The organism is Selenomonas sp. FOBRC9 (assembly GCF_000287655.1).
GTDB classification, from domain to species: domain Bacteria; phylum Bacillota; class Negativicutes; order Selenomonadales; family Selenomonadaceae; genus Centipeda; species Centipeda artemidis.
The window spans coordinates 1-47,196 of the sequence record NZ_ALJR01000001.1 but is presented as its reverse complement, the minus strand read 5'-3'; the positions used below and the strand labels follow the sequence as shown (position 1 = coordinate 47,196).

Annotated in this window: 44 protein-coding genes and 1 tRNA gene; 6 read left to right on the top strand and 39 right to left on the bottom strand. The window is 52.7% G+C overall.

The features are described from left to right. Nucleotides 1-151 (bottom strand): helix-turn-helix domain-containing protein (locus HMPREF1147_RS12380; protein ID WP_369791728.1); only part of this gene is annotated, 151 nt, incomplete at its 3' end. 224 nt (nucleotides 152-375) lie between these two features. Here HMPREF1147_RS12380 and HMPREF1147_RS00220 point away from each other — a divergent pair. The 3 genes from HMPREF1147_RS00220 to HMPREF1147_RS00210 all read left to right on the top strand — a co-directional run bounded on the left by HMPREF1147_RS00220 (nucleotide 376) and on the right by HMPREF1147_RS00210 (nucleotide 3,724). Beyond that, a complete protein-coding gene (locus HMPREF1147_RS00220) occupies nucleotides 376-1,002 on the top strand; it encodes a DUF47 domain-containing protein (protein WP_009348765.1) in 627 nt (208 codons plus the stop codon). Beyond that, a complete protein-coding gene (locus HMPREF1147_RS00215) occupies nucleotides 995-1,993 on the top strand; it encodes an inorganic phosphate transporter (protein ID WP_009348764.1) in 999 nt (332 codons plus the stop codon). The genes HMPREF1147_RS00220 and HMPREF1147_RS00215 overlap by 8 nt, the downstream gene beginning before the upstream one ends. A gap of 114 nt (nucleotides 1,994-2,107) precedes the next feature. Next, nucleotides 2,108-3,724 (top strand): nucleoside kinase, encoded by a 1,617-nt coding sequence (locus HMPREF1147_RS00210; protein ID WP_009657189.1) that lies wholly within the window; start codon nucleotides 2,108-2,110, stop codon nucleotides 3,722-3,724. Nucleotides 3,725-3,785: 61 nt separating this feature from the next. On the opposite strand, the gene HMPREF1147_RS00205 is transcribed toward HMPREF1147_RS00210, so the two are convergent. Beyond that, nucleotides 3,786-5,174, bottom strand: a complete 1,389-nt coding sequence (locus HMPREF1147_RS00205) for a pyruvate carboxylase subunit B (protein ID WP_009348762.1) — start codon at nucleotides 5,172-5,174, stop codon at nucleotides 3,786-3,788. A 267-nt stretch (nucleotides 5,175-5,441) separates the two neighbouring features. Between HMPREF1147_RS00205 and HMPREF1147_RS00200 the strand changes: the two genes are divergently transcribed. Next, nucleotides 5,442-6,398 (top strand): D-2-hydroxyacid dehydrogenase, encoded by a 957-nt coding sequence (locus HMPREF1147_RS00200; protein WP_009657194.1) that lies wholly within the window; start codon nucleotides 5,442-5,444, stop codon nucleotides 6,396-6,398. 3 nt (nucleotides 6,399-6,401) lie between these two features. Here HMPREF1147_RS00200 and HMPREF1147_RS00195 read toward each other — a convergent pair whose 3' ends face one another. The 15 genes from HMPREF1147_RS00195 to cobO all read right to left on the bottom strand — a co-directional run bounded on the left by HMPREF1147_RS00195 (nucleotide 6,402) and on the right by cobO (nucleotide 24,366). Then, nucleotides 6,402-6,938 carry an HDIG domain-containing metalloprotein gene (locus tag HMPREF1147_RS00195; RefSeq protein ID WP_009657172.1) on the bottom strand — a complete coding sequence of 179 codons (537 nt, stop codon included), beginning with the start codon at nucleotides 6,936-6,938 and terminating at the stop codon, nucleotides 6,402-6,404. A gap of 18 nt (nucleotides 6,939-6,956) precedes the next feature. Next, the gene (locus HMPREF1147_RS00190; protein WP_009348759.1) at nucleotides 6,957-7,277 is read right to left on the bottom strand and encodes a YerC/YecD family TrpR-related protein; all 321 of its coding nucleotides are present in this window, start codon (nucleotides 7,275-7,277) and stop codon (nucleotides 6,957-6,959) included. A gap of 106 nt (nucleotides 7,278-7,383) precedes the next feature. Next, entirely contained in the window at nucleotides 7,384-8,337 is a 954-nt protein-coding gene (locus HMPREF1147_RS00185; protein WP_009657178.1) for an HlyD family secretion protein, read from the bottom strand. A 59-nt stretch (nucleotides 8,338-8,396) separates the two neighbouring features. Next, nucleotides 8,397-11,015, bottom strand: coding sequence for an alanine--tRNA ligase (alaS, locus tag HMPREF1147_RS00180; protein ID WP_198002963.1), 2,619 nt, complete (start codon nucleotides 11,013-11,015; stop codon nucleotides 8,397-8,399). 92 nt (nucleotides 11,016-11,107) lie between these two features. Then, complete coding sequence (locus HMPREF1147_RS00175; RefSeq protein WP_009657186.1) at nucleotides 11,108-13,717, bottom strand: DNA translocase FtsK; 2,610 nt, start codon at nucleotides 13,715-13,717, stop codon at nucleotides 11,108-11,110. Between the two features lie 85 nt (nucleotides 13,718-13,802). Further along, nucleotides 13,803-15,080 carry an amidohydrolase gene (locus HMPREF1147_RS00170; protein WP_009657177.1) on the bottom strand — a complete coding sequence of 426 codons (1,278 nt, stop codon included), beginning with the start codon at nucleotides 15,078-15,080 and terminating at the stop codon, nucleotides 13,803-13,805. Nucleotides 15,081-15,091: 11 nt separating this feature from the next. Further along, complete coding sequence (locus HMPREF1147_RS00165) at nucleotides 15,092-16,333, bottom strand: adenosylhomocysteinase (protein ID WP_037350917.1); 1,242 nt, start codon at nucleotides 16,331-16,333, stop codon at nucleotides 15,092-15,094. Between the two features lie 23 nt (nucleotides 16,334-16,356). Next, nucleotides 16,357-16,926 carry a cob(I)yrinic acid a,c-diamide adenosyltransferase gene (locus tag HMPREF1147_RS00160; RefSeq protein WP_009657175.1) on the bottom strand — a complete coding sequence of 190 codons (570 nt, stop codon included), beginning with the start codon at nucleotides 16,924-16,926 and terminating at the stop codon, nucleotides 16,357-16,359. Next, complete coding sequence (locus tag HMPREF1147_RS00155) at nucleotides 16,923-18,995, bottom strand: polyribonucleotide nucleotidyltransferase (protein ID WP_009657183.1); 2,073 nt, start codon at nucleotides 18,993-18,995, stop codon at nucleotides 16,923-16,925. The genes HMPREF1147_RS00160 and HMPREF1147_RS00155 overlap by 4 nt, the downstream gene beginning before the upstream one ends. A 126-nt stretch (nucleotides 18,996-19,121) precedes the next feature. Next, nucleotides 19,122-19,388 carry a 30S ribosomal protein S15 gene (gene rpsO, locus HMPREF1147_RS00150; protein WP_009657176.1) on the bottom strand — a complete coding sequence of 89 codons (267 nt, stop codon included), beginning with the start codon at nucleotides 19,386-19,388 and terminating at the stop codon, nucleotides 19,122-19,124. Nucleotides 19,389-19,472: 84 nt separating this feature from the next. Next, the gene (gene ribF, locus HMPREF1147_RS00145) at nucleotides 19,473-20,432 is read right to left on the bottom strand and encodes a riboflavin biosynthesis protein RibF (protein WP_009657198.1); all 960 of its coding nucleotides are present in this window, start codon (nucleotides 20,430-20,432) and stop codon (nucleotides 19,473-19,475) included. Nucleotides 20,433-20,473: 41 nt separating this feature from the next. Beyond that, on the bottom strand, nucleotides 20,474-21,385 hold the full coding sequence (murB, locus tag HMPREF1147_RS00140) for a UDP-N-acetylmuramate dehydrogenase (protein WP_009657180.1): 912 nt from the start codon (nucleotides 21,383-21,385) through the stop codon (nucleotides 20,474-20,476). 15 nt (nucleotides 21,386-21,400) lie between these two features. After that, the gene (locus HMPREF1147_RS00135; protein WP_009348748.1) at nucleotides 21,401-21,889 is read right to left on the bottom strand and encodes a tRNA (cytidine(34)-2'-O)-methyltransferase; all 489 of its coding nucleotides are present in this window, start codon (nucleotides 21,887-21,889) and stop codon (nucleotides 21,401-21,403) included. Between the two features lie 113 nt (nucleotides 21,890-22,002). After that, complete coding sequence (gene ilvD, locus HMPREF1147_RS00130; RefSeq protein ID WP_009438417.1) at nucleotides 22,003-23,655, bottom strand: dihydroxy-acid dehydratase; 1,653 nt, start codon at nucleotides 23,653-23,655, stop codon at nucleotides 22,003-22,005. Between the two features lie 171 nt (nucleotides 23,656-23,826). Then, nucleotides 23,827-24,366, bottom strand: coding sequence for a cob(I)yrinic acid a,c-diamide adenosyltransferase (gene cobO / locus HMPREF1147_RS00125; protein ID WP_009657188.1), 540 nt, complete (start codon nucleotides 24,364-24,366; stop codon nucleotides 23,827-23,829). A 46-nt stretch (nucleotides 24,367-24,412) separates the two neighbouring features. Here cobO and HMPREF1147_RS00120 point away from each other — a divergent pair, with 46 nt between their 5' ends. Beyond that, a complete protein-coding gene (locus HMPREF1147_RS00120; protein ID WP_009657196.1) occupies nucleotides 24,413-26,035 on the top strand; it encodes a GDSL-type esterase/lipase family protein in 1,623 nt (540 codons plus the stop codon). Nucleotides 26,036-26,061: 26 nt separating this feature from the next. Here HMPREF1147_RS00120 and queA read toward each other — a convergent pair whose 3' ends face one another. The 22 genes from queA to HMPREF1147_RS00010 form a co-directional block, all read right to left on the bottom strand. Then, nucleotides 26,062-27,102 (bottom strand): tRNA preQ1(34) S-adenosylmethionine ribosyltransferase-isomerase QueA, encoded by a 1,041-nt coding sequence (gene queA / locus HMPREF1147_RS00115; RefSeq protein WP_009657193.1) that lies wholly within the window; start codon nucleotides 27,100-27,102, stop codon nucleotides 26,062-26,064. Between the two features lie 15 nt (nucleotides 27,103-27,117). Further along, a complete protein-coding gene (locus HMPREF1147_RS00110) occupies nucleotides 27,118-28,269 on the bottom strand; it encodes a SpoIID/LytB domain-containing protein (protein WP_009657192.1) in 1,152 nt (383 codons plus the stop codon). Between the two features lie 22 nt (nucleotides 28,270-28,291). Next, nucleotides 28,292-28,894, bottom strand: a complete 603-nt coding sequence (locus HMPREF1147_RS00105; RefSeq protein WP_009657181.1) for an epoxyqueuosine reductase QueH — start codon at nucleotides 28,892-28,894, stop codon at nucleotides 28,292-28,294. 1 nt (nucleotide 28,895) lies between these two features. Further along, entirely contained in the window at nucleotides 28,896-29,930 is a 1,035-nt protein-coding gene (ruvB, locus tag HMPREF1147_RS00100) for a Holliday junction branch migration DNA helicase RuvB (RefSeq protein ID WP_009438370.1), read from the bottom strand. 26 nt (nucleotides 29,931-29,956) lie between these two features. Next, a complete protein-coding gene (ruvA, locus tag HMPREF1147_RS00095; RefSeq protein ID WP_009657184.1) occupies nucleotides 29,957-30,553 on the bottom strand; it encodes a Holliday junction branch migration protein RuvA in 597 nt (198 codons plus the stop codon). Nucleotides 30,554-30,565: 12 nt separating this feature from the next. Next, complete coding sequence (gene ruvC, locus HMPREF1147_RS00090) at nucleotides 30,566-31,060, bottom strand: crossover junction endodeoxyribonuclease RuvC (RefSeq protein ID WP_009438437.1); 495 nt, start codon at nucleotides 31,058-31,060, stop codon at nucleotides 30,566-30,568. Nucleotides 31,061-31,108: 48 nt separating this feature from the next. Further along, entirely contained in the window at nucleotides 31,109-31,834 is a 726-nt protein-coding gene (locus tag HMPREF1147_RS00085; protein WP_009348738.1) for a YebC/PmpR family DNA-binding transcriptional regulator, read from the bottom strand. A gap of 18 nt (nucleotides 31,835-31,852) precedes the next feature. Further along, nucleotides 31,853-33,061 carry a tyrosine--tRNA ligase gene (tyrS, locus tag HMPREF1147_RS00080; protein ID WP_009657171.1) on the bottom strand — a complete coding sequence of 403 codons (1,209 nt, stop codon included), beginning with the start codon at nucleotides 33,059-33,061 and terminating at the stop codon, nucleotides 31,853-31,855. 18 nt (nucleotides 33,062-33,079) lie between these two features. Continuing rightward, a complete protein-coding gene (locus HMPREF1147_RS00075; RefSeq protein WP_009657191.1) occupies nucleotides 33,080-35,200 on the bottom strand; it encodes a transglycosylase domain-containing protein in 2,121 nt (706 codons plus the stop codon). A gap of 448 nt (nucleotides 35,201-35,648) precedes the next feature. Beyond that, nucleotides 35,649-36,455, bottom strand: a complete 807-nt coding sequence (locus tag HMPREF1147_RS00070) for a response regulator (RefSeq protein WP_009657182.1) — start codon at nucleotides 36,453-36,455, stop codon at nucleotides 35,649-35,651. 24 nt (nucleotides 36,456-36,479) lie between these two features. Beyond that, complete coding sequence (locus HMPREF1147_RS00065; protein ID WP_009657195.1) at nucleotides 36,480-38,138, bottom strand: sensor histidine kinase; 1,659 nt, start codon at nucleotides 38,136-38,138, stop codon at nucleotides 36,480-36,482. A 161-nt stretch (nucleotides 38,139-38,299) separates the two neighbouring features. Continuing rightward, the gene (gene lysS / locus HMPREF1147_RS00060) at nucleotides 38,300-39,811 is read right to left on the bottom strand and encodes a lysine--tRNA ligase (protein WP_009657197.1); all 1,512 of its coding nucleotides are present in this window, start codon (nucleotides 39,809-39,811) and stop codon (nucleotides 38,300-38,302) included. An 11-nt stretch (nucleotides 39,812-39,822) separates the two neighbouring features. After that, complete coding sequence (gene greA, locus HMPREF1147_RS00055; RefSeq protein WP_009438369.1) at nucleotides 39,823-40,293, bottom strand: transcription elongation factor GreA; 471 nt, start codon at nucleotides 40,291-40,293, stop codon at nucleotides 39,823-39,825. After that, entirely contained in the window at nucleotides 40,250-40,606 is a 357-nt protein-coding gene (locus HMPREF1147_RS00050; protein WP_009348728.1) for a GIY-YIG nuclease family protein, read from the bottom strand. Before HMPREF1147_RS00050 ends, greA begins: the two co-directional genes overlap by 44 nt. Beyond that, on the bottom strand, nucleotides 40,606-41,220 hold the full coding sequence (locus HMPREF1147_RS00045; protein WP_037350912.1) for a peptidylprolyl isomerase: 615 nt from the start codon (nucleotides 41,218-41,220) through the stop codon (nucleotides 40,606-40,608). Before HMPREF1147_RS00045 ends, HMPREF1147_RS00050 begins: the two co-directional genes overlap by 1 nt. Nucleotides 41,221-41,255: 35 nt before the next feature. After that, the gene (locus HMPREF1147_RS00040) at nucleotides 41,256-41,978 is read right to left on the bottom strand and encodes an MBL fold metallo-hydrolase (protein WP_009438408.1); all 723 of its coding nucleotides are present in this window, start codon (nucleotides 41,976-41,978) and stop codon (nucleotides 41,256-41,258) included. A 5-nt stretch (nucleotides 41,979-41,983) separates the two neighbouring features. Then, a complete protein-coding gene (locus HMPREF1147_RS00035; RefSeq protein WP_009348720.1) occupies nucleotides 41,984-42,907 on the bottom strand; it encodes a YitT family protein in 924 nt (307 codons plus the stop codon). Continuing rightward, nucleotides 42,904-43,551 carry a hypothetical protein gene (locus tag HMPREF1147_RS00030; protein WP_009438530.1) on the bottom strand — a complete coding sequence of 216 codons (648 nt, stop codon included), beginning with the start codon at nucleotides 43,549-43,551 and terminating at the stop codon, nucleotides 42,904-42,906. Before HMPREF1147_RS00030 ends, HMPREF1147_RS00035 begins: the two co-directional genes overlap by 4 nt. A gap of 16 nt (nucleotides 43,552-43,567) precedes the next feature. Then, nucleotides 43,568-44,800 (bottom strand): aminopeptidase, encoded by a 1,233-nt coding sequence (locus HMPREF1147_RS00025; RefSeq protein WP_009657173.1) that lies wholly within the window; start codon nucleotides 44,798-44,800, stop codon nucleotides 43,568-43,570. A 1-nt stretch (nucleotide 44,801) separates the two neighbouring features. Next, nucleotides 44,802-45,245, bottom strand: a complete 444-nt coding sequence (dtd, locus tag HMPREF1147_RS00020) for a D-aminoacyl-tRNA deacylase (RefSeq protein ID WP_009348715.1) — start codon at nucleotides 45,243-45,245, stop codon at nucleotides 44,802-44,804. Then, nucleotides 45,230-46,594 (bottom strand): M18 family aminopeptidase, encoded by a 1,365-nt coding sequence (locus HMPREF1147_RS00015; RefSeq protein ID WP_009657174.1) that lies wholly within the window; start codon nucleotides 46,592-46,594, stop codon nucleotides 45,230-45,232. Before HMPREF1147_RS00015 ends, dtd begins: the two co-directional genes overlap by 16 nt. Before the next feature lie 74 nt (nucleotides 46,595-46,668). Further along, nucleotides 46,669-46,745 (bottom strand) — tRNA-Pro (locus HMPREF1147_RS00010). 74 nt (nucleotides 46,746-46,819) lie between these two features. Between HMPREF1147_RS00010 and HMPREF1147_RS00005 the strand changes: the two genes are divergently transcribed. After that, a partial coding sequence (locus tag HMPREF1147_RS00005) for a helix-turn-helix domain-containing protein (RefSeq protein ID WP_156791282.1) occupies nucleotides 46,820-47,196 on the top strand: 377 nt, incomplete at its 3' end.

The window sequence follows — 47,196 nt, the reverse complement described above, 5'->3', positions numbered from 1 at the left end:
CCCGATACAAGGTAGAGCGGGAGATCTTCACCTGCTTTGCAATGTCAGTCTTTGACATACCGGTGGATAGGAGGGCAAAAATTTGTCCGCGCCGATATGGGTCTAGGTGTTTATATGAGCGCGTGGTTGTGGTAGAATGAGTATGGGACATGGCAGCACCTTCTGTTCTGTTTTTGTGGTGAAAACATTGTAACACATTGAGCGCTGCCTGTCCTTTTTTTCTGTCCCACTTCATTTTACCATGAACCCATCAAATCGAATGCCGCGGAACTTGAATTTTGTCTTGCTGTCAATCCTAAATAATGATATTATTACACCGTAGACTTTCGAGCGGTGTGACTCCAAACTCGTATATTTTAGGGAGGGTCATGATATATGTTCAATTTCAAACAGAAAGACGATGAGTTTTTCAGTCTCTTCCTAGAAAGTGCTAAGTTTTTTCACACTGGGGTATTGGTTCTTAATGACGTAATGAAGGACTATACCTGTGTCGGTGAGAAAGTCAAAGAAATTGACCGCATTGAACATGAAGCGGATAACGTCAACGATCGTATCATCGATAAGCTGAACCTTACGTTTATCACCCCCATTGACCGTGAGGACATCTATGCCCTTGCAAATAATTTAGACGACGGGGTAGACCTGCTGCAGGGAACTTTACAGCGCTATCATATGTACCATGTCGGTGAGCCGATGCCCGGCGCGGTCAAACTGACGGAGCTGCTTATCGTGGCGACTGAAGAAGTTGTGCGCGCATTTTCCTTTTTGGATAATATCCGAAAGAATCAAGTTCAAATCCTCGATGCGTCTCATAAGATAGAACGCTATGAAAGTGAAGGGGACTCCATCTATCGGCAGGAAGTCGCGTATTTATTCGAGCACGAAACGAATGCAATCGAACTCATACGCTGGAAGGACGTCTTAGAGCAACTGGAGGATACGCTTGATCACTGCGAGCTCATTGCCGACATGCTGCGGGGAGTGGTAATGAAATATGCCTGATTTGCAGCTTTTGATTTTCTTAGTGATCCTGTTGGCGCTCATTTTTGATTTTATCAACGGCTTTCATGACACGGCGAACGCAATCGCCACTTCTGTATCGACGCGGGCAATTCATCCGCAGCACGCCATCATCATGGCTGCCGTTCTGAATTTCCTCGGGGCAATGTATAGCACGGGCGTTGCGAAAACCATCGGCTCTGACATTGTGAAATCTGCGGGACATGTGGACGAGCATGTCCTGATTGCCGCACTCTTCGGCTCTATTATATGGAATATTATCACATGGCGGTTCTCTATGCCGTCCAGCAGCTCGCACGCGCTCATCGGCGGGGTAATCGGCGCCGTTCTTATGTCCTCGGTCGGTTCGGACGGATTGAACTTCTACGGCATTGGCAAAATTATACTATCTCTCATTCTATCGCCGCTCGTCGGTCTTGTATCCGGCTGCATCATTATGTCGGCGCTCTTTCGCTTCTTTGGTCATTTTCGACCGACTTCCATCAATGGAAAATTCAAGAAGATGCAAATATTATCAGCCGCGACAATGGCGTTTTCTCACGGTTCAAATGATGCGCAGAAGTCTATGGGCATTATTACCCTTGCGTTATTGTCCGGCGGCTATATCGATGTCTTTGAGGTACCGACTTATGTTAAGGTACTGGCGGCGACGGCAATGGCGTGCGGAACGGCGGCAGGGGGATGGCGCATCATAAAAACCATCGGCGGAAAAATATTTAAGCTCCAGCCGATCTCAGGTTTTGCAGCAGATCTCAATTCATCCATAATCATATTCGGAGCGACGCTTCTCCATTTACCGGTGAGCACGACACATGTCGTCTCAGGTTCTATCATGGGTGTCGGCGCTGCCAAGCGTATTAATGCAGTTCGTTGGGGTGTCGCACAGCAAATGGTTATCGCATGGGTTCTAACCATCCCTTGTACCGCCGTTATGGGTGCACTGACATATAAACTAGTTACCGCATTAGTTTAGTCATATACAAATAAAATCCTGCACTACTGATGGGCAGGATTTTTGTATATCTAAACATAGAGCGGAAAACTAAACGCTATCTACTATCATATGTAAATAAAGGAGCATGTAAGAATGGAAAAAAGTCTGCTGGAAATCGCCCGGGAACATAGTCATGAATACGCTAGCCCCATCGTTGCCGCTGTTGTCGACGGAGAGGTGCACGATCTGCAGTCGTTATATCATGAGAGCAACGATATAAAGTTTATAGAACTAAATTCCCGCTTTGGTTGGAGAGTCTATCGGCGCTCCGTATTGTTTCTTTTAATTGTTGCCGTAAACGAATTGGATAAAGATGCGGAAGTCATTGCAAAATTTACAGTGAACAAGGGGCTGTTTTGCGAAATACAGCACCCCGACAAGAGCATTGATGTACATTTTGTCAAGGAAATCGAGGCCGTCATGCGGCAAATGATTTCCGAGAATATAGCCTTTTGCAAACGCTCCGTTGCGAGAGAAGAAGCGATCGAGCTCTTCCGCAAGGAAGGGCGCTATGGGAAGGTGAATTTGATATCGGAGCTGACACAGCCGTATATTAGCCTCTATACATGTAAATCGTATGCAGACTACCTATATGGTCCGATGCTGCACGAAACAAAAGAGCTGAATCAATTCGAGCTTGACCATGAAAAAACCGGCGTACTGATCCGTACGCCGGACGAGATGACAAACGGTAAAATACGAAAGCGCATCAACCAGCCAAAATTCGAGCTTATCCTGTCCGAATCGAAAACATGGGCGGATATTTTAGATTGTCGATACATCTCCGATCTGAACAGGATCAATAAAAATCATGAAATCGGGGAGCTGATCCGGGTTTCGGAAGGGCTGCAGGAAAAGAAGATCGCTCAGATTGCGGATCATATCTCTTCCAATAGTGACGATACACGCATCATTTTGATTGCCGGCCCTTCTTCCTCCGGAAAGACGTCTTTTGCACAGCGTCTGCGCATACAACTGCGTGTCAATGGCCTGCATCCGATCATGCTGTCCCTAGACGATTATTTCCTCAATCGTGAGGATACGCCGCGCAACGAGCGCGGAGAATATGACTACGAGTGTCTGGAAGCCCTCGATACAGAGCTTTTCAATCAAAATATGGTCGATCTTCTTGCCGGAAAAGAAGTTGTTCTGCCGCGCTTTAATTTCGTTAGCGGAAAAAGAGAATGGGGCAAGAGCAAACCTATATCGATTCGCTCGGATCAGCCGATCATCATAGAGGGGATTCACGGGCTAAACGAGGCACTGACAAAGGAAATCCCGCGCAAGAATAAATACAAGATCTATATCAGCGCATTAACTCAGCTCAATATTGATGCACACAATAGGATTCCAACGACGGATATACGATTTTTGCGCCGATTGGTACGAGACCATCAATTTCGCGGCTCAAAAGCCATCAAGAGCATCAAACAGTGGCCGGACGTCAGGGCTGGGGAAGAAAAATACATATTCCCGTTTCAAGAGGATGCCGATGTCCTTTTCAACTCGGCGCTGATTTATGAGGTCGGCGTACTAAAGAAATATGCGATTCCTCTTCTAAAGGAAATAAAAAAAGGGGAGGACGGATATACAGAAGCTGCCTTAATTCTCCGATTCTTACAGTATGTGAACGAGATAACAGCGGTGGACGATATACCGAACAATTCGATTTTGCGCGAGTTTATCGGGAAATCAGTGTTTTTCTCTTGAATACGAAAAGGAGACGGACTGCAAAGCAATCCGTCTCCTCGAATGATTCTAGGAAGCGTTATTATTCTTTGACATACGCCGTGATGGGCTTGTAGTGCGCCTTGAAGAACTCTTCTGCGACCTGCGGGAAAAGCGCATAGGACAGAACGTCCTCATCGGAAGGATTCAGATAGCCTTTTGTTTTGAGCTCTTCCTTAAACTCTGCAAACGTCTTAGCCTTGGCATCCTCGATGGAGCAGTCATCGATGATATCCTTGGGATCTATCTTCAAGGTGTCCGTCAGGAATGCACGATCGATTTCAACCGGCGTCTTGCCGAATTTTCCGCGTGCAAGATCCTTAAACTCGTTTGGAACCATCTTATAGCGCTCGCCTGTCATGACGTTAAACGTTGCCATCGTGCCGACGATCTGCGAAGACGGCGTGACAAGAGGAGGATAACCGATGTCCTTGCGAACGCGCGGCATCTCATCAAGGAGATCTTGATAGCGGTCTTCCATGCCGGCTTCTTTGAGCTGATTTGCAAGGTTGGAGAGCATACCGCCCGGGATCTGGAAGTCCAGAACATTGGGGTTGATGTCGAAGTATCCTTTTAGGTTAAAGGTCTTGATCAGATCCTGCTTGACCTTGAGGAAATGTTTGGAGATCGGCGTCATCGCCTGACGATCGAGCCCCGTGTCGCGCTCCGTCCCCTCGAGCATAGCAACCATCGTCTCTGTGCACGGCTGCGACGTATCGCTGGAGAAGGGGGCAAGAGCCGTATCAATGATGTCGACGCCGGCTTCAACCGCCTTGATGTACGTTGCATGACCAAATCCGGACGTGCAGTGCGTATGCAGGTCAATGGGAATCTTGACGGCGGCTTTGAGCTTCGTGATAAGATCCTCAGCGACATATGGCTTCAGAAGTCCCGACATATCCTTGATACAGACGGAATGGCATCCCATCTTTTCGAGTTCGACCGCCAGCTCAACGAACATTTCGTTGGTGTGCACAGGGCTGATCGTGTATACGAGACAGCCTTGGACATGCGGCTTTTCGGGACATTTGAGCGCGGCGCTGATCGCCACTTTCAGGTTGCGAATGTCGTTGAGCGCATCGAAGATACGGAAGACGCCGATACCGTGTGCAGAGGCTTTTTGAACGAACTTTTCTACAACATCGTTGGAATAATGATTATAGCCGAGCAGGTTCTGACCGCGCAAGAGCATCTGGATCGGGGTCTTGAGGTGCTTCTTCAGAGTGTCCAAACGTTCCCACGGATCTTCATCAAGGAAACGCAGGCAAGAATCAAATGTTGCTCCGCCCCAAGCTTCAAGGGAGTTGTACCCGATGGCATCAAGCGCCTCAAGCTGCGGAAGCATATCCGAAATTCTCATGCGGGTTGCCAGCAGTGACTGATGTCCATCGCGGAGCACAGTCTCAGTGATTTTTACAGGATTCTTTGACATAAAAGAACACTCTCCTTGACTAAAAATCATAATCAAAAATTATATAACCCAACATCTAAATTATAGGATTAAACGGGAGCGTTGTCAATCATAAGTTATAAAATTCACATATCTTTATTCTATTTTTACGCTTAACTATCCATAATGGTAATTATGGATAGTTAAGAAGGAAGAACTTTTAGAAAAGGGTTTTTTGTCATTTTAGCGAATAGTTACTATTTAATGAACGGTATACGAATTTACTGCACATCGGAAAGGATTTATCATATGGAACTTCATCTTCTATCGTTTGTGCGATTGAATGACGAACAGATCGATCTTCTGCATCACGCGTCGCCCGGCTGCACTGTCGTATGCGGGCGTCCGGAACAAACTGCTTCTGTGATGCCTGATGTCGATATACTGCTGGGATATGATTCCCAAATGGATATCGACACATTCCTCCAACAGATGCCAAAGCTAAAATGGATTCATACCTTTAGCGCGGGTGTTGAGAAACTGATGGCCAGCGAGGATTTTTGCCGATCGGATATTTTACTTACAAATTCGCGCGGTATCCACGGGATCCCTATGGCAGAGCATATTCTTGGCACGATGCTCGCGTCGAGCCGCCGACTGATCGAGGCATGGGAAAATCAAAAAAATCACCAATGGAAGCGTTTAACCTCTCCCGACGAACTCTACGGTAAAACGGCGGCAGTTATCGGACTTGGCAGCATCGGACGCGAGGTTGCAAAACATCTGAAAAATATGGGGATGCACGTTGTTGCCGTAAAACAAAAAGAAACAACCGAACCGTTTGTCGATCAGCTGCTTCCGATAGCACAGATTTCCGAGGCTCTCTCCTGTGCGGATTATGTTATTGTCACACTGCCGTTGACGCCTGAAACAACCAATATGTTTAATCAGGATGCATTCCGTCTCATGAAGAAAAATGCGTTTTTTATCAATGTATCAAGAGGCGCCGTGGTAAACGAGAACGACCTTATGGCGGCTCTTTCCTCCGGGATAATTCGCGGCGCTTCTCTCGATGTTTTCGCGGTAGAACCGCTGCCGGAGGATTCTCCGCTATGGGACGTTCCAAATCTATATATTACGCCGCATTATTCATCCGTTTCCCCAATGTATCTGGAGCGCTCTCTCAAGATCTTTCGCAGCAACCTGCAGATATTCCCGCAGCGTATCGGTATGATGAATGTCGTCGATAAGACACGCGGATACTGATCGTTAGTTCTGTGCGTCTGCCCGCTTCAAAATAGAAAGTACCGGATCATCTTCCGGTGCTTCTTTTTTTTGATGCTGCGCTACAATGACTGCTTCCCTATACCTCCCTATCATCCGAAGTTTCTCCGCACCGATTTCCGGGTGATGATAAGAAACATAAAAGGCGGTTCCAACCTTTCCGCAGATTCCACTCTTGTCTTTTTTTGAAACAAAGAACGGTATCGTCGACGGAAAGAATCGGCGTGCAAGAACGGATAGAACTTTACCCCAAACATCCGTCGTCCCTTTTGTTTTCCCTATATCGTGCAGTAACGCACAGCGAATGAGGAAGATATAGTCATCCGAGGATAAATGCCGCTCTTCTCGATAGATTTCCTTCGCGGTAAGCGCCACATGAAATGAATGAAACCGATCCGCAGGATGCATCGCATAAAAAAGCTCCTGTTCATCATCGGTGAGATAAGATCTGACAAAGGTATGGATACCTATGTCCATTTTCCCCCATATTGCCCAATAAAATTGTCGTATGCGCTGTATCATAAGAAAGGCTCGTCGCAGCTACTCATAAGCTTCCTCTTTCTGCTCTTCGTGTGGAAATAGTCTGCTCAGAACAAGCGCATATCCGTCGGCGCCATAGTTCAGACAGCGTTTCACACGGCTGATTGTCGCGGTGCTCGCGCCTGTCTGCGCAACAATCTCATCATATGTCCCGCCTTCATACAGCATATGAGCAACCTCAAGACGCTGGGCAATCGCCTTGAGTTCTGCAATGGTACATATGTCCTCAAAGAACCGATAGCATTCCTCTCGTGTATTCAATAAAACGGTCGCATCACATAGCTGATCAGTCAGATGATCTCTGAGTTTATGGTTCGGCATATTTATTCCCTCTTAAAAAATCATTTTGCACAATAACGCTTTATTACGTCACAATATAAAATGCTTCCTAGAAAAAGTAAAGCGTCACACGCCGCCATGAAAGCAGTCACGGAATAAAGTGCAGCTTGATATGCTCCGTATCCCCGTGCACTTCCGTTATATCGGACGGAACGGATATAACGACGCGTTTTCCTCCGCCCTCCGTTTCGCCATCCGAAATTTCCTGCACGGTACCGCTCAGTTTCATTCGGTCTAATTGATACTCTACCGGCTGTCCTAGATATATCCTATCTATTTCTTCTCCGATAATCTCTGTCTCAATCCATGGATTTTCTGCAAGGCGCACCTGCAGAAGGACCTCGCCCGTCTGTACGTGATCGCCAGGCATAACGAATAGTCTGGTTATCGTTCCCGCGTACGAAGAAACAATATCACTTGCCGCTGTCCCCTCTTTTGCTTTCTTTAATGTCTCTTCGGCGGCTTGGACTTGTCGCTTAGCTGCTTCGACAGTATTGGGATCGACGGTTATTTTTATCGGCGAGGGCGATGAATAAGATGACGCACTTTTGATAACTTCGTAGTTTGCAATCGATTCGTCGCGTTTTGCGGCGCTGATCGCCCCCATTTCATAGAGGGCTTTCATCCGCTCCATGCGTGTCTCTGCTTCGATGAGTTCATGATTGTTTTCGGTACTGCGGACACTGCTTGTCGTATTTCCAATAATACCGTTTTGAAGCTGTGCAAGATTGCTTTTTGATAAATCTACATTTTTCTGCAAACGTAAGATCTCTTCCTCGGTTATTTGGTTTCGAACAAGCGCCAAAACCGTTCCCTCTTCGAGAAAGCTCCCCTCCTGTGCCGTCATATCCTCTACCGTACCGCCGCTTGGGGAAAGTATATTTTCCGTGCGGTGCATAAGACGTCCTTCGGCGATAAGTGTCGTATGATTATTTGTATCTGTTTGCATCATAATGTACGCGATACCGCTCGCCAAGATACAAAGCGCTATGCAGAAGCGTCCCGTATATTTTTTTATATCGCTTGTAATATCGACATCCATCCTAAAATCCTTTCTAAAAAAGGCCGTCAGCATATGTGACAGCCTTTCAAGAAACCGTATTAGTTGTTTGCCTGCCGCTGGATTACGGAAATTGCCGCATCAAATGCCTGAGGAATGTTTTCGGGGGTCTTCCCGCCCGCCTGCGCCATATCCGGGCGACCGCCGCCGCCGCCGCCCACTTCCTTCGCGGCTTCTTTGATAATTTGTCCGGCATGAGCCCCGGCGCTCACCGCATTCTTATCCGCCTTAACAACGAGGCTGACCTTATCGTCAATGACCGCAGCAAGAATCACGATCCCATGATCGAGTTTCTCGCAGGCAAGGTCGGCGATGGTACGCAATTCGTCCATAGAATCAACATTCGCCTTACCAACGACGACATGGAAGGCGCCGATCTCACGAACGGCCATTAGGAGTTTCTGTGCATCGGCTTTATCCCTAAACTCGGCAAATTGACGAAGCTGTTCCTGCATCGCTTTCCTCTCGTCAAGGAATTTATCGATTTGAGAGGACAGATCTTCCGGTCTTGTTTTCAGCTTTGCGGATATTTCCTGTACGGTATGGTAGAGTGTCGCGGCATAGGAGAACGCCGCTTTCCCTGTAATCGCCTCGATACGGCGTACACCTGCGGCAACACCGGATTCTGCGATGATCTTAAAGAGTCCAATCTGCCCCGTATTGCCGACATGCGATCCGCCGCACAGCTCGATGCTGAACCCCGGAACGCTAACCACACGGACAATATCGCCGTATTTCTCACCAAAGAGCGCCATGGCGCCCATATTTTTAGCATCCGCAATCGGCATCATGGAGATATCGAGATCGACCGAGCGCAAAATCTCTGCGTTCACCAATTCCTCAATATCACGGATCTGCTGTTCCGTGACAGGTTCAAAATTGGTAAAGTCAAAGCGCAGCCGATCCGGCGTTACCAAGGAGCCCGCCTGTTTGACATGTGCACCCACAACACGTTGGAGTGCTGCCTGCAGAAGATGTGTCGCCGTGTGGTTGCGTGCGGAGGAGAGTTTTCGCTCCCGATTTACCGTGATGTCCACGCGGTCACCGCGATGGATTTCTCCTTCTTCCACGTAAGCAATATGATAAATTGTCCCGTCGGGAAGTTTTTTCGCATTGCTGATCGAAATATATCCGAGATCGCTCCGCAGAACCCCCTCGTCTCCGACTTGTCCACCGCCCTCGGCATAGAACGGGGTCCTATCGAGGATGATACCCGCGCTCTCACCGTCACGCAGAGAATCGACGATCTCGCCGTCACGCCAAATCGCCGCGACAACGGCTTCTTTGGCAGTCGAATCGGAGCGAAGCGCACTCGTATCGATATTCGACAAATCCGGCACGGCAACTACTTGATTCTCTGCACGCGCACTGCGCGCACGGCTTCGCTGGGCCTCCATCTCTTTGTCGAACTCCACGCCGTCAAGAGTGATGCCGTGTTCATGGAGAATTTCTTCCGTCAGTTCACGCGGGAATCCATAGGTATCATAGAGTTTGAATCCGATGTCTCCCGGCAGAACGACCTTGTTCTCCTCTTTGAGACGATCGATCTCGCCATTTAGCAGTTCCATGCCCTGCGCAAGGGTCGATGCAAAACGCTCTTCCTCGACGCGGATCACACGTTTGATGTATTCTTGCTTTGCCGTGAGTTCGCTGAAATCAGGCGCGCCGCGGAAAATCTCAACGACGGCATCTACTGCACCGTCAAGGAAAGGATCCGTAATACCAAGCATCCGCCCGTGCCGGATCGCACGGCGCAGTGTGCGGCGCAGGACATACCCCCGCCCTTCGTTGGACGGCAGGATACCGTCCATGATCATGACGGAGATAGACCGCGCATGATCCGCGATTACCTTCAGCGAAATATCTTTGCGCTTATCGCTTCCGTATGCAACGCCCGAAATCTTCGACGCGTAAGCGATGATCGGATAGAGCAGATCCGTCTCGAAGTTCGTTTCTTTATTTTGCACAACAGACGCAAGTCGCTCCAGCCCGCAGCCGGTATCAATGTTCTTGTGCGCAAGGAGGTTGTATTCCCCCTCCTCGGTGCGATCGTATTGTGTAAAGACCAAATTCCAAATTTCAAGGAAGCGGTCGCAGTCGCAGCCGACGCCGCAGGTAGGCTCTCCACAGCCGCGCTCTTCACCGAGATCGATATAGATCTCGGAGTCAGGACCACAGGGACCGGGGCCGATCTCCCAAAAATTATCGTTCAGAGGAACAATATGATCCGGCAGCAGCCCCGGCTGCTCCAGCCAAATGGCACGTGCCTCATTATCGTCGGGATAAATGGAGACCCAGAGCTTTTCCTTTGGGAGTTCTATCACTTCCGTTAAGAACTCCCATGCCCAAGGGATTGCCTCTTTCTTGAAATAATCCCCAAAGGAAAAGTTTCCGAGCATTTCAAAGAATGTCTGATGACGCGCCGTACGCCCGACATTCTCTATATCGCCGGTACGCACACAACGCTGCGAAGTCGTAATACGTGGGCGCGGCGGTTTCATTTTTCCCGTGAAGAAGGGCTTGAGGGGCGCCATGCCGGCGCCGATTAAAAGAAGCGTCGGATCGTCTTCAGGGATCAGCGAATAACTCGCGAGACGAAGATGGTCTTTTTTTTCTGCGAAGAACTGGAGATAGGCCTCCCGCAATTCGTTACCGGTCATGTATTTCAATCTGGACACCCTCCTAAAAGCATCACGGCAAAATACTGGTTGAGCGTAAGTATAGCATAGAACTGAAGAAAATACACGCTGTTTTACATCACACTTTTTACGAGCTCACGCGCCTGCTCCGGTGTCATAAGAATCTCGCGCGGCTTGTTCCCGCCGGCGCTCGGACCTATGATGCGGAGCTCTTCCATCGCATCGACGAGACGTGCCGCACGCGAATATCCGACACGGAATCGTCTTTGAATACTTGACGAAGATGCCTGCCCGATCGATAGGACGAGCTCCACAGCTTCCGGCAGAAGCTTGTCCTGTTTCATAAGGAACTCGTCATCCTCTTCCGGCTCGTTTTCCTTTGCCTCGTTTTCGATGAAGCTGACAAGCTCCTCATTCTCGTCAATTTCCTGTCCCTGTGCGCGGATGAAGTCAAGCAGCATCTCGACTTCTTCATCGCTGATGAACGCGCCTTGAACACGCAGCGGCTTCGAAACGCCCTGCGGCGAAAAGAGCATATCGCCTTTTCCAAGCAAGGTTTCCGCGCCGCCGCGATCTAGGATCGTGCGTGAGTCGACTTGAGAAGACACGGCGAACGAAATCCTCGACGGCAAATTCGCCTTAATGATGCCGGTGATGACGTTCACCGACGGACGCTGTGTCGCAAGGATCATGTGGATCCCCGCCGCACGCGCCTTTTGGAGAATGCGGCAGATGGCGTCTTCCACATCACGCGGTGCAATCATCATGAGATCGGCGAGTTCGTCGATGACGATGACGATAAGGGGCATTTTTTCTTCCGCATATCGGCGGTTGAACGTCTTAATGTCCCTAACGCCGTGATTGGCAAAAATCGTATACCGTTTCTCCATCTCCTGTACCGCCCAGTTGAGTACGGACGAGGCTTTTTTCGGGTCGGTCACGACCGGAACCATGAGATGAGGGATGCCGTTATAGTTCGACAGCTCGACCATCTTCGGGTCGATCAGGATAAATTTTACTTCATCCGGCGTCGCCTTAAACAGGATGCTTGAGATGAGTGTATTGATGCAGACAGATTTTCCCGATCCGGTTGCACCGGCAACCAGCAGGTGCGGCATTTTTCCAATATCGGCAAAGACCGCCTGTCCTCCAATGTCCTTCCCTAGCCCGACGGTAAGCTTTGACTGTGCCTCTTGAAATTGTGGATTTTCCAAGACTTCTCTGAGCTGAACGCTCTCCAAGGTGCGATTCGGAATCTCGATGCCGATGGCAGCCTTGCCCGGTACAGGCTCGATACGCACAGAGGATGTTGCCAGTTGGAGCGCAATATCCTCCGCCAGATTTGTGATCTTGCTGACCTTGACACCGGGCGCTGGTTCCAGATCATAACGCGTGACCGCGGGACCGTGACAGGCGCTGATCACCTTTGCGTTGACGCGGAAGTTCTCTAGTGTCTGGTGCAAAATGTGCGCATTCTCCTCAATCTCCTGCGCTAAAGATTCATTTTCCTGTTTGATATGCTTGGATAAGATATGCGTAACCTTGGGCAGCTCATAGGCATTCTCCTTATGGTCGGGAGGCATTTCCACAGAGTTGCTTATTTGCGGCGGCTTCTTTGCCGACGAAGGAGCGGCAGGAGGTTCGGAGGGCGCATCAAGAGGAAACGGTGCAGCATCCTCCTCTATTTCTATCGCAGGTTCGTCAATATGAGAAATCTCTATCATAGGCGCAGACGTCGTATCTTCCTGATGGCCATACGGCAGAGCGACATCAATAGCTTCTTCGGACTGCGCGTTATCTTCCGCATACCGGATGGGAAATATCGAAGGAACAGTATGATCCGCTTCCTCTTCTTCCGCTGTAACGGGGATTAGCGGCTCGTACGGAGCTTGTGCTTGTATTTCCGCTTTTTGTTCCCGCTCTTCAAGAGCCGGCACGTCAAGCGTTTCGATTGCTTCCGGAACAGGCTTTTCCGACAGATTTGCGCCAAAGACTTCATCGGGCATGTCCGCTTCCGCAAAGAGTGTGTCATTTGCCTGATTATACGGAACGGATGCGCGCACGTCGCTGACGATATTTGCAGCTTTTTCTTCGATTTTTTCGCTGACGGCACTCATCTTTTCATAGGTCGCACTAACGGCTGTTCCGGCGGCTGATGCGCCTTTTTTTGCCTGCTCTTTTGTGCGGATATAGCCGGAAGCGAACGACCACGTTGTTGATAAAAGAACGGAGCCTAGAATGATCGTCGTGAGCAGGATAATAGATCCGTCCACACCAAAGAATTTCCGCAGCACGAGGAGCACGCTCCCACCGAGCAGTCCCCCGCCGTCTGCAAGGCTTTGAGGCAGTATCTCCTCACCGACGGGAATGACAAAATGATGCCATGCCGCAAGGATCGATATAAATAAGCCTATGACACCAAAAAAACGCTTCGTATATAATAAGCTGCGATGATGCAAAATATACTGTATGCTGACAAGCCCAATGACCAAAATTGCAAAGGCCGCGCCCCAGCCGAATAAATATCGAAATATATTTGCAAAAAAGATACCGACAAAACCGACATTCCAACCGAGAAGCCCAACGCCTGAGAGTACGGCAAATGTGAGAAGTATAAGCCCGACAAATTCATACTTTCGTCCTGAATCGTTCGCCGGAGAACTTCCGCGGGCTTTCGGCGATCGACGACCGGGACTTCGTTTTTTCAATGAGAATCCCTCCATACTTGACTATGCCTCCATCTTTTTGAGATGGAGGCATAGTCAAGTGAAATATCTCTTCATCAAATGTGATCGGAGCATGTGCGCACTATTTTGTCAAGCGATCCGCCGTGCGCTGTGCTTCGTATAAAATACGCTCTTCATCCAGTGTCTTGAGTTCTCTATTTTCCATGAGAATTTTTCCGTTTACGATCACCGTATCAACGGATGAGGATTTTCCGGAATAGGCAAGGAGTGAGACCGGATTGTAACACGGTGTCCACTCTGCACCGTACATGGAAAAGAGGGCAATATCCGCCTTCTGCCCCGGCACTAGTTGTCCGACATCCTTTAACGAAAGTGCCTGTGCCCCGTATTCCGTTCCCATCTTGACCGCCGTGAGCGCAGGGACTGCAAGCGGATCGAGTGTATCCACTTTATGCAAAAGCGCCGATAACTGTACCTCGTCCAGCATATCCAAGTTGTTGTTGCTGGAAGCGCCGTCGGTTCCGAGAGCCACGCAGATCCCTTCTTTTAACATCCGAGGAACAGGCGCGATACCGCTGGCAAGCTTCATATTGCTGCCGGGATTATGGGCGATACGGATATTGTGTTTCTTGATGATAGAGAAATCCTCATCATCAAGATGCACGCAATGTGCGGCGATTGTCCCGTTTTCAAAGAGTCCCGTGGATTCCACATGTGCAAAGGGGCGTTTTCCATAGTCTTTGAGGCAGGACTCTACTTCCCCCACAGTCTCGGACATGTGTATGTGTATTTCGGCGCCGAGCTGCTGTGCGCGCTGTGCAATCTTTTTGAGATAGTCCGGCGGGCAGGTATATAGGGCATGTGGGCCAAGCATCACGGTGATGCGCCCGTCTGCGGCTCCATGATAGGTCTCATAAAGCGCGGCGTTTTCCTCCAGCTTCTTATCCGCATCGGGCGCAACGCCAATCAGACCTCTCGCGAGAACGCCGCGCAGACCGGAAACCTCCGTCACCTCGGCGACACGATCCATATCGGGACCGTACATATCCGCAAACGCCGTCGTCCCGCTGCGAATCATCTCTACTGCGGCAAGCATAGCGCCCCAATAAATATCGTCGGAATGCAGTTTTGCCTCGATTGGCCAAATCATTGTCTGAAGCCAGTCCATCAGCTTCATATCGTCCGCATAGCTGCGGAGGAGTGTCATTGAGGCGTGGGTATGCGCATTGACCAATCCCGGGATTGCAAAGTGCCGTGTCCCGTCGATTGTTTTGTCCGCATGAAAATCATACGGCACGTCGCCCATCGAAAGAATACGGTCATCCGCAATCGCGATATTGAGCGTCGGCGTTGTCCCGTCCGGCAAAAGAGCAGCAACGTCTTTAATCAGTATATTCACGGGGCGCCCCCTTATGCCAATCCGAGATATTCTTTTTGTTCCGCGGTCAATGTGTCGATGGAGATACCAAGCGAATTGAGCTTGATATTGGCGATCTCGACATTGATCTCCTCGGGCATCAGATGAACGCCTTTTTTCATCTCTTTCCCATGGCGGAGAAGATGCAGCGCGGAGAAGAACTGCACGCCGAAGGAAAGATCCATGATCTCTGCCGGATGTCCGTCCCCCGCAGCGAGATTCACGAGGCGTCCCTCCGCCAGTAAGTAGAGACGCCGCCCGTCGGGCTGGACATATTCTTCGATATTGTCTCGTACTGTTTGATGGGATACGGATTCTGCGGCGAGCTCCGGTATATTGATTTCAACGTCGAAATGTCCGGAATTCGCCATCATTGCGCCGTCTTTCATCGCGGCAAAATGATGTTTGCGAAGAATATCTTTGTTTCCGGTCAGTGTCAGGAAAATATCGCCGACTTTCGCGGCTTCGTCCATCGGCATCACATAGAATCCGTCAAAAACGGCTTCGATTGCCTTGATCGGATCTACCTCCGTAATGATGACGTTAGCGCCGAGTCCGCGCGCACGCATTGCACCGCCCTTGCCGCACCAGCCGTAACCGGCGATAACGACGGTTTTTCCCGCGATGACAAGATTCGTCGTCCGCATAATGCCATCCCAGGTGGACTGTCCGGTTCCGTAACGGTTGTCAAATAGGTATTTGCAGTATGCATCGTTTGCCGCAATCATAGGAAATTCGAGCTTGCCCTGCCGCTCGAGTGCATAGAGACGATGCACTCCGGTGGTTGTCTCCTCGGAACCGCCGATGAGCGTCGGCAGCAGCTCCCGACGAGTAGTATGAAGCATATCCACCAAGTCGCCGCCATCGTCAATGACAATGTCGGGCTTGATATCGAGCGCCTTATTGAGGAACACGGAATATTCCTCATCGGTGCATCCATGCCATGCAAATACGTGAACACCTTCTTCGACGAGTGCGGCTGCAACATCATCCTGCGTCGATAGGGGGTTGCTGCCGGTCACGGCAACCTCCGCTCCCGCATGTTTGAATATCGTTGCCATATAAGCGGTTTTTGCCTCAAGATGAAGCGTAATTACCATCTTAATGCCTGTGAAGGGCTTTGAAACAGAATACTCCTTATCCGCAGCCGCCATCACCGGCATGAAGCGTTTCACCCAGTCGATCTTTGCGTGTCCGGACGGCGCTAGTTTAATACCGCGAATCATAGATTCCATCATGCAGTCTCCTTCTATTTCCTTTAATTCTCAATCCCTTTTCGTGCAGGGATTCCCCGCTCATAATAATGCCGCACTTCCTTCATCTCCGTGATGAGGTCAGCGCGATCCAGCAGCCACTGTGGGGCATTTCGCCCCGTACAGATGAGTTCGGTTTCAAGAGGAAGAATTTCCCAAAAATGCTCCATCTGCTCTTTTTGTAGTAGACCAAACGCCAGTGCGACATTGATCTCGTCTAGGATAACGAGTTGATACTCCCCAGTTGCGGCAGCATCTGCCGCACGGCGCAGGCCTTCCGAGAGCAGCGCGACATAATCCGCCGGCGGATGTCCTTTCGGAAAGATAACAACGCTGTCCCCAAACGCTTCTTTGGTTTTTTCATCCATCATGCCGTCTTCGGCGATAAAGAAAGGTTTTCCCGTCGTTTCAAGTGTCATATGAGGGAGCGTACGCAAAAGCCCCTGTTCGCTGTAAGCAAGGCTCTTCATAAACTGCATCAGATAGACCTTGTGTCCTGCGCCGAGTGAGCGAATCGCCAAACCGATGGCGGCAGTCGTCTTTCCCTTCCCGTTTCCCGTATAGACCTGAATCATGAGAGCAGTACCTTATGGCTGACGTTGATGCGCCCCTTCTCGTCAATTTCAATGACCTTGACCTGCAGCTCGTCGCCGACATGCACAACGTCCTCCACGCTCTCTACGCGATGCTTTGCGAGCTGGGAGATGTGGCAAAGCCCCTCTTTCCCGGGGAGAAGTTCTACAAAAGCGCCGAACTTCAGGAAGCGTGTCACGCGGCCGGTATAAATCTCCCCAACTTCAACGTCGCGAACGATGTCCTCGATCATCTTGCGCGCACGATCCATCGCTTCGGTATTCGGAGAGGTGATAAAGATATTGCCGTCCTCATGAATATCGATATCCACGCCGGTCTCGTCGATGATTTTACGAACGACCTTGCCGCCGCTGCCGATGACGTCGCGAATCTTGTCCACGTCAATAGTGATCGTCTCCACGCGCGGCGCGTACGGAGAGAGTTCTTCCGCAGGCTTATCAATGCATTCCAGCATCTTGCCAAGGATAAATGCGCGCCCCTCCTTCGCCTGTGCCAAGGCGGAAGCGAGAATATCCCGCGTGATGCCCGCGATCTTGATATCCATCTGAATCGCCGTAATGCCCTTTGCCGTTCCCGCAACCTTAAAGTCCATATCGCCGAGTGCGTCTTCCATGCCTTGTATATCCGTCAGAATGGAATAATCGTCGCCGTCCCTGACGAGCCCCATAGCGACACCGGAAACAGGGCGCTTAATCGGAACGCCGGCGCACATCAGCGAGAGCGTACTGCCGCAGACGCTGCCCATCGAACTCGATCCATTCGACTCCAAAATCTCTGAAACAAGACGTATCGTATAGGGGAAATCCTCAATGGATGGAATCATCGGGAACAGGGCGCGTTCAGCAAGCGCACCGTGTCCGATTTCACGGCGTCCCGGGCTGCGCATAGGGCGCGCTTCACCGACGCTGTATCCCGGGAAATTATAATGATGCAGGTAGTGTTTCGTGGTCTCAGGTCCCAAACCGTCGATGATCTGCTCGTCGCCGATAGAACCGAGCGTCGTTACCGTGAGCACCTGTGTCTGACCGCGTGTAAAAAGCCCGGAGCCGTGCGTCCGCGGTAAAATTCCGACCTCACAGCTCACAGGGCGCACCTCATTGAGCGCGCGCCCATCCGGACGTATCTTTTCGTGCGTAATCATATGGCGCACGATGCTCTTTTCAATCTTATAGAGAATTTGCGAAATCTCTTTTGCCTGCTCCGGATATTCAACGATAAAGTGTTCCATCGTTTCGGACTTAATCGCCGCGATATTGGCATCTCGTCCGAGTTTATCCTCGTTGCGGGTGGCGGCGTCAAGACGTTCCTCCGCATAAACGCGGATCTTTTCCTCAAGTTCTTCGGAGACGGCAAAGATCGCCGGAATTTGTTTTTCCTTTCCGCAGACGCTTTGTATATTTTTTTGAAATTCAACCAAACGGCGGATCTCGGCATGTCCGAACAGGATAGCGTCTAAGACGATCTCTTCGGACAGCTCATTTGCGCCCGCCTCGACCATCATGACCGCATCATAAGAACCGGCAACCGTGAGGTTCAGCTCCGAGACGGCGCGTTCCTCCTCCTTTGGATTGATCACGAACGCACCGTTAACATAGCCGACGCGCACACCCGCAATCGGTCCCATAAAAGGAATATCGGATACGGTCAGCGCGCAGGATGCGCCGAGCATTGCGGCGATCTCCGGCGGATTATCCTGATCGACAGAGAGCACCGTTGCGACAATTTGAACATCGTTTCGAAAACCTTCCGGGAACAGCGGACGAATGGGGCGATCAATCAATCGTGCGCAGAGTACCGCATCGTTGCTGGGACGACCTTCTCTCTTAATGAAGCCGCCGGGAATTTTGCCCGCCGCATACATTTTCTCCTCGTAGTCCACGGTTAAAGGGAAAAAATCGACGCCCTCTCTTGGCGCACTCGATGCGGTCGCCGTGACAAGTACGACCGTATCGCCATAACGCACCAATGCGGCGCCGTTTGCCTGCTTTGCCATTTTTCCGTGCTCTACGATTATATTTCGTCCGCCCAGTTCAATTTCGAAACTCTGCATACATTTATCCTCCTAGGTCTCTCACATGCATTACATGACAAAAGCATTCGACAAAACATCTTAGAATCCTTTTCCCTATAGCAAAAAAGCGGGGAAATCCCCGCCCTTTCACCTCCGCATAAGCTGTTACTTACGCAGATTGAGCTTTATTATGATAGCGCGATACCGCTCAATGTCCGTTTTGTAAAGATAGCCGAGCAGACGGCGGCGATGTCCGACCATCTTCAGAAGTCCGCGGCGCGAATGATGATCCTTTTTATGTTCTTTCAGATGTTCGGTGAGATACTGAATGCGCGCCGTCAATACGGCAATCTGCACCTCCGGCGATCCGGTATCACCCTCATGAATTGCATGTTCCTTAATGATTTCCTGTTTTTTTTCCTGCGTAAGCATATAAAATCCTCCTCTAAAATATTGACCGATGACCAAGAAAACGTCGGATTAATCGTTATCCGAGTCACGGCTCTATGACGTCGTTCATATTACCATAGAAATATTTTCTTGTAAATGAAAAATTTCCGCTATCACGCTGATAGACGTTTTTTTGTCGCGCTCGATCTGTGCTTTCAGTTCCTCTGCTGAAGAGAATCGCCGCTCCTCTCGTATGCGCGCGTGAAACGATACGGTGAGCCGATCTCCGTACAGATCCTTCGAAATATCAAAGATATGAACCTCAAGGCGCCGCCTGCAGCCGCCGAAGGTCGGATTATTTCCGATGTTGGCAACGCCCGCATACTGCTCCGCTCCATGCGCAACGGTTACCGCATACACACCGTTTGGCAGACTCTCGTTCTCGTCCTGCAGTTCAATGTTCGCCGTTGGAAAGCCAAGCAGGCGTCCGCGCGCCTCACCGTGAACAACCGTTCCTATGATAGAAAACGGATACCCAAGATACTCGTTGACCTTGGCAATATCCCCATGTTGAATAAGTCCGCGAATGCGTGTGCTGCTGATAGGCTCTCCGTCACGGATCACCGGATCGCATACGAGCGCCCTGAATCCGTAACGCTTCGCCTCTTGACGCATGAGATCAGGTGTGCCGCGCCCAAATCTGCCAAATGTGTAATTTTCTCCGATCACAACGTATTGCGGTGCACAATATTGATGCAGCAGTGCAACAAAATCTGTGGCATCCGTTTTGGCGAAATTTGGCGTAAACGGGATCTCCACCAAGACATCAACACCGAGGCGCTCTAAAATCTTTCGCCGCAGAACATCACTGCCGATAAGGCGCGGACTTCTTTGCGGGTCTACCACGGCACGCGGGTGATTCAAGAAGGAAAAGACAAGCGCCGTTCCGCCGATCTCCCGTGCGCGGCGCACCGCCGTTTTGACGATGCGTTGATGCCCTAAGTGAATGCCGTCAAACATCCCCAGTGCCATAACGATGCGCGGATATAATGCGTGAAATTCTATGAGTTTTGTATAGCATTCCATTACAAAGAAACATACTCCTAATCATATACACAGTGATACTGTTACGGCTCCCCAATGATGCGCAGTTCGGGCACAAGGCGCACCGCGTTCCGCGCATAAACGCGTTCCTGTACCACCGCAATCAGACGCTGCACATCGTTTGCCGTCGCGCCCCCAATATTTACAATAAAGCCCGCATGTTTGCGTGATACCTGTGCACCACCGACCGTGAATCCCTTTAATCCCGCCTCGTCAATGAGCGTGCCGGCAAAGTATCCGGGGGGACGCTTGAACGTGCTTCCCGCGCTCGGGTATTCAAGCGGCTGCTTGCTCTTGCGCCGCCCGTTCAAATCGGTCATCTTCTCCAAAATATCGGCAGGATTCCCCGGCATCAAATGCAGCCGCACTTCACAAATCGCTTCCTCGCGCTCGTGAAATATACTGTGGCGATAATCAAAGTCCAACTCATGCGCTGCATAGGAACGGATTTCTCCTGCGGCTGAGACCGTTTTCACCTGCGTTACGATAGATTTCATCTCCCCGTCATAGGCGCCCGCATTCATAAAGATCGCGCCGCCGATGCTGCCGGGGATTCCGGCGGCGAACTCCATTCCGGTCAGACCCTGCCGCTGTGCAAAAGCGGCGGCATCTTTCAGCAACGCGCCTGCGCCCACAGTAATGTCTGAGCCGGATGCAACGATGCTGCTCATCGTATGATTGAACCGAACGACCAGTCCTCGAATCCCACCGTCACGCACCAATATATTAGAACCGTTTCCCACGAGTGTGATCGGCTCGCCATATGATTTTGCCGCTTGGATGATCTTCTGCACCTCGTCGATAGAAGCGGGATAAAACAACATATCGGCAGGTCCGCCGATGCAAAAGGTCGTATGGAATCGCATGGGTGCGTTCATGAAGAGCCGCGACGGATCAAATGTCTTATGACAGAAATCGATAAAATCCTTGTTCATCTCATTCTTCCCTTCTCATGGTTCCGCAGAAAATCCGATACCGACACATTGCAGCGCAGAAAAGTTATTTTGCCGCAGCGCTTCATAGGCAACAACGGCGACGGCATTGGATAAATTCAGAGAACGCGCCCCCGATGCCATAGGGATGCGGATTGTTCGGTCTCGATGGGCGGCGAGCAAATCATGCGGGAGCCCTGCGCTCTCTTTGCCGAACACCAAGAACGCATCCGGTGGATATGCAACGTCACAATGTGTCCGAGAAGCTTTGGTTGAACAAAAGTAAAACGTACGGTTTGGGTACATCTCCAAAACTTCGTCAAAGCGGTCGTGATAATGCACCGTCACCAAATGCCAATAATCCAACCCCGCACGTTTCAAATATTTATTGTCCGTTGAAAAGCCAAGCGGTCTGACAAGATGAAGCTCTATGCCCGTGCCGGCACATAGCCGCGCAATATTTCCGGTGTTCCCCGGGATCTCCGGCTCTACGAGAACAATATGCACCCGCCGTATCCCCCCTTACGATATAATCTTACAAAATGCACCGTTATTATATCGAATCAACGCAATAAAAACAACCCACAGGAGGCGTACCTCCCGTGAGTTGGAATTGATTCCTAGCTTAACACGGCGCCGGTATTTGCCGACGATGTGAGCTTTGCATAGCGTGCGAGATAGCCGGTCTTGATCTTCGCCTCCGGCTGTACCCAGCGTGCGCGCCGCGCTGTAAGCTCTTCGTCGCTGACCTCCAGCTCCAATTTGCGGTTTGGAATATCAATCGTGATCATATCCCCATCCTCGATGAGCGCGATGGGACCTCCCGCCATCGCCTCGGGAGAGATATGTCCGACGCAGGCGCCCTGACTTGCACCGCTGAATCGTCCGTCGGTGATCAGACCTACCTTGAGCCCCATACCGGTGATGACTGCCGTCGGATTCAGCATCTCCTGCATCCCCGGACCGCCTTTCGGACCTTCATAACGGATGACGACAACGTCCCCGTCGTGAATTTTCCCTGCCATGATGGCGTTGACGCCTTCTTCTTCCGAACTGAAGCACTTGGCCGTTCCGCGATAGGTGAGCATATCGTCGGCAACGGCGGACGCCTTCACAACGGCGCAATCGGGCGCAAGATTCCCCCGCAGAATCGCGAGCCCACCTTGCGGGCGATAGGGATTATCCACACTGTGAATTACCGTCGGATCGAGAACTCTTGCGTGTTCGATTCGCTCGCCTATCGTTCCGGTGACCGTCAGCGCGTTGAGATGAATCAAATCTTTTTTCGCTAGCTCGTGCATAACGGCGGAGATGCCGCCCGCTTCATTAAGATCCTGCATGTGATGCGTTCCCGCGGGGCTGAGTTTCGTGATATAGGGCGTCCGTCTGCTGATTTCATCAAAGAGCGGCGGAGGCAGTTCGATGCCTACCTCGTGGGCGATCGCCGTCAGGTGCAGCACGGTGTTGGAAGAGCCGCCGATGCCCATATCCACCGTAATGGCATTCTCAAACGCTTCCTGCGTCATAATATCGCGCGGGCAGATTCCCTTGCGGACGAGGTCGAGGATGACAGCGCCCGCATGTTTTGCGAGGAGACGCCGCTCGCCCGTGTAGGGCGCAGGAATCGTGCCATTCCCGGGAAGTCCCATTCCGAGTACTTCCGTTAAGGAGTTCATCGTATTTGCAGTGAAGAGTCCGGAGCACGACCCGCAGCTTGGACACGCACTGTTTTCGATCTCCGTCATTTCGCTCTCGTCCATTTTTCCGGCGGCATACATGCCCGCCGCTTCAAATGCCTGACTGACGCTAATATCCCTGCCGCGATAGCGTCCCGCGAGCATGGGGCCGCCGCTGACTAGAATTGCCGGGATATTGAGCCGTGCCGCAGCCATGAGCATACCCGGCACGACCTTGTCACAGTTGGGGATGAGCACCAAGCCGTCAAAACCGGAAGCCATCGTCACAGCCTCTATGGAGTCCGCGATGAGTTCGCGGCTGGCAAGAGAATACTTCATGCCCGTATGCCCCATGGCAATGCCGTCGCAGACACCGATGGAGGGAAACTCAATCGGCGTGCCGCCCGCAGCTGCCACGCCCAGCTTTACGGCTTCCGTAATCGTATTCAGATGAAAATGCCCCGGAATGATCTCATTAAATGAATTGCATACGCCGATGAGCGGCTTTCCAAGATCCTCGGCACCATACCCGTTTGCATGAAATAATGAGCGGTGCGCACAGCGTGTCGCCCCTTTTTTTACCACGTCGCTTCTCATATCATCTCTCCTAATTCTAAATAAAGTTTATGGCGATCAACGGTCATCATAAACGAAGTATAAACACATGACTGAGATTGTAGCGCATTATACTCTTTTTTTCAATAGCTAAAGTATCATAAAGAAATTTATGAATCGTGGCATAGTGTGGTACACCTATGTTATAATGATCTAAAATTCTATGCCGCGCTGAGCCTTGATCCCCTTTTGATAGGGGTGCTTCACGAGATGCATTTCGGTGACAAGATCGGCGCGGTCAATTAGTTCTTCCGAGGCGTTTCTTCCCGTAAAGATGAGATGGGTCTGCTCCGGGCGTGCACTTAGAATTTGCTCCAATTCCTCTTGACGGATCAGACCGAACGAATAGGCATAGTTAAATTCGTCCAAGATGATCATGTCCCATGTGCCGCCCGATATTTCATGCAGCGCGCTTTGCAGGAGCTCTTCTGCGGCACGACGGTGTTCCTCCACATCTTTATTTCCTTTGCGTGTGAATCCGAGACCGCCTTGACGGATTTCAATACGTCCGCCGGCATCGTTTAATGTTGCGATTGCCTTTAGTTCGCCATACGACCAGCTCCCCTTGATGAACTGCAGGATCAAGACACGCATCCCGTTTCCCCATGAGCGTATCGCCATGCCGAGCGCAGCCGTTGTTTTCCCCTTTCCTTCGCCTGTATGAACGATGACAAGTCCTCTTCGATTATCCATATGTATCACCTCATGATTGAATAAAAAATTGATATACGGTGGTTTTATGAAGCATTATATTTTTTTTACGGCAATTATTTTCCTCGTTTCCATGATGTGTATTTTCTTCATTGAAAAAAAAGATGTCCTAAGCCTCAAACAAATTGATATAGCGACAAGTATCCGTGAGGAGCATGGAGAAAGTATACTCACGTGGGAACGCATCCCCTACCCTTGCTATTATCGTGTGGACACCTACATCAAGATGACCGGAAAAATATCGAATGAAACAGTCTACCAGCGGGTCAAGTCAGAGTTCACAACAACGCCCTCTTATCATATCACTTCTGCACCGATTCCATTTTACTACCGTATTACCGCTTACGGAATGTTTGGCGCGGTGACCTCCCCGTCGACGCCAAAATCAAATCCATATTTCGAAGCCGTGTTCCCCATTCATATCAGCAAATACCCCGAATCGTCCCCCGCCAGTCTCATGCCGTTTCTCATATGGCACAGTATGGCAAACGCCGTCTTATACGAAGTCGAATTTCTTTCCGCCCCTCCCGAAAAAGATGGCGGGATTGCATTATCCAAGACCAAGCACCTGAGCAGTACACAGGGCGTCTTCACGAACGGAATGCAGGCAGATCTGCGCAAGTTCCAGTCCTACGGGACAATCTATTGGCGCGTGCGCGCATTGGGGCTCAAACATGAGCCTATCGGCGAGTTTTCACCGGCGGAGCCGATTGTACTCAGCGGCGAAGAGGAACTTCCAAATCGCCCCATTCCAAATACATTTGATCAGGTGATGAACTTCCGGCAGCCGCTTTATCCCGTGTATCAGTGGATTCCGCTCAACGGCGTAACGCGTTACGAAGTAGAACTGCTCTCAACACGTCCTGTCAATGACCACGGCACCGAACCGGATCCAAGTCAAGTATGGTCGGCAGAGACCGTATCTGCCAATGCCGTCTATGACGAATATCCGCGCCCCTACGCCGGGATTTACTACTGGCGCGTACGCGGACTCGACGCACAGGGCAAGACGGTCGGTACATGGTCGGATATCGCATCTTTTACAGTGGAAGCACCGCACAATCATCGTCTGTACGCCGCCGCACTCGGGGACAGCATCACACACGGCGGCGGTGCAATCTCAAACTCCCCGGCACTCCTCGAATACAGCTATACCACCTACCTCCCGTTCGAGTGCTTGAATCTCGGGCGCAGCGGCGATACCGCGCATACAACCTTGGAACGCTTTGAGCAGGACGTACTGCCCGCCCATCCGGAGAACCTGTTGATCCTCACGGGGTCAAATAGCCTGCGCGCGGATACGACAAGTGCGCAAGACATTATCCGGGATCTTGACGCCATACAAAGAAAGTGTATCGCCCATGATATTCGCCCCGTTTTCCTCACGCTGCTTCCGCTGAATCCTGAGCGCATTACGCTTTCATTCCAATCTGAAACGGATCCTCTGTGGCATTTGAAGCTCAATGCCGTCAACACATGGATTCGTGCACAGCGATACCATATTGATATGGAGCCGTTTTTCTATGATGCCTCAAACGGGATCCTGAGCCCCCTGCTCTCAACCGACGGCCTGCATCCGGATATTGACGGGAAGCGCATGATGGCGGAAGTGATTTTGCAGCATCTAGATGACCTGACACCGCAGGAATAGAATGGCAAAAGCAACATGATCCTAGATCACGTTGCTTTTTTTCTGCCTTGAATCAGCATCGCATCCCCAAAAGAAAAGAAACGATACCCCTCATCAACGGCTTGTTTATATGCATTTAATATAAACGAACGCCCGGCAAACGCGCTGATAAGCATGATCAGCGTAGATTTTGGCAGATGAAAGTTCGTTATGATTGCATCCACTACCTTAAACCGGTAACCCGGATAAATAAAAATATCTGTCCACCCGCTTGTCGGGCGAATTTCACCGGTCTCCCCCGCGGCTGATTCGAGCGTTCGAATGGACGTTGTCCCTACGGCAACGATACGACGACCTTCCGCTTTCGCCCGCCGGATGATCTGCGCCGTTTCTTCCGGAATGGCATAATACTCACGGTGCATCACATGATTTTCAATCGTCTGCTCCTGCACCGGGCGGAACGTCCCCAATCCGACATGAAGGGTAACAAAACCGAATATAACACCTTTTTCCTTGAGACGTACTAAAAGTTCTTCAGTGAAATGAAGCCCTGCCGTCGGCGCGGCTGCAGACCCGCGTTCCCGGCTGTATATGGTTTGATACCGATCCGCATCGGAAAGTTTTTCCCGGATGTACGGCGGGAGCGGCATCTCGCCCAATCGATCTAAAATCTCTTCAAATATTCCTTGATAAATGAATTTTACAATACGACCGCCAAAATCCGTATGCGATATGATCCCACAGGAAAGCTCTTCACCGAACCGGATACGATCTCCTATGCGCGCCTTTTTGCCGGGCTTTACCAAGGCCTCCCACCGGTCTCTGTCGATTTGCCGGAGTAAAAGAACTTCCACCTTTGCACCGGTTTTATCGCGTGCACCGATCAGCCGTGCCGGAATCACGCGCGTATCGTTAAATATCAGGACGTCCCCCGGCTGCAATAATACGTCCAGTTCATAAAAATGCCGATGTTCGATTGTCTGTTCCGCAGGATCGAGCACCATGAGGCGCGACGCATCCCGCGGTTCGAGCGGTGTTTGTGCAATACGCTTCTCGGGTAAATCATAGTCAAAATCAGAAATATCCATATGATATATGCCTCATCAGTATAATTTCTCTACGGAAACGCCGGTATAATAGTAACGCAGGATCTCTTTGTAATTCTTTCCACGCTCCGCAAATGCCTCTGCGCCCCACTGAGACATGCCAAGACCGTGGCCGGAACCGTATCCGTTAAATTCTACCGTCGACTTTTGCATCCGAACGTTGAACAGTGTGCTTGGAAGCGCAAATAGGGAGCGTATTTTATTGCCGCCAAGGACGACGTTCCCCTTATCTCCGATGATGCGCATGGTCAACACACGTCCCGCGTGACTGCGGTCTCCTTTCCCATTGCCAATCTGGAGGCGGGAGAGCTTAATCTCCTTGAGGTTCCCTATTTTTCTGCCGGTTGATTCTATTTTTTGGACAAAGAGCGTCGATGTTATGGATCGATTCCATGGGAGTGTCTGAGCGCGGGCTTCGGGAACTGCTCTGAGATACGGCACATAACTTCCCCATACGTTTTCACTCGACTCCGTCATGCCGCCGGAATCCGTATGAAACAGAGCGTCAGCAATTTCCCCTTGATAAAATAAAACTTCCCCGTGCGTCGCGTCAACGGCATCGGTAGAAGCCTTTGCCTCGGCGTTCATCCCCTCGTATACTTGGCACTCAGGGGTATTGCAGAGATCATAGCCGTCCGCACGGTGCCGCCCCCTATTTTTGAGCGCAAAGGTGCGTGCCGCAACACTCTGCGCGCGCAGTGCCTCGCTCCTCCACGAGGCGGGCATTTCCTTCGGGACGACCCCGTATAGATAGTCCTCAATCAAAACGTTGTTGACGACAGTCATTCCCGCCTTCTTGAATAAGGTGATATATCCGCGATAAGGGCTTCCATCGACCTCCACAAAGCCGCTTCCGGAAGGCTGAACAATCAGTCGATCTGATTTTTGTTCTGTGCCGTTGACCCAAAAAGCGCCGCTTTTTTCCTCAACGACAAGTTTTTCCCCCATCGGCACGATGAGAAACGGATCGTCTTCAAGCGTCCTATGGACATAAAGCACGGTATTCCTGCCCGTGACGGTAACGATATGCCGTTCACTCATAATGCCGACCGTGAGTTCCGGTTGGAGCGAAGCGTTCGTTCGATGGAGCGGAATGAACACCGACGCAAAAAAAATTAGGGACATCAAAATACGTTTGCACTGCGCCATTTCGCTCCCCTGCTTTCTTTAACTATGCCTGTGCCAAAAGGCGGAGACGTTTCTTCTCTTTATTTTCCTTGCGCTGCATCTTGCGCAGCGTACGGCTGTACCGCTCTTCCTCGCTAAAAATACATCCGCAGTAGGATTGACGGTAGAGCCCCATGTCTTTGCTGATGTCGATTCCTTCCTGCCAGCCGACGCGGAAATCCTCGTAGTAGAAGGAAATACCGTACATGTTCGCATAACGCTGCGCCGTTTCGCGCATGAGTTCGTGCTGCTGATAGATGCTGTAAAACAGTGTGGAGGTAAACGTGTCAAAGCCGTGTTCCGCCGCATAACGCACGGCATTCTCCAGTCGCCACGTGTAGCACATACGGCAGCGCCCCAGTCTCGTATTCTCTGCCGGCAGGGCTTTCTTTAGAAAATCTCGTATGCGGTATTCGCGATCCGCGACAAAGTCCATATGTGACATCGCCGCAAATTTCTCAGCGTTCTGCAGACGCTGATCCCATTCCGTATAGGGGTGGATATTGGGATTAAAAAAATACCCCGTCGGCTCGATCCCCTCTTCGCGAAGTTTTTTCAGCGGATAACAGGAGCAGGGTCCGCAGCACATATGCATCAAAAGATTCATGTTAGAGCAGTTCTCCTTGCCGGTAATCGTTTTCCGGATAAGCGATTTTCATGTGTTCGTATCCGCCGCGTGTGACGATACGCCCGCGCGCCGTCCGCGCAATAAAGCCGAGCTGTATGAGATACGGTTCATAAACGTCTTCGATGGTTTCGGGCATCTCGCTCAGCGCGGCGGCAAGCGTTTTGAGTCCGACGGGTCTCCCTGAAAATTTGGTAATCATCACTTCGAGCATCGTGCGATCTTTATTCTCCAGTCCCTGTTCATCGACCTCGAGGGCTGTGAGCGCAGCAAGCGTCGTTTTGTGAGATATGATGTCTTCTCCCGCGACTTGCGCGATATCGCGCACGCGTTTGAGAATACGATTTGCCACACGTGGCGTACCTCTGGAACGGCGCGCAATCTCAAGCGCACCCTCGTGTTCAATCGTCACAGATAGGATCTCCGCCGTTCGCTCAATGATGAGGAGAAGCGCCTCCGGCGTATAGTATTCGAGCCGTGCCTGAATTCCAAACCGATCGCGCAGCGGCGCAGAGAGCGCTCCCGTCTTTGTCGTCGCGCCAACCAGCGTAAACGGAGCAAGATCCAGCCGGATGGAACGAGCGCTCGGCCCTTTGCCAATGATAATATCGATGGCATGATCCTCCATCGCCGAGTAGAGGATTTCCTCAACATGATGGGACAGTCTATGAATCTCATCGATGAAGAGCACATCATGATCCTGCAAATTGGTCAGCAGAGAGGCAAGATCGCCCTGACGCTCAATCGCGGGTGCCGAGGTCTGGCGAAAGTTCGCCCCCATCTCGTTCGCTATGATGCCGGCGAGCGTCGTCTTTCCAAGCCCCGGAGGACCGTAGAGAAGAACGTGATCAAGCGCTTCCCCGCGCGACAATGCGGCTTGAATAAACTTGGACAGATTATCCTTTATTTTGTCCTGCCCAATGTACTCGCTGAGACGGCGCGGGCGCAGACTGTATTGCCAACCGTCGGTACTTTGTTCTTCGAATGAGACGAGTTCCTCCTCATTGCGTATATCCATAGATCTCTCCCCTCCCTCCTATATCGTTAGAATCGCTGCAGAACGGACAGCGCATATCGCACCAATTCTTCCGTACTTTGATAGTCCGTCTTTCCCTGAAAGACCGTTTGAATTTCGTTTTGCTGAAACCCTAAACTCATCAGAGCTTCCGTAGCTTCCGCAAGCATGGAATCCGAGACATCGGAGACAACGGCGCTCGTATCATCCACACCTGTATCGGCATAAGCACCGAATTTATCCTTAAGCTCTAAGACAAGGCGTTCCGCCGTTTTCTTGCCGATGCCCGGTAATTTTGTAATGCCCTTGACATCCTTTTTGTGAATCAACCGATAAAAATCGTGAGGTGTCACCTCAGAAAGAATACTCTGCGCGCCTTTGGGTCCGATGCCGGAGATACCGATGAGGTGCTGAAAAAGATCGTATTCCTCCTGCGAGAAGAACCCGTAGAGGAGGATCGCGTCCTCACGCACATGCGTATAGATATAGAGAAGCGCCTCTTCCCCCTGAGCAATATGTGCGCAGGTTTTTCTCGAGACAAACACACGATACCCCACGTCATGTACATCGAGCAAACAATGGTCAACGGCGCTGTGCACGACAGTCCCGCGCAAGAACCCTATCATACGTCTCTCCCATTAAATACGATTGCGCCACGCAATACTATCCACACAATACGCCGTACAAATCGCAACGGCAAGCGCATCCGCCGTATCGTCCGGATACGGCGGCTCCGGCAGATGGAGCAATTTCGTCACCATATAGATGACCTGTTCTTTGGTCGCTTTCCCATATCCGGTGACAGCCTGTTTTACCTGCAGCGGCGTGTGTTCGACGATCGGGATATCGTTCTTTGCCGCCGCAAGGAGTGCGATACCGCGTGCCTGCCCCACGGGGATTGCCGTCGTTACGTTGCGATTGAAAAATAGTTGTTCTATTCCTATGGCGGACGGGCGATGCTCCTGTATGAGGTTTTCGAGCTCTGTGTAAATCTTGAGCAGACGCCGTTCCGGCTGCATTTTAGACGGTGTCGTAATCGCACCGTACGCGTGCGGAACGAGGCGGCTGCCTATCTGCTCTACAAAACCGTAACCGCAAATCGCCGTCCCCGGATCTATTCCAAGAACCAACATATTCCGTCCCTAAAAAAGTGCAGACGATATGTCTGCACTTTTTTCTCCTTAATCCATCTCATAGTTGCTGTATACGTTCTGCACGTCGTCATTGTCTTCCAGTGCATCGATGAGCGTCTGCATCTTCTCCGCATCTTTTTCCGAGAGGCTGACCATCGTATCCGGCACCATTGTAACCTCCGCCGACACGGTTTCAATGCCCTTGTCTCCAAGCGCCGTTTCGATGGACTCGAAGGCGTCCGGCGCCGCTACAATCTCGAATACATCGTCCTCTGCGCGCATATCCTCCGCGCCCGCCTCCAAGACGAGTTCCAACAGTGCGTCCTCGTCGTCAAAAGAGTCTTTTTCGACGATAAACACGGCTTTTTTCTTAAACATCCATGCAACGCAGCCGTCCTGTCCAAGATTTCCGCCGTACTTCGAGAAGAGATGTCGCACGTCCGCTGCTGTACGATTGCGGTTGTCGGTCAGAATATCGAGGAGAACCGCGGTGCCGCCGGGACCGTATCCCTCGTACACAACTTCCTCGTAATTGCTCCCCTCCGTAGCGCCGAGCCCCTTTTGGATGGCACGGTTGATGTTATCCTTCGGGATATTGTTTGCTTTTGCTTTCGAGAGCGCAAGTTTGAGACGCATATTCCCCGTGGGATCACCGCCGCCCATACGCACGGCGATCGTGATCTCTCTGCCGATCTTCGTCGTGATTTTGCCGCGGATGGCGTCGTTTGCGCCCTTTTTACGCTTTATATTCGCCCACTTTGAATGTCCTGACATGAAATAGCTCCTTCTCTATCAACCAATTACTAGTTTATAGTGCTTCTTTTTTCCTTTTTTCAGAAACGCCTCTCCGTTGGAGAAATCGGCATCCCCGAGCACATAGTGTTCGTCGGACACGCGCAGGTCGTTGAGCGTGACACCGCCCTGTTGTATCAAGCGGCGCGCTTCGCCCTTCGAAGCAAATACGCCGCCGCGCGTGAGCACATCGACCAGTTTTTCGCCCGCGGCGCAGACAACTTTCGGGACATCCTCCGCCGCGCCGCCGCTGAAAAGAGCCTGCGCCGTGCTGCGCGCCTGCGCGGCAGCCTCTGCGCCGTGTACGATTTTCGTTGCTTCGTAGGCAAGGATTTCCTTCGAGCGATTGATTTCAGCGCCCTCTGCCGCGGATAAGCGGCGCACCTCATCCATTGGGAGATAGGTGAGCAGGGACAGACAAGTCTCCACATCGGCATCGTCTATGTTGCGCCAATACTGATAGAAATCATACGGCGAAGTTTTTTCCGCGTCAAGCCATAATGCACCGCCCGCAGTTTTTCCCATCTTCGTCCCGTCACTCTTTGTGAGGAGTTTGTTCGTGAGACCGAATACCGTTTTACTGCTCTTGCGGCGGCAAAGCTCGACGCCCGCAATGATGTTCGACCACTGATCGTCGCCCCCCATTTGCAGCCTACAGCCGTAACGGCGGTTGAGTTCGAAGAAGTCGTACGCCTGCATGATCATATAGTTGAACTCGAGGAATGTCAGCCCCTTTTCCCAGCGCTGCTTATAGCTCTCGGCGGCAAGCATACGGTTGACAGTGAAATGTGCGCCGACATCGCGCAGAAGTTCAATATAATTGAGACTGCGCAGCCAATCTCCATTATCCACCATAATCGCACGGTCCTCTGTAAAGTCGATGAAGCGCGCGACTTGTTTCTTGAAGCACTCGCAGTTATGGCGAATGGTCTCGTCGGTCATGACTTTGCGCATATCCGTGCGTCCGGACGGATCGCCGACGGTTCCCGTGCCGCCGCCCACAAGACAAATGGGGCGATGCCCCGCCTTCTGCAGATGCGACATCGCCATCAGGGCAATAAAATGACCGGCGTGAAGGCTGTCCGCAGTCGGATCAAAACCAATGTAAAAAGTGACCGGTCCTTCCGCCATGAGTTTACGCAGCGCCTCTTCATCCGTGCATTGTGCAAGAAAACCTCGTTCCTTTAGAATATCGATCGCATTTTGCATATAGACCCCTCTATCGCTTTAGTTTCTGCCCTTTTCTACCCCGGCGCCCCTCGTCGGAACCTCGTCGGAGGCAGACGGGGCACTGCTCGGAGACCGTGGTTCAGAGGCAGACCTATCCTTATTTGTTTTTTTTCTCGTTTTTTCATGATTTTTATCTTTATTATCCGAGGTATCCTTGTCGTCCTTATCTTTGTCCTTTTCAGAGTCATCATTCAAATCATCTAATTCGGACGCAGGCTTATACGATGCACTCCCCTCAAAGCTGCGTACAGGCAGGCGTTCATGTGCCTTAAGCATAAACGCGCGCCAAATCGCAGCAGGAGTTGTCCCCCCCGCCATGCCGTGCAGGTCGCTCACACTGTCGTTCCCAATCCAAACGCCCGCAACAAGATCCGGCGTATAGCCGATAAACCATGCGTCGTGATAATCGCTCGTCGTTCCCGTCTTTCCCGCTGCCGGTCTGCCGATATTCGCGCCTGTGCCGGTACCGCTCCGAATAACATCCGAGAGCATATTAGTCATGGTCGCGGCGTTCGCCGCAGAGATGACGCTCTTTTCTTGGCGTGTTGCCTCTTCCAATACCTTTCCCGTACGAGAGACAACTCGCAGCACAGCAACCGGCTCCACATGAATACCGCGATTAGCAAACGTCCCGAACGCACTGGTCAGCTCGAGAGGTGTAACGCCGCGCGTCATGCCTCCGAGCGCGGTCGCTAGGTTGCGATCATTCGTTGCACCATCTAGAACAAAGGTCGATATTCCCATTTCCTGCGCATAGTAAATGGCTTTATCAATTCCTATATCCTGCGCGATACGAACGGTTGGTACATTTAGTGACCAACGCACAACATCGCGCAAACGTACTTTACCGGAAAATTTGCGGTTATAATTCTGTGGCTCCCACCCGCCTACCTTGAGCGGTTTATCCTCAATCACCGAATCCGGCGTATATTTGTTTTCAAGTGCGGCGGCGAACACGAACGGCTTAAACGCCGATCCGGGCTGGCGCACCGCCTGTGTCGCACGGTTGAACTGATCTGTTCCGCGCCCGCCGACCATGGCTTTGATGTAGCCCGTATGGGGATCGATGGCGACCAACGCCCCCTGTGGCTGCACGATGCCGTTGGCATCGGTGAAGTAGGTCGGCAGGTTTTGCATCGCGTTCTCGGCAGCCGCCTGCATATCCATATCGATCGTCGTATAGATCTTTAGCCCGTCTTTATAGATGGCGTCGTCCCCATATTTTTCAACAAGGAGCTGCAGCACATAGTCTACGAAATAGCTTGCCACCCTAACGCCGTCATTGGAAACTTTAGCGATCGCAAGATCTTCTTTTTTCGCCGCGTTTGCCTCACTGTCGCTGATATAACCGTACTTCGCCATTTGATCGAGGACAACAGCTTTGCGCTGCTTTGCCGCTTCTAAATTGTTGAGTGGTGAATAGTAATTCGGACTTTTGGGAATGCCGGCAAGCATGGCGCATTCGTTGAGCGTCAGATCCTTGACGTCCTTCCCGAAATACGTCCGCGCGGCTGCCTGGACGCCATAGGCACCCTGCCCAAAGTATATTTGATTCATATAGAGCTCAAGGATTTCCTGCTTCGTATATTGACGCTCCAGCTGAAGTGCCAAAAACATTTCCTGAACCTTGCGCTTCAGCGTGCGATCCTGCGTCAAATAGGCATTTTTAGCAAGCTGCTGCGTAATCGTAGAGCCGCCCTCCGTGACGGTACGCCCGCGAATATTCGCCCAAACCGCACGCACGATGCCGCGTGGATCGATGCCCGCATGGTCGTAGAAGCGATTATCCTCAACCGCGACAAACGCATTTTGGAGATTCTTCGGAATATCGTTGATACTCACCGGCATACGATTTTCTGCCGCATGTATATTAGCGATCTCGTTGCCGTTGATATCATAAATCTGAGACGAAGCGGGCGGCACAATATCTTCCGCTAAATTCTGTTTTGTGTTCAAACTTGCCGTGAGAAAACCGCAGCCGACACCGATCACCATCACAAACAAAATGAGTCCTATAACAAGGATTGTCTTGCCTAGGATAGATCCTGTACTTGATTTACGCGAATTTCCTTTTGCTGTCTTCTTCATAGGTGCCTTTTTATCCGGCTGTTTATCCATCGTGCTCTCCTTGTGGGTAGTAACGACTCCATTATAATACAAAGTATTTCATCGTATCGTATTTCATAAGGCAAAAATCTCCTTATTATAAATTTACATGACACAATACTTATTATACCAATACACGCCGTAATTTCAATAGGATAATTAACAAAGACATCAGACGCTGTCTTTGCAAAACTTAATGGAACCCATACAACAAAACAGGACTGTTCCGCCAACATGATTGGACTTAGGAGAACAGCCCTATTATTTTGACCTAAAGTATCGGTAATGCTTTAGTTTGCCGAAATATACTCATAGACCAGTACATTGAACCTATACACCGCATTGCTGCAGATATTAAGATATCCATCTAGAAAATGATCTTTTACCGTACTTGTTACCTAATTTTAGAACATATTACATCATGAGATTTTCATTGTCAAGGCAGTGTATAGTTCCGAATTTATATCATGGTAGATACATCCTGTTTTATTTCCAAGCCTTGCTTTTTACAGTGTTTCATGAAGTCGGTCGGTGATTCGCCCGCATATTTTTTGAACACGGTGCAAAAGTTTTTATAATCGCCGAACCCGTTCTGCTCGGCGACCTCATAGACTCGGTAGATGCCTGTGGCAAGCTGCCGCGCCGCCATGTAGAGCCGCTGACGCGTAAGAGCTTCGCCGAAGGTCTGATGCGCGGCTTCTTTGAATTTGCGGCTGAGGTAGCTGGCGCTGACGCCGAACTCGTCGGCAAGCCGCTCGATGCTGAGACGTTCGGCAAACGACTGCCGGATGCGCTGCATGGTCTGCCGCACATAGGGGTTCATTCCCTCGTCGGCAAGCCAGTCCTGCCACGGCAGGGGCGCGACGGGAAGCGGGACGCCGGGAGCGTCGCCTCCCTGTACGCCCGCCGTCAGTTTTTCCATGAGTTTTGCGAGTTCGCGCTCGTCGACCGGTTTGAGCAAATAGTCCGCGGCGTCAAGACGGATCGCTTCGCGCGCATAGGTAAAGTCGCTGTAACTGGTAAAGAATACGAGCGCGCCCAGAATTCCCTCGGCGCGTGCCGCGCGCGCCATCTCGATGCCGTCCATGCGCGGCATCCGAATGTCGGTCATCACAATATCGGGATGCAGGCTGCGTATCATCTCAAGCCCCGCGCGCCCGTCCGCGGCATCGCCGACAACGACGCATCCCATACCGCTCCAGTCGATCGTATCGACGAGTCCGCGGCGGATGATCTCCTCATCCTCTACGATGAGCACTTTGCGCATCGTTTCCCCTCCTTTGCTCCGCTGCTAAATCCGCGCCGGACAGCGCATCTCGACGCGCGTTCCGCACCCCGCAGGGCATGTGATCCGCAGGCCGTATTGATCGCCGTAGAGGAGCTGAATCCTCCGGTGGACGTTGTGAACGCCCGTATGGATGGAGGTATTCTCTCCGCTTTTGAGCATTTCCTGCAGGCGCGCGAGCTTCTCCGGCGCAATGCCGGAACCGCTGTCCGCAACGGTAATCACGAGCAGGTTCCCCTCTTTTTCCGTATGCACGCGAATCCGTATGACGCCGGTTTCATCCGCTCCGTATTTGATGGCGTTTTCCACAACGGGCTGCATGATGAGCTTCGGCACGCGGCACGGCAGTGTTTCGGGCGCGATCTCCTCCTCGTAGGAGAGCTGCGTGCCAAAACGGCGGCGCTGAATCCGCAAATATCCCGCGAGATGATCTAAGTCCTCTTCCAAAGGAACATTGGTCACGCGCTCAATGCTGTATCTGAGGAGCGCCGACAAATCCATGACCATATCGACCGCCTCTGCGGGAGCAAGTCGTATCATGTATTTGATATTTTCCAGCGTATTGAAGAGAAAATGCGGGTTGAACTGCGATTCGAGCTGCCGCAGCTCGGAGACGACCTTCGCGCGCGTCTGCTCTTCGTTGAGCCGCAGCAGCTCTTTGATGCTGTCCACGGTTCTGTTGTAGGAGTTTGCGATCTCTTCGAACTCGTTGCCCGTCCTGATGTCGAGCCGGTGATTCAGACGCCCGCGGCGCACCTCATGAAACGCCTTCATAATCTCCTCGGCGGCCTTTGTCTTCCCCGTCGTCTCACGGCGGACGCGCATCAATATCGCGGGTGTCATGACAATGAGTACGCCGAGCAGGATCAAGGCACCGACGGCATACTGCCACAGGACGTGGGCAATCGGTGTGAAGGCGTAGACGCGGAACGCACCGCCGAATATATCCCGATGGGTTGCATAGAAGAGGCTGTCCTTGATATCCACGATGCCGTCCGCACCGCGCAGTTCGGCGCTGATTTTGTCAAAGTTCTCCGAACGCAGCTGCGGCAGGGTCGAGAACGGCGCATAGCCGTACGCGTCCACAATTGCCCAATGCGTATCGGGCGGCAGCTCCGGCGACATAAATGCCGCCTGCGGCAGGACGAGCGCGGCGTATCCCGTCACACGTCCGTCCTCCCAAAATGCGTGCCCGACGACAAGGTTCCATTCCTTTTCCCCCGCGCGCACGAACTCAACGACAGGCGCGCCCTCCGTGCGCATCCGCCGCAGGATTCCCCACGGCGTACGAAAATACGGCGGGGACGCCGTGTAGTTCGTAAATATGGTCTGCCCGTCGGCGTCGAGGAGGTAAAAATACGGGTGATCGGCACAGCGATTCACAATCGCGTAAAAATCGCTGTAAAACGCGCGCTGCGCTTCCCCGCCGGCATGCGCATCCGTGATCGAGAGCCGCGTCATATCGCTCACGCGGTCGATGTAATCGGTGACGGTCTCGCTGAAGATCTGCGCCGTGAGGTCGCGTATCTCTCCGTTGCGCCGAACGACGCTCCACTGCCAATTGAATATGCCCCACGCAACGCAGAGAAGCGCAACGACCGCGACCGGTACAAAGGCGTATCGTATCAGCGCCTCGCGCACCTCATCCTCTAGTCTCCGCCGCAAACGCTCACGCTCCTTTGCCGTACGATACGAAAATCACCGGATGATTTATCGTTTTTTATTATAACAAAAAGATTCTTGAAAGAGAAGTAAAGCACACAACAAAAGAGAGCGGTCGCCGTAATAGCGTCCGCCCTCTTTGTTTTTTTATTTGTCGGTAGAAATCACTCCGCAAGCGGCTTCATCGTCGGGAAGAGGAGCACGTCGCGAATGGAGGGGCTGTCCGTGAGCAGCATAACGAGGCGGTCGATGCCGATGCCGAGCCCCCCCGTCGGCGGCAGTCCGTACTCAAGCGCCGTCACATAATCGCGATCCATGACATGCGCCTCCGCATCGCCCGCTTCGCGCTGAGCGAGCTGATCTATAAACCGCTGTTCCTGATCGATGGGGTCGTTCAGCTCGGTGAATCCGTTGGCGAGCTCTCGCCCGTAGACGAAAAATTCAAAGCGATCCGTGATGCGCGGATCGTCCGGATTGCGCTTCGCGAGCGGTGAAATCTCCGTCGGATGCCCTGTGATAAAGGTGGGCTGGATCAGCGTCTCTTCCACCTTTTCCTCAAAAGCGGCGTTGAGGATTCCGCCGATGCCGTGCCGCTCTTCGAACGGGACGCCGATCTCCTTGGCCATGGCGCGCGCCTCGTCCACAGTCGTGCAGGAGAGGAAATCCCTGCCCGTGGCTTCGCACACCGCGTCGTTCATGCTGACGGTGCGCACCGTGCCGAGATCGATCTCGACGCCCTGATAAGTGATCTTCGTCGTACCGAGCACATCCTCTGCTGTGCGGCGCACGATCCCCTCCGTGATCTCCATGAGGTCGCGGTAGTCGCCGAACGCCTGATAGATCTCGATGGAGGTGAACTCCGGGTTGTGCCGGACGTCCATGCCCTCGTTGCGGAAGATGCGCCCCATCTCATAGACGCGGTCGAGTCCGCCGACGATGAGGCGCTTCAGGCTAAGCTCCGTAGCGATGCGCAGATAGAGGTCGATGTCGAGCGCGTTGTGGTGCGTGATAAATGGGCGCGCCGCCGCGCCGCCTGCGATCGTCGAGAGCACGGGCGTCTCGACCTCGAGGAAGTCGCGCTCATCCAAATAGCTGCGGATAGACCGGATGATCTTCGCGCGCTTGCGGAACGTATCGCGCACCTCGTAATTGACCATGAGATCGAGATAGCGCTGACGATAGCGAGTATCGACGTCTTTGAGCCCGTGAAATTTTTCCGGCAGCGGGCGCAGGGACTTGGAGAGCAGGTCAAAATCCTCGACGCGGACGGTGACTTCGCCGCGCCGCGTCTTGAACACGACGCCGCGGATGCCAATGATGTCGCCGATGTCGAGACGCTTAAACTCCTCTTTGTACTTTTGCTCGCCGAGGATGTCCTGCTTAAAGTAGATCTGTATGTTGCCCGTGCGGTCGTTGAGTGTGGAGAACGAGGCTTTGCCGTGCCCGCGGATCGCCATCAGACGCCCCGCGATGCACACCTCACCCCCCTCCTCGTCCTCGTCGAGATGGTCGTATTGCGCGCGGATCTCCGCCGCGTAGTCCGTGACCTCGAACCGATGCCCGAATGGGGCGACGCCCATTGCCCGGAACGCCTCCATCTTCTCGCGGCGCACACGCATCATCTCATTGAGATCCTGCTCCTGCGCCTCAGCCGTCTGCGCTCTCTCTTCTGCCATAGGTGTTCCTTTCACTTCTTGATGTCGACGATCTTATACCGGATCATGCCCGCAGGGGCGCTCACGTTGATGACTTTACCTATTTTCTGCCCGAGGAGCGCCATGCCGAGCGGCGATTCGTTGGAAATCTTGCCCTCGTCCGGATCCGCCTCCGTCGAGCCGACGATGAGGAAGGTCTCGTCCTCGTCGAACTCGAGATCTTTGACAGTGACGCGGCTTCCGATCGTCACCGATTTTCCGTCGCCCGCCTTGATGATGTCGGAGTTGCGGATTTTATTTTCGAGTTCCTGAATTTCTCCCTCGAGAAATGCCTGCTCGTTTTTCGCGTCGTCATACTCGGAGTTCTCGGACAGATCGCCGAGGGCAATCGCCGCCTTGAGCCTCTCCGCCACTTCGATGCGGCGGACACTTTTCAGATAGTTGAGCTTTTCGACGAGTTTATTGTACCCGTCCTCCGTCAGCATGACCTTCTTTTCCGTCATTCAAAATTCTCCTTTGCTCTGCGTCTTCCGTGTTGATATATGACAGCAGCGCCGCCATATTGGCACGACGCTCTCCTGCGCGGACGAGTGAGAGACGCTCACTGCGCCGCATCTTTTTCATTTCGTATTCTCTCTTTTGCGCTTCTTCCTTGGTCGCAAATGCTTCCGCATACACGAACTTCACCGGACGGCGCGCTCTCGTATACTTTGAACCGCTGCCGTCGTTGTGCGCGGCGAGCCGCCGTCGGAGATCGTTCGTCCACCCCGCGTACAGACTATCGTCCGCACAGGCGATGAGATATGCGTAGTTCATTATTCCGCGTCTTTGAGCGTGATTTTTTCGATAACGACGTCATGCACGGGGCGGTCGCCATAGCTCGTGCGCGTATGCCCGATCTCGCGCACAACGTCCATGCCCTCGACGACCTTGCCGAAGACCGCGTGATGATTGTCAAGCCACGGCGTCGGCGCGAGCGTGATGAAGAACTGACTGCCGCCCGTGTTCGGCCCCGCGTTCGCCATCGAGAGAATGCCCTCGTCGCTGTGTTTGAGTTCCGGATGGAACTCGTCGGGGATATGATAGCCGGGGCCGCCCGTCCCGTTGCTGCTCGGGTCGCCGCCCTGAATCATAAAGCCGTCGATGACGCGGTGAAAGATCAGTCCGTCATAGAAGCCTTTCTCCACGAGATCAATAAAATTCTTTGTGGTAATCGGCGCTTTATCTTCAAATAGTTCGACCTCAAAAGTTCCCTTGTTGGTCGTAAAAACTGCAATACGGTTTGCCACGATTCCGTTCTCTCCTTTTCCTTTATCCTGATCCAAAAGCATATTGAACGACATCCCCGCACTGCCGCTGTGCGCAGCAAAAAATATGCCGCCAATCACAACGACGAGACAGAGTGCAAGAATATAGAAATACTTCCCCATTCTACCGAAAGCCCCCTCATATTTCAATACATATTTCAAAAAGATTGTGTTTCCCCCGAAATACGCGGCGACCACACGGGAATCTCCCGCCCCGGCAGGAAGAAATCCGCCGGCGGCCGCCACACGGGATAGCCGACCGAGTGCATAGTAACGAGCGCATCCGGATAGGTCTCGGCGCAAAACTCCTTCGCCCCGCGATCCATCGAGGTCTCAAGACGCCCGTCCACAGGGAAGAACGCGAGGTCGAACGACAGCCCTTTGAGCCGCTTCATCTGCTTGCGGAATCCGTTTTCTGCGAGCTTGCGGTTCTCTGCGGTATCGCCGATCCAATCCCACCAGTTGAAATCGCCCGCATGGAAGATTCTGCGCCCGCGCGTCTCAACGAGGAACGACGTCCCCTCGTCGGTCGAAGAGAACGACGTGACGGCGATCGTATCGTCGTGCCACACGTCGTAGATCGGCATCCAGACAACCTTGTCCCGCGGGATGCGGGCAGCCCCCGGCACGTTCCGGATGTCCTCACTGAGGATGTAGCGCGTCGCCTCCGCTGCAAACTGTGCGATATGCGGGCTGAAATGATCAAAATGCGCGTGCGACGACAGGAAATATACCTTCGTATAGCCCCCTTTTTCGATCGCCTGCGGAACGACGCCCGCGGGATCGTCAAAGTCGTCAAAGATGAGCAGTACGTTGTCCACGCGGACGAGGAATCCGCTGTTGAGCAAATAGGTCACGTCGATCGTGTGTGCATCCGCCATACGCTTCACTTCCTTTCGTGTTCGCGTTCATCGTCGTCCTCGTCGGAGGCGGACGCATCGTTTTGATTGATGCGCCCGAAACCGCGCCCCATGACCTCGTTCGCGGACATGATGATGACGAACGCATGAGGATCGACGTTATGAACGATGAATTTGAGTTTTCCCACCTGCGTCGTTCCCACCGCGACAAAGACAACGTTGCGTTCCCTGCGCGTATATGCCCCCTGCCCGTGCAGGAAGGTGACGCCGCGGTGCATCTCATCGATGATGTTCTCCGCGATTTCGCGGTATTTGTCCGAGACAATGAGCACCGCCTTGCGGTGGTTGAACCCCGCGACGATCTTATCGACGACCGTCGCGTTGATGAACATATAGATGAGCGTGAACATCGCGGGCGCCATGCCGAACAGGAACGCCGCGATGAGCATGATGAGACAGTTCATCGCAAAGAGCACGCCGCCCATATGCAGGTCGTAGTATTTCCGAACGATGGCGGCGAGGATGTCAAATCCGCCCGTACTGCCGTTCATGCGGAACACGAGTCCGTAGCCGAGTCCCGCGAACACGCCGCCGTATACGGTCGTCAGCATCATATCGCTGACCGGCGCATACGCGTTCAGCGGGCGCGTGAGGTCGAGAAACGCCGAGAAGATCGCCGTGCCGATGATGATGTCGACCGTATAGCTCCGCCCCATCAGTTTCCACGCCATAAAGAGGAGCGGGATATTGTAGAGAAACGTCTGTATACCGATCGGCAGTCCGAAGAGGTAGTAGACGATCATCGCGATGCCCGTTGCGCCGCCCGTGAGCAGATGCGCGGGAATCAAGAAGAGGTTGATGGCGGAGCTCGCGATGAGACAGCCGAGCGCGATGCCCATGTATCGCATCGCGCGGTGTCCAAGGACACGCATATGCACATGGTGCATCATTTCGCATATCCTCCGAGCCGCACGGGCTGCTCCTTCGGCAGCGCGGACACATCGATGTTCTTTGCCGCGATGAAGCCGCTGCCGAGATCGAGCACATCGGCGGCGTCATCGTTCGCAAGCGCCATCTCATCCGCCTCCTCGTCGCTGAGCGGCAGCATCGTGATGCGCGCCGCCGTGAGGAATCCGCCCTCGGGATCAAGGTTCAGCACGAGATGCCAATGGGGATGCGACGGATGCGCATAAACGTAGCAGGTATTATCGTCGAGCATCTGCCGGGACGCCTTGCCGTACGTCTTAAAGATATAGCCGGTTGTCGCGCCCCGCCGCACATTTTTCCGCAAGCGGTATTGATCCCCGGAGAGCGCAATATCCGCGACGCGTCCGCTCCCCGCCGCAACGGCGACGGTCACATCGCCGTAGGTGCAGACGTTCAGACGGACGCCGCGCACATAGACCGTCTTTTCAAAGGAGGGCGCGCCCCACTTTTCACGCAGCGTCTGCTCCGTATCCCCCAAGGATATGCCCCGATAGGAGAAATCCGCGTCCTCGACAGCGCCCTTCGCCTCTGCGGGCACGGCGCAAAAAAGTACAAGCGCGCACATGACCATGAGACAAAGCCCGTATTGTTTGAAACTATCCTGCATCGCTCATACCTCTGCATCAGAATGCGAAATTCCCCTGCTCCATCACGCGGATCGTCCGCCCGTCGCGCGTGCGTCCTACGACGGAGAGATCCTCCGTACCGATCATAAAGTCCTCGTGGACGATGGAGTCGTTCACGCCCGCACGGCGGAGTTCGTCCTCCGTCATATCCTCGCCGCCCCTGATGCAGGTCGGATACGCCTTGCCGAGTGCAAGGTGACAGGAAGCGTTCTCGTCGAAGAGCGTGTTGTAAAACAGGATATTGCTCCGCGAAATTGGAGAATCATACGGCACGAGCGCAACCTCGCCGAGGAACGACGCCCCCTCGTCCGTCTCGATCAGCTTCTTTAGATGCTCCGCGCCGCGCGACGCCGTATGATCGACGACTTTTCCGTCGCGGAAGGTCAGCCGTATATCATAGATCACCTTGCCGTTAAAATGGAGCGGCTTTGACGCCGCCACCGTCCCGTTCACGCCGCCGCGCTGCGGGAGCGTGTAGACTTCCTCCGTCGGCATGTTCGCGGCAAAGAGCACGCCGTCCGCCGAATGCTCCGCGCCGCCCATCCAGAGATGCCCCGCGGGAAGCTCAACGCGCAGATCCGTCCCGAGACCGTTCGTATAATGCAGCTCTGCAAAATCGCATTGATTGAGAAACGCCGCGCGTTTTTGCAGCGTATCGATGTGCTCTTTCCACACCGCCACGGGATCGTTCTCCGGCGTAATGCGCACCGCCTTTAGAATCTCCTCCCAAAGCCGCGCGACGGCAGTCTCCTCCGCCGCCTCCGGGAACAGCTTGCGCGCCCACGCGGGCGTCGGCATCGAGACGACACACCACGTGTTGCGATTGCTCATCAATCGATTGCGGTAGTCGGCGAGCGCTTTGCCCGCCGAGAGCTGCGCCGCCGTTAATTTTTCGGGCGCAATATCGGAAAAAATATCCGGATCGCTTGCCGCGATGGAGATGAACGCCGCGCCGCGCCCCGCATGATCGTCGTAAAAGAGTTTGCGCCACGCGGGGAACTCCTCAAATCGCTCCATGGGCGCGTTTTGATAGCGAATGCGCTCGAACGCCTCGTCGCTCCAATGCACGGCGACGTCGTACGCACCCGCGGCGAACGCCTCCGCCGAGAGCGCACGAACGAACGCCGCGCATCCGATCGGCGCGCGTATCACGAGCGGCTGAGACGGCTGCAAATTGACGCCGACGCGGACGACAAGAGCCGCGTATTTCTTCAGAATATCCTCTCTCATCTCACACCTCATCCGTATCAAACAGGAGCGTAACGGGACCGTCGTTCACCGAGGAGACCTGCATGTCCGCACCGAACACACCGCACGCCACGGGCACATCATGCGCCCTCATGCACGCGATAAATTTCTCATAGAGCGGAATCGCCGTCTCCGGTTTCGCCGCGTGAGAAAAACCGGGACGCCGCTTTTTCAGATCGGCATACAGCGTGAACTGAGAGACGATGAGCGCGCTGCCGCCGACATCCGCAAGCGCGAGATTCATCTTGCCCGCCGCATCGGAAAAGACGCGCAGATGCACGATCTTCTCCGCGAGACGCGTCGCGTCCGCCTCCGTATCCTGCGGCGCAATGCCGAGGAGAATCAAATATCCGCGGTCGATTTGACCGCGCACTTCGCCGTCGATGCGGACAGCCGCCGCATTGACCCGCGTCACCACCGCGCGCATGTGACCGCCTCCCTTCCCGTCGTAATGTGTTCCATTATAACACGTTCGCCGTACACTGTCCTCTCATGTGGAAAAAAGGCGGTGAGGAGACGTGTCAGCGCATATTGATCGCGCATCCCCATCGTCTCGCGCGCGGAATGCATCCCGAGAATCGGCACGCCGACGTCCATGGTCTTCATCGGGAGGAGCGTCGATAGGATCGAGCCGAGCGTCGCTCCGCCCGGCGCATCCGAATGATTCGTAAACACCTGATGCGGGATGTCCTCACGCATACAGATGTCCTGCACCGCCGCGAACGCCTCGGGATCGCACGCATAGGACTGACTCGCGGCGACCTTGAGCACGACGCCGCGGTTCAGCAGCGGACGATTCGTCGGATCCGCCTTTTCGGGCGCATTCGGGTGCAGCGCATGGGCGACGTCCGCAGAGATGCAGACCCCGCCGAGCGCCGTGCGCAGGTATTCGTCCCGCGAGAACCCGAGCGCCAAATAAATGCGCTCCAGCATCATGGACAACGCCAAAGAACCCGCGCCCTGCTTTGTTCTGCTGCCGACCTCCTCGTTGTCAAAGAGCGCGGCGACGGAGACGCCCTCCGCCGGCGCCTGCGCGATCGCGTCAAAGCACGCCTTCACCGACGAGAGATTGTCGAGCCGCGGCGCGGAGAGGAACTCCTCACCCGATCCCACGAAACAGCCGCGCTCTGCCGGATAGACGTTCAAATCGTAGGAGAGGATATCCTCCGCGCGCACGCTAAGATGCTCCGCCAAGAGCGCGTGCAGCTTTTTCCCGTCGTCCGCCGCATCCCCCGCCCCATCCGATTGGAACAGCAGCGGCAGGAGGTCTTTTTGCGGCTTCAGCTCGACGCCCTCGTTCACCTTGCGGTTCATGTGGATCGCGAGGTTCGGAATGACGGCGAGCGGCCGCCGAAAATCCACAAGGCGCAGCTCCGGATGAAAGGCGTCCGCGCCGCGCAGCGTAACCGCGCCCGCGATGGAGAGCGGGCGATCGAGCCATGTATTCCGAATCAGTCCGCCGTAGGTCTCCACGTTGAGCCTTCCGTATCCTGCATCGCACATGACAGGATTCGGCTTGATGCGCAGACAGGGGAAATCCGTATGCGCACACGCCATCCGCAAGAGACCGCGCGGATTTTCCCCCACGGAGACGACAACCGCCCCCGTTCGAAAGAGCGGCAGATAGAATGTTTTGCCCGGGCGAATGCGCTCTATCGTGTCGTTCGTGATCCGCTCCCATGCGGGATTGGGATTTTGCGCCGCGTGATACGGCGAGGGCGCGGCATCAATAAACTCTATCAGCTCTTCTGCGCAGGCTCTCTCTGCTGCCGTCATAATGCGCTCCTCTCTCTGTGGTATAAACAGAAAAAGACCCGCCCATCGGCTGGTCTTTGTACTCCGAAAATAAATGGTCGGGATGACAGGGTTCGAACCTGCGGCCTCATCGTCCCGAACGATGCGCGCTACCAAACTGCGCCACATCCCGACAACGATAGTTATTTTAGCAACTTTTGAAAGAAAAATCAAGTGCTAACTGCAAGAAAAAAGAGGAAATTTCCCGTGGTTCATGGTAAAATGAAGTGGGACAGAAAAAAAGGACAGGCAGCGCTCAATGTGTTACAATGTTTTCACCACAAAAACAGAACAGAAGGTGCTGCCATGTCCCATACTCATTCTACCACAACCACGCGCTCATATAAACACCTAGACCCATATCGGCGCGGACAAATTTTTGCCCTCCTATCCACCGGTATGTCAAAGACTGACATTGCAAAGCAGGTGAAGATCTCCCGCTCTACCTTGTATCGGGAGATTACACGCGGCACTGTGACACAAATGCGCTCAGACCTTACCACATACCAAAAGTACTTCCCGGATACGACACAAAAAAACTATGAGGCAAATCGTCGCGCTTCTAGAAAGCCGTATAAGATACA

Coding starts and splice junctions, on each gene's coding strand:
- HMPREF1147_RS00220 (WP_009348765.1), top strand. CDS start 376: ATGTTCAATTTCAAACAGAAAGACGATGAGTTTTTCAGTCTCTTCCTA.
- ruvC (WP_009438437.1), bottom strand. CDS start 31,060: ATGTTGGTTCTTGGAATAGATCCGGGGACGGCGATTTGCGGTTACGGT.
- HMPREF1147_RS00215 (WP_009348764.1), top strand. CDS start 995: ATGCCTGATTTGCAGCTTTTGATTTTCTTAGTGATCCTGTTGGCGCTC.
- HMPREF1147_RS00210 (WP_009657189.1), top strand. CDS start 2,108: ATGGAAAAAAGTCTGCTGGAAATCGCCCGGGAACATAGTCATGAATAC.
- HMPREF1147_RS00075 (WP_009657191.1), bottom strand. CDS start 35,200: ATGGATAAACAGCCGGATAAAAAGGCACCTATGAAGAAGACAGCAAAA.
- alaS (WP_198002963.1), bottom strand. CDS start 11,015: ATGACCGGTAACGAATTGCGGGAGGCCTATCTCCAGTTCTTCGCAGAA.
- ruvA (WP_009657184.1), bottom strand. CDS start 30,553: ATGATAGGGTTCTTGCGCGGGACTGTCGTGCACAGCGCCGTTGACCAT.
- greA (WP_009438369.1), bottom strand. CDS start 40,293: ATGACGGAAAAGAAGGTCATGCTGACGGAGGACGGGTACAATAAACTC.
- HMPREF1147_RS00035 (WP_009348720.1), bottom strand. CDS start 42,907: ATGATGCACCATGTGCATATGCGTGTCCTTGGACACCGCGCGATGCGA.
- HMPREF1147_RS00050 (WP_009348728.1), bottom strand. CDS start 40,606: ATGAACTACGCATATCTCATCGCCTGTGCGGACGATAGTCTGTACGCG.
- murB (WP_009657180.1), bottom strand. CDS start 21,385: ATGAACAAGGATTTTATCGATTTCTGTCATAAGACATTTGATCCGTCG.
- queA (WP_009657193.1), bottom strand. CDS start 27,102: ATGGATATTTCTGATTTTGACTATGATTTACCCGAGAAGCGTATTGCA.
- HMPREF1147_RS00200 (WP_009657194.1), top strand. CDS start 5,442: ATGGAACTTCATCTTCTATCGTTTGTGCGATTGAATGACGAACAGATC.
- lysS (WP_009657197.1), bottom strand. CDS start 39,811: ATGGCAGAAGAGAGAGCGCAGACGGCTGAGGCGCAGGAGCAGGATCTC.
- HMPREF1147_RS00185 (WP_009657178.1), bottom strand. CDS start 8,337: ATGGATGTCGATATTACAAGCGATATAAAAAAATATACGGGACGCTTC.
- HMPREF1147_RS00195 (WP_009657172.1), bottom strand. CDS start 6,938: ATGATACAGCGCATACGACAATTTTATTGGGCAATATGGGGGAAAATG.
- HMPREF1147_RS00120 (WP_009657196.1), top strand. CDS start 24,413: ATGAAGCATTATATTTTTTTTACGGCAATTATTTTCCTCGTTTCCATG.
- HMPREF1147_RS00045 (WP_037350912.1), bottom strand. CDS start 41,220: ATGGGGAAGTATTTCTATATTCTTGCACTCTGTCTCGTCGTTGTGATT.
- HMPREF1147_RS00110 (WP_009657192.1), bottom strand. CDS start 28,269: ATGGCGCAGTGCAAACGTATTTTGATGTCCCTAATTTTTTTTGCGTCG.
- HMPREF1147_RS00040 (WP_009438408.1), bottom strand. CDS start 41,978: ATGGCGGATGCACACACGATCGACGTGACCTATTTGCTCAACAGCGGA.
- tyrS (WP_009657171.1), bottom strand. CDS start 33,061: ATGCAAAATGCGATCGATATTCTAAAGGAACGAGGTTTTCTTGCACAA.
- cobO (WP_009657188.1), bottom strand. CDS start 24,366: ATGGATAATCGAAGAGGACTTGTCATCGTTCATACAGGCGAAGGAAAG.
- HMPREF1147_RS00155 (WP_009657183.1), bottom strand. CDS start 18,995: ATGCAGAGTTTCGAAATTGAACTGGGCGGACGAAATATAATCGTAGAG.
- ilvD (WP_009438417.1), bottom strand. CDS start 23,655: ATGAGAAGCGACGTGGTAAAAAAAGGGGCGACACGCTGTGCGCACCGC.
- HMPREF1147_RS00015 (WP_009657174.1), bottom strand. CDS start 46,594: ATGACGGCAGCAGAGAGAGCCTGCGCAGAAGAGCTGATAGAGTTTATT.
- HMPREF1147_RS00105 (WP_009657181.1), bottom strand. CDS start 28,894: ATGAATCTTTTGATGCATATGTGCTGCGGACCCTGCTCCTGTTATCCG.
- HMPREF1147_RS00030 (WP_009438530.1), bottom strand. CDS start 43,551: ATGCAGGATAGTTTCAAACAATACGGGCTTTGTCTCATGGTCATGTGC.
- ribF (WP_009657198.1), bottom strand. CDS start 20,432: ATGGAATGCTATACAAAACTCATAGAATTTCACGCATTATATCCGCGC.
- HMPREF1147_RS00025 (WP_009657173.1), bottom strand. CDS start 44,800: ATGAGAGAGGATATTCTGAAGAAATACGCGGCTCTTGTCGTCCGCGTC.
- HMPREF1147_RS00070 (WP_009657182.1), bottom strand. CDS start 36,455: ATGCGCAAAGTGCTCATCGTAGAGGATGAGGAGATCATCCGCCGCGGA.
- HMPREF1147_RS00085 (WP_009348738.1), bottom strand. CDS start 31,834: ATGTCAGGACATTCAAAGTGGGCGAATATAAAGCGTAAAAAGGGCGCA.
- dtd (WP_009348715.1), bottom strand. CDS start 45,245: ATGCGCGCGGTGGTGACGCGGGTCAATGCGGCGGCTGTCCGCATCGAC.
- HMPREF1147_RS00175 (WP_009657186.1), bottom strand. CDS start 13,717: ATGGAGGGATTCTCATTGAAAAAACGAAGTCCCGGTCGTCGATCGCCG.
- rpsO (WP_009657176.1), bottom strand. CDS start 19,388: ATGCTTACGCAGGAAAAAAAACAGGAAATCATTAAGGAACATGCAATT.
- ruvB (WP_009438370.1), bottom strand. CDS start 29,930: ATGGATATACGCAATGAGGAGGAACTCGTCTCATTCGAAGAACAAAGT.
- HMPREF1147_RS00205 (WP_009348762.1), bottom strand. CDS start 5,174: ATGTCAAAGAATCCTGTAAAAATCACTGAGACTGTGCTCCGCGATGGA.
- HMPREF1147_RS00190 (WP_009348759.1), bottom strand. CDS start 7,277: ATGCCGAACCATAAACTCAGAGATCATCTGACTGATCAGCTATGTGAT.
- HMPREF1147_RS00160 (WP_009657175.1), bottom strand. CDS start 16,926: ATGATTCAGGTCTATACGGGAAACGGGAAGGGAAAGACGACTGCCGCC.
- HMPREF1147_RS00165 (WP_037350917.1), bottom strand. CDS start 16,333: ATGGAATCTATGATTCGCGGTATTAAACTAGCGCCGTCCGGACACGCA.